Here is a 56332-nt window from a genome sequence, read left to right on the forward strand (position 1 = left end):
CCATCTGCGCCGATACGGACCTCGGGCAGGCGGACATCAGGCTCGCCGCTATCTACGAAAATGTAAGGAGGACCATGGCGGGCGAGCCGGACAGGAAGCTTCTGGTCGAAAGCCAGCGTCGATGGCTCGCCTTCGTGCAGGGAACCTGTCCGCTCGGCGCGGTCGGCGGCATTCCGCCGGTACTGGGGCGCGCTTGCGTGCGTTCCGCTTTCGAACTGCGCGGGAAGCAGCTCACGGCTTGTCTGTCGAAGCCGGACATCGAGCGCAAAGCCTGCCTCGATGATTTCAGGATCCTCGAAGACAAGAAGTAGATTTCATGCCAACGGCCGCGTTGATTCCAGGCCGGGGACTTCAGCCGCGTGCGAGATCGCGGCGGTCGAGCAGCGCCTCGATCCGGCCGCCCGCCATGCGCGCTGCCCTGTCGCACATATGGCCGATCACGTCGGGGTCGTGGCTCACCAGCACCAGTGTCATGCCATGGCGACGCTTGAGGTCGTTGAGCAGATTGAGGATGCCGGCCTGCACCGAAATGTCGAGTGCCGAAGTGGGCTCGTCGAGCAGCAGCAGGCGAGGCTCGAGCAGCAGGGCCCGGGCGATCGCCACGCGCTGGCGCTGGCCGCCGGACAGCTGGTGCGGGTAGCGCCCGGCGATCTCGGCGGCGAGGCCGACATCGGCGAGGCTGGCCCTGACACGGCCGGCAATATCGGTCTCTCCTCGTATCTCCAGCGGTTCGCCGAGCACGCGCGCAATGGCGTGACGCGGATGCAGCGAGGCATAGGGATCCTGGAACACCATCTGGATGTCGCGCCTCAGGGCGCCCTCGATGGCGCGTCCCGGCTGCAGGGAATGCCCGAATACCGCAATCGCGCCCTGCCAGTTCAGGTTCAGGCCGGCAAGGACGCGCAGCACCGTGCTCTTGCCGCAGCCCGACGGGCCGACCAGCCCGAAGGTCTCGCCGGGCTCCACGGCAAAGCTCACGCCGCGCACGGCGGCAAAGCTGCGGCCGCGACGCTGGAAGCTGACCTCCAGATTGTCGATCGACAACGCCGTCATGGCCGTGCATCCCCCGGGTAAGGCGCTTGCGGCGTGTCGGGAGTCGGCAGGCGGGTACCGTAGGTCGCTGCCGAGGGCCGCGCCTGCCACAGGCCGCGCGTATAGGGGTGGCTTGCCTGGGCGAGTTCACTGGCCGGGAGGGCGTCGACGATCGAGCCCTGGCGCATCACCAGGACGCGGTCGGCGAAGCGGGAAACCTGCTGCAGATCATGGCTGATCAGCAGCAGGCCCATGCCGCGTTTGCGCGCCAGGCGTTCCAGCAATCCGAGGATCTGATCGCGCACGACATGGTCGAGCGCGGAAGTCGGTTCGTCGGCGATCAGCAAGTCCGGTTCACCGATCAGCATGGCGGCGATCATCACGCGCTGGCCCATGCCGCCGGAGAGTTCGGCCGGCAGGCTGGCATAGACCCGCTCGGGATCGTCGAGCCCGACCTGGGCGAGCATGGCGAGAGCCTTTCGCCGCCGCTCGGCCTTGGGCAGGCGATGATGCAGCAGAAGGGCCTCTTCCACCTGGCGACCGACACGGTGTGCCGGATTGAGCGAGAATTTCGGATCCTGCAGCACCAGGCCGATGCGCCGGCCACGCAGGCGCTGCCAGCCTCGCGCATCGAGGCCGGCGAGGTCGGTCTCGCCCAGCCGCAACCCGGCTGTCCGCGCCGCGAGGCTCGTCGGCAGCAGGCCCATGATCGCCCGGGCGGTCAGCGACTTGCCCGAACCGGATTCGCCGACGATCGCCACTTTCTCGCGCCCGACCGTAAAGGAAATGCCATGCACGAGCCGGCGGGGTATCGCTTCGCCGCTTTCCACGTTTCCAGCGGTCTTGTCCTTGGTCTCGACCACCAGATCCTCGACCTGCAGCAGGGTATCAGTCATGGCGCGGATCCAAGATGTCGCGCAGCCCATCCCCCAGCAGGTTCAAAGCGAGGCTGGTGGCGAAGATGGCAAGGCCCGGCGCGGCGGCGATCCACCACTGGTCGAAGATCACCTTGGTGCCGTCGGCCACCATCGAGCCCCATTCGGCCATGGGCGGACGCACGCCGAGGCCGAGGAAACCCAGGCCTGCCGCGGCCAGGATGATGCCGGCGAGGTCGAGCGCCAGTCGGATGATGGCCGAGGGCAGCACGAGCGGCAGCACATGGCCGAGAAGCAGGCGCGGCCCCCTAATGCCGACCATGGACGCGGCGGCGAGATAGTCGCTGCTGGCGAGCGCCGATGTTTCCACCCTGGCGAGCCGGGCATAGGCCGGCCAGCTCGTCAGGGCCAGAGCGAGGGCACCATTGACCAGGCCTGGACCGAGAATGGCGACGAAGGCGAAGGCCAGCACCAGGCGCGGGAAGGACATCACGATATCGGTCAGGCGCATCAGCACCCGCTCGGTAAAGCCGCCGAAGAAGCCGGCGAGCAGCCCGACCGCCACGCCGAGCGGGGCCATCAGCACAGTGACCAGGACGATCAGCAGCAGGGTCGGCTGCGCACCGTAGATCAGGCGCGAAAGCAGGTCGCGCCCGAAGCCGTCCGTGCCGAGCCAGTGCTGCCAGGACGGGGCGGCGAGACGGATGGCGCTGTCCTGCAGGTTGGGATCGTAGGGGGCGATCAGCGGTGCCGCCAGCGCCATGAAGATGAGCAGGACGAGCACACTCGCCCCGATCAGGGCGGATGGCGAACGGCGCAATGCCGAGAAAGAGATTGCAGGGGATGCCATCAGCCGCGCTCCGCCAGGGCAGTCGGATCGACGCGGGTGACGATCAGGTCGGTGAGGCTATTGAGCAGCACGAAGGCCATGCCGATCGCCAGGGTCGAGCCGAGGATGGCGGCGGTGTCGCCGGCGAACATGGCGACGGTGAGGTAGCGTCCGATGCCGGGCCAGGCGAATACCGTCTCGGTGAGCACCGCGCCCTCGAGCAGGCTGGCATAGGCGAGGGCGATCACGGTGATCAGCGTGCCGGCCACATTAGGCAGGATATGGACCAGCACCACCCGCAGGGGGCTGGCTCCCTTGGCGCGGGCGGTGAGCACATATTCCCTGGAAAGCTGTTCGAGAATGGCGGCGCGCGTCAGCCTCGAAATGCCGGCCATGGCATAGAGGGCCAGCACCGCCGTCGGCAGGACGAGATGGGCGAGGGCGCTGCGCAAAGCGCCAGGTGTTCCCGAGAGCCAGGCGTCGATCAGCGCGAAGCCGGTGATGGGTTTCATGGTGTATTGGAACACGATGTCGAGGCGCCCCGGTCCCGGCGCCCAGTGCAGCCGGGCGTAGAACAGCAGCAGAAAGATCAGTCCGAGCCAGAAGATCGGGGTCGAATAGCCGATCAGCGATAACAATCGAGCGAGGTTGTCGACCAGGCCGCGCGGCCGCAGCGCCGCCAGGATGCCGAGCGCCAGGCCGAGTACGGCACCGATCAGCGCCGCGGCGGTGGCCAGTTCGAGCGTCGCGGTGAAGGTACGCAGGATGTCGGAGCGGACCGGCTGGCCCGTCGACGTGGCCATGCCGAGATCGCCTTGGACGACATGGCCGAGATAGCGCAGGAATTGCATCACCAGCGGCTGGTCGAGCCCGAGTTCGCGGCGCGCGGCCTCGTAGCTCGACTGGCTGGCGTGATCGCCGACCTGCTGCAGGGCGGGATCGATGCTGGAGAGCCTGGTCAGGATGAAGGTGACGACGATCAGGCCGAACAGCGTCAGAACGACGGACAGCAGCCAGCGCAGCACCCTGAGCACCGGGCGGAGGAAGGGCCTGGCGCCCGGCGTTTCATCAGCTTGCATCGTCAGTCCCGGAAGTGGCGCGAATGCGAAGTCCCGGCGCCACGAGGAAGAAGGCCGTCTCGTCCCAATCTCGACGATTGGAACGAGACATCAAGTCACTTCTCGACCTGGTCGTAATAAACCTGGTCAGCGTTGAGGCCCTGGGCATAGCCCTTGACGGCCTTGCCGAGCACCACCTGGTCGCTGCCCTGGAACATCAGCACATAGGGAGCGCTCTTCTGGATCTTGCGCTGCAGGTCCTCATAGAGGGCGGCGCGCTTGGCCGGATCCTGCTCCTTCACCGCGGCAGCCGTCTCGTTGCTGAGTTCCGGGATCACCCAGCCCGCCTGCTTGGCGATGGTGTTGTACTTGTTGTCGCGGTTGACGGCGAAGGCGCTGGCATTGGAGTGCGGGTCGAAATAATCCGGAATCCAGTAGCGCAGCGTGAATTCATACTGTCCCGAGCGGCCTTTGGCATAGATGTCGCTGGCGACGCCCGGCTGGATGTCGAGCGTGAGGCCGGCTTGGCCAAAAGTCTGCTGCAGGGACTGCGCGATCTGCAGATAGGGCTCTTCGTTGAAGACGGGGAAGGCGATCTTGGTCGGGCCGATGCCGGCATCGGCCAGGATCTTCTTGGCCTTCTCGACATCGAGCTTGTAGGGATTGTCGTTCAGCGCGCCGGGGAAGCCGGTGGGCAGGAAGGCCTGGTGCACCTGCGACTGGCCACGCAGCAGGTTCTTGGCGATGCCCTCATAGTCGACGAGATAGCGGGCTGCCTCCCAGAAGGCGGGATTGCCGAGGGCGGCATTGGCCTTGCTGTTTATCAGGAGATAGTCCGAGCGGGCCGAGGGGATGGCGAGCACGTTGAGCTTGCCCTCCTTCTTGAGCGCATCGATCTGGTCGGCGCCCAGGCCACGGGCGATGTCGATGTCGCCCTGCTCGATCAGCAGACGGCGGGCGGCCGCATCAGGCACGTTACGCAGGATCACGCCCTGCAGCTTGGGGGCGCCGCCCGGCGAGGTCGGGTTGGCATCCAGTACCAGCGCTTCATGAGCGGTATAGGTGTTGATCTTGAAGGCGCCGCTGCCGGCCGAGTGCGACTTCAGCCAGCCATTGCCGAAATCGCCATTGGCGGCCTGGGGAGAGACCGTGGCTTCGTCGACGATGGAGGCGATCGGCGCGGTCAGGATGGCGAGCACGAAGGCCGGGCCGACATCGGCCTGCCAGCTCAGCTTGACCTTGCCGTCATCGATCTTGGTGATGGACTTGTCGACATTCTCCACGGTCCAGCCGAGCTCGTTGAGGATGAAGGCGGGCGACTTGTTGAGCTTCACGGCCCGCGAGAAGGAGAAGATCACGTCTTCCGGGCGCACGGGATTGCCGGAGGTGAATTTGGCATCCTTGGCCAGGGTGAAAGTCAGGCTCTTGCCGTCGCTGCCGGCTTCCCAGGCGCTGGCAAGAGCCGGCTCGATGCGGGTGCCGTCCTGGCGGTTCGACTGCACCAGGCGCTGGTAAAGGGCGTTGAAGGCCTGCACCGTCGTCAACTCGAAACCCTCTGCCGGGTCGAAGCTGACGGCATCGTCGATCGACTGGCCGACCACCAGCAGGCCGGGCGGCGTTTCGGCCTGCGCCGTGGCCACCAGCATGGTCGACAGGCCAGCCAGCACGGCGATACCGGCCCTGTTCCAGAACTTACCCATTTCACACCTCATGACAGCCGAAACCTTCGGTGAATGCCCGGTTCCCGGCCTTTCAGCCGCGACGATTAGGCAAGCCGATTGCTATGGTCAACATATTTCTATCAATCTTGTAGACTATTGGTTGCAAGCTTGAGCCAGCCTGAACCGTGATCACGAAATTTCGGTTCCTATACACGAAAACGTGTGCGGGCGGAGGCTCGTTGTGCCGGATGAGAAACAATGCGTTCACATACTCGCTGCAATTTGTACGCATTGATACATCGCAACACCCGTTTCCGGATATGATCGGCAGCGGGGGGTATTGTCGTGAAAAAAGGGGGAGGCCTCGCCTGCCCGGACCTAATGAAGATCTGATGGCGGCTCGATGAAGCGTCTTCTCAATTTCGTGCTTGTTTTCGTCCTGGTCGTCGGCCTGGCTTGGTGGCAGCGTGCCACACTGGTGCCGTGGCTGGTGCAGACGGTGCCTTCCTCCAAGACTCTCATTGCCGCTCTTCCCGGCTTCTCCGATGCGCTGCATGCTCCCGAAGCGCCGCAGGCGGCCGGGGCAGGCAAGTCTTCGCAGCGCAACGTCGCGCCGGTGCCCGTGGTGCTCGTCCAGGCGGTCGCCAAGCAGATGCCGATGGTGATCGATGCCGTCGGCACCGCCACGCCCTATGCCTCCATCCAGATCCGCACCCGGATCGACAACACCGCGGTCACCAGCGTCCGTGTCGCCGAGGGGGCCGAGGTCAAGCAGGACGATATTCTCTTCACCCTGGATGATCGCGCCATCAAGGCGCAGATCGCCCAGATCCAGGCGCAGATCGCGCGCGACCAGGCCCAGATCGCCCAGGCCCAGATCGACCTGTCCCGCGCCAATGACCTGCTCGCCCGCAATGCCGGTGCGGCGACCACGCGTGATACGGCCGCGACCGCCCTCAAGGTCGGGCAGGCGCAGCTCCAGGCAGACCAGGCCTCGCTGGAAGCGGCCGAGGTGACGCTCGATTATACCGTGATCCGCGCACCCGTGCCCGGGCGCATCGGTTCGATCCCGGTCAAGCCCGGCTCGACGGTGCGCACCTCCGACACCGCGCCGCTCGCCACCGTGAACCAGCTCGACCCGGCCGTGGTGGCCTTCTCGATCCCGCAGTCGCGCCTGGCCGAACTGCGCGAGGCGATGGCGAAGGGACCGGTACGCGTCGACGCCATTACCGGCGGCAATACGCTCACCGGCCAGGTGTCCTTCGTCGAGAACGCCATCGATGCCGCCACGGGCACCATCATGGTCAAGGCCGACATCCCCAATCCGCACGAAATCCTGTGGGGCGGCGCCTTCGTCAACGTGCAGGTCGTCCTGCCCAATGCCAGCCCGCAAGTGGTGGTTCCCGATGCCGCCGTCCAGCTTGGCCAAAAGGGAAGCTACGTCTTCGTGGTGAAAGATGGTAAAACGGCTGAGCTTCGGTCCGTGACCGTTGCGCGCGTCGCCGGCGCCGATGCCGTGATCACCAAGGGCGTCGAGAGCGGCGAACAGGTGGTGGTCGACGGGGGTTTGCGCCTGGTCGACGGTGCGCCGGTCGCCATCAATGCGGGGGCCAAGGAGAGCACCGCCGCCAATACCAGTGCCAAAAGCTGAAGCCGGGAGACAAGCCGTTGTTTTCGGAATTGTGCATCCGCCGCCCGGTCATGACCATCCTGTTGATGGTCTCCTTCATTGCGGCCGGCTGGTTCGGCTACCGGCAATTGCCGGTGGCGGCCGTGCCGCGCGTCGACTATCCGACGATTTCGGTGACCGCCACTCTGCCGGGCGCGAGCCCGGAAACCATGGCTTCCTCGGTGGCCGCCATTCTCGAGAAGCAGTTCTCGGCGATTTCCGGCATCTCCACGATGTCATCGACCTCCTATCTGGGCTCGACGCAGATCGTCCTGCAGTTCGATCTCAATCGCAATGTCGACGGTGCGGCGCTGGACGTGCAGGCCGCCATCGCCACGGCGCAGCGCCAGCTGCCCACCGAGATGACCACGCCGCCGAGCTTCAGGAAGGTCAATCCGGCCGACCAGCCGGTGATCTTCATGGCGCTGACCTCGGACCAGGCGCGCACATCCGACATCGACCGCTTCGCGCAGTCCAACATCCAGCCGTTGCTGGCGACGCTGCCGGGCGTCGCCCAGGTCAATATCTGGGGATCGCAGCAATATGCCGTGCGGGTGGAGGCCGATCTCGACCAGCTCACCGCGCGTGGCCTCACCCTCGACGACCTGCAGAAGGCCGTCGCCGCCGCCAATTCCAATACGCCCGTCGGTTCGACCAGCAATAACGGCCGCAACCTCATCCTCGATGCCACTGGTCCGATCCGCTATGCCAAGGGCTACATGCCGATCGTGGTGTCTTCCAAGAACGGCGCCCCGGTGCTGCTGCAGGATGTTGCCCGCGCCATCGACAGCGTCGAGAACGACAAGACCGCGGCTTGGCGCAACGACACCCGCGGCATCATCATTGCCATCCAGCGCCAGCCCGACGCCAATACCGTCGCCGTGGTCGACGCGGTCAAGAACACGCTGCCCAAGATCCGGGAAAGCCTGCCGGTCGGCGTCAGCCTCGACACGCTGATGGACCGTTCCGTGCCGATCCGCGCGGCAGTGGAGGATGTCGAGTTCACGCTGGGCCTGTCGATCCTGCTGGTCGTGATCGTGATCTACTTCTTCCTGCGCAGCGCGCGGGCAACGCTGATCCCGGCCATCGCCCTGCCGATCTCGCTGATCGGCACCTTCGCGGGCATGTATGTGCTCGGTTTTTCGATCGACAACATCTCGCTGCTCGCCTTGACGCTGTGCGTCGGCTTCGTGGTCGACGATGCCATCGTCATGCTGGAGAACATCGTCCGCCATGTCGAACTGGGGCAGAAACCCTTTGCGGCGGCCCTGATCGGCTCGCGCGAGGTCGGCTTCACCATTCTGTCGATGACGCTGTCGCTGATCGCCGTATTCATCCCGGTGATCTTCATGGGCGGCATCATCGGGCGGATGTTCTCCGAGTTCGGCTATGTGATGGCTATCGCCATCCTGATCTCCGGCGTGGTTTCGCTGACGCTGACGCCGATGCTGTGCTCGCGCTTGATCAAGGAGCATTCCGAGGAAAAGCGCCCGGGGCTGCTGCTGCGGCTGTTCGAAGCCGGTTTCAACTGGCTGACCAGGGGCTATGCCCTCACGGTGCGCTGGGCCGTCAATTCGCCCGGCTTCATGCTCACCGTCACGGCGGCGACCTTCGTCGTGACCGCGATCCTCTTCGTCAATATCCCCAAGGGCTTCTTCCCGCAGGAGGATATGGGCTTCGTTTCCGTCTCGACCGTGGGACCCGACGACGTCTCCTTCGAGGCGATGATGGCGCGCCAGCAGGCCGTCGTCACCGAATTGCGCAAGGATCCCGATGTCGTCGCCATCCTGTCGAGCATCGGCGGCGGGGCGACCAGCCAGATCAGCTCCGGCAGCATGAACATCCAGCTGCGCGACAAGCCGGCCCGCACGGATCCGATCGACGTGGTGATCAAGCGCCTCGCCCAGGAAGCGGCGAAGGTGCCTGGCATCAACACCTATTTCCAGGCGGTGCAGTCGATCAATATCGGCGCCACCCGTTCGCGCAGCCAGTATCAATACGCCCTGATGTCGCCCGACGTCGACGAACTGCGCGCCAATGCCCAGAAGCTGCAAGCCCGCATGGCCCAGATTCCGGGTATCACCGGCGTCAACTCCGACCTGCAGATCAAGGCGCGCGATGCCGTCGTCTCGATCGATCGCGACAATGCCGCCAAGCTCGGCGTTACCGTCGACCAGATCCGCTCTGCGCTCTACTCGGCCTATGGCACCAGCCAAGTCTCGACCATTTATGCGCCGGAAAATACCTATGAAGTGATCCTGGAGGCGAGCCAGGCCTATAGCTCGCCCCAGGACCTGATGCGCAAGCTCAATGTCCGCTCGAGCTCGGGGGTGCTGATCCCGCTCGACAGCGTGGCGCGCATCGAGCAGAAGCCGTCGGCGGTGTCGCTCTCCCATATCGGCCAGCTGCCCTCGGTGACGATCTCCTTCAACCTCCAGCCCGGCGTCGCGCTCAGCCAGGCGGTGGACGCCATCCAGCAGGCGACGGCCGAGCTCGACATTCCCAAGACGATCGCCACCCAGTTCCAGGGTACCGCCCAGCAGTTCCAGGATTCGCTCGCCAGCATGCCGTTGCTGCTCTTCGCCGCGGTGCTGGTGGTCTATATCCTGCTCGGCATCCTCTATGAGAGCTTCATCCATCCGATCACCATCCTGTCGGGCCTGCCGACGGCCGGTATCGGCGCCCTGCTGACGCTGCAGCTGTTCTCGATGGACCTCTCCATCATCGCCATGATCGGCCTGATCATGCTGATCGGCATCGTCAAGAAGAACGCCATCATGATGGTGGATTTCGCCGTGCAGCGCCGGGCCGCCGGCCTGCCGGCCAAGGAGGCCATCGTCGAGGCGGCGGTGCTGCGTTTCCGCCCGATCATGATGACCTCGCTCGCCGCCATTCTCGGCGCGCTGCCGATCGCCCTCGGCCATGGCGCCGGCGCCGAGCTGCGCCGGCCGCTCGGCGTCACCGTGGTGGGCGGCCTGATCGTCTCGCAGCTGCTCACCCTCTACATCACGCCGGTGGTCTATCTCTCCCTCGACCGCGTCGCCAGCTGGTTCGCACGCAAGCCGGAGGACCTGCCGGCGCGCACCGACGACGTCCTGCCCGAGCCCGAGCAGCACGACGTCAGGCCGCCCGCGCCGGGCGAGCCCGCCATCGCTGCCGAGAAGAAGCCCGGCCTGATGACCGCGGCGGAGTAGGGGGACTCTTCTGGGATCGCCGGCATCTCTGCCGGCTCTTCCTCTTCCCCACGCGGGATGCTTCCAAGAGCAGGCAAGGATGCCTGCGATCCCAGAGGCCTCATTTGCCCTCTGCCCCCGCTTTCGCCTATGAAGGCCCCGATTTCCCCGGATGTCTTCCCATGCGCCTCAAGGCGATCTGCCGTATTGCTGCCGTCGCCCTGCTGGCCATGCCCCTGATCCCGCTGCAATGGCTGGCGGTGAGGCGCGACTGGGCGCTGGCTCGCCGCCTGCCGGTGTTCTTCCATCGCAGCGTGCTCGCCATCATCGGCGTCCGGGTTGCCGTCAACGGCACCCAGGCCCGGCAACGGCCGCTGCTGATCGTCGCCAACCATGTCTCCTGGCTCGACATCGTGGTGCTGGGCGCCCTGGCGCCCTTGTCCTTCATCGCCAAGAGCGAGGTGCGCGGCTGGCCGGTGATCGGCCTGTTCGCCCGGCTGCAGCGCTCGGTCTTCATCGAGCGCGAACGCCGCCACAAGACAGGCCATGCCACTGCCGCCATCGGTGCCAGGCTGAAGGCCGGGGATGCCATGGTGCTGTTCGGCGAAGGCACCACTGGAGACGGCGTCCACGTCCTGCCCTTCCGTTCCGCCTTGGTGGGGGCCGCGCGCGAAGCGCTCGATGGCGGCGAGGCGGCGGCCTATGTCCAGCCGCTCGCCCTGCGCTATGCCAAGCGCGGCGGGCTGCCGATCGGCCGCGGCGCCATGAAGGAAGTCGCCTGGATCGGCGACATGGATCTGGCACCGCATCTCGTCGGCATTCTCTCCGGCCCGCCGATCGATGCCGTGGTGACCTGGGGTGAGGCCCTGGCCTGCGATGCCGCCACCGATCGCAAGACCCTGACCCGTCAGCTCGAAGCGGATGTCCGCAGGCTGGTGCGGGCGAGTTAAAGCGTTTTCCAGAAAAGTCGATAGACTTTTCGATTAAGAAAATGCGTCAAAACAAAGGGTTGGATTGAAATGGCGATCCGAGGAAAAGCCATTTTGCTCTAGCCCGAGCCTCCCGGCTCTGCCTGTGCGAAGGTCTCGATGGCCCGCGCGAAGGCCGCCAGTGCCGCGGTGACCGAAGCGGCAATTTCGACATTTCCGGCCATGCCGGCGGCATCCAGCCGCGTCGCCAGCAAGGGCAGGGTGATCGAGGCCTCCTCGACGATGCGCGCCGACATCGTGGTCAGCACCAGGCGCAGGGCCGCCTGCGCGTCACTGGCGCGCGGCGAAGCATTGAAAAGGGCGATGGGCTTGCCCGGGAATTCGAAGCTGCCGACCAGCCAGTCGAGTGCGTTCTTGAAGGAGCCCGGAATGCCGCGGGCATATTCGGGGCAGGAAATGATCAGCCCGTCGGTGGCGCCGACCAGATGGCGCAGCGCCATGACGCTTCGAGGCGGATTGTCGCCATCGAGATCCGGATTGAAATGCGGCAGCGAACCGATGCCGTCATAGGCCGCAATGCGCATGCCGGCCGGCGCCAGCAAGGCGGCGGCTTCGAGCAGCACCGTATTCGAAGAGCCGAGGCGGAGGCTGCCGGATAGCGCGAGAAGTGTGATCATTGGCGAATCCGCAGCGCTCCCAAAAGAACACTCTTGCCGATGGCCGGACGGGCGGCAAGCACACGCGCAAGTGACTGGATCGAGACGAGATAGACGGCTGACATCCGCGCGCATGAGGCGTATTGTCGCGGATCTACAGGTCGCGCTCGTCGTGGCTGTTTCGGCGTCGGCACCCCGCCGGCGTTCCACTTCGGTCGCGGCCTTCATTCCTTTCGGGAGTAGGACCATGACGATCAGAAATCCCGTCGAATGGGGTATCGATGCCGTCCGCGGTGCCGCCAATGGCGTGGGCGCCCTTGGCACCACCCTGCATCGCCCCGCTGCCCAGTTCGAAACCTCGACGCCCATCGTCCGCCAGATCGGTTTTGCCGATCTGCGCGAGGTCCTGGCCAAGGGCTTCCAGGATTTCGGCGCCTATCGCACCGACGTCATCTTCATCGGCTTGATCTATCCGCTTGCCGGCCTGGTCCTAGCCCAATTCGCCTTCGGCAACGGCATGCTGCCGATGCTCTTCCCGCTGGTATCGGGCTTCGCGCTCGTCGGCCCGGTTGCCGCGATCGGCCTCTATGAAATGAGCCGCCGCCGCGAGCAGGGCCTCGAGGCCACCTGGGCCCATACGCTCGACGTGGCGCGCTCGCCCAATTTCGGTGCCATTCTCGGGCTCAGCCTGATCCTGGCGGTGATCTTCGCGCTCTGGCTCGGCGTCGCCGCGCTGATCTATCGCTATACGCTCGGCCCGGCCCTGCCGGTCTCGGTCTCCGCCTTCGTCTCGGATGTCTTCACCACGCCTGCCGGCTGGGCGATGATCGTGCTCGGCGTCGGAGCCGGCTTCCTGTTCGCCCTGGTGGTGCTGGCGATCAGCGTGGTGTCGTTCCCGATGCTGCTCGACCGCAAGGTGAGGATCGGCACCGCCGTCAGGACTTCGGTGGATGTGGTGCGCGCCAATCCCGGCCCGATGCTGGCCTGGGGCTTCATCGTCGCTTGCGCCCTGGTGCTCGGTTCGCTCCCCGCATTGCTCGGCTTGATCGTGGCCATGCCGGTGCTCGGCCACGCGACCTGGCACCTCTACCGCCGGGCGGTGGGGTAGTGGTGACTTGTTCTCGGCATGCCCGGGCTTGAGCCGGGCATGCCGGCATTTTCGCGGTCCCGAAGCATTGGCCGCATTGCCGGGACGTGCCCGGCAATGCGAGGTGTGAGGCAATTGGCTTCGATGGGCCGAAATACCGGCGTCATTTCGGTGTCGCTTCGGCGAAATCCTGCTGGAATTGCTTCAGTTCCGGCTCGTTCAAATCTGAGACAGCCCAGAAATTCAGCCCTGCCTGGGTCCAGTTCAGGAGCGTATAGCCATCGCGCTCCCCGACTGGGGCAGAGGCGCCCGCGGCAGGCCAGATGAAGAGATTGATGACATGGCCGCTGCGCCGATAGATCAGCGTGGCGACGACGCGTCCCTTGAGATAGTCCACACGCCCGCCGACCAGCGGAAAGCCGCGCGCCTTGAGGTCCACCACCGGCGGCGAGAAGTCGATCTTGCCGTTGAACCAGGGCTTGACGGTGTGCTGGTCGGAGGTAGCGACGTCGGTCAGGTGATTGGCGAGCAGGGAGTGGACATGGCTGGAAATCAGCTCGTCCTCCAGCGAGGGACCTGGTTCGGGGCGCATCGTCACGAACAGCACGCAGGCCGCCAGGACGGCCAGCGAAGGCAGCAGGCTCCAGCGCGTGAAACGGTCGACGAGCAGGCGCCAGTCGAGGCCAGCGCGGGTGGAAGCCCGGGAAGCGCCGGCTTCGCGGCGCAGGGCCGCCGCCACCCGGCCATGCAAGGCTGCTGAGGCCGGCCAGCGCACGCCGTCCTGGGTGATGATCGCACGGATCGCCTCGATTTCGGCCAGCCGCGCCGTGCAATCGGGGCAACCGGCGAGATGGTCCTCCACCCGCAGGGCATTGGCAGCGTCGAGTTCGCCATCGGCATAGAGCTGCAGCAGCCGGTCCCAGTCCTGGTGCGGTGTCTCGGCCATGCTCATGCCTCTCCTCCCGGCGTTGCCTGCCGGTTCTTCCAGGCAGCAGCGAACAGGGTGCGTGCGCGGGCGAGCCGCGACATCACCGTGCCCATGGGGGCCGCAATCGTTTCGGCGATCTCCCGATAGGAAAGCTCCTCCATTTCCCTGAGGACCAGGACTTCGCGGAAGGCTTCGGGCAGGCGGTCGAGAACCGCGCGGATCTCGCTTGCTTCGGCCTGCTGCAGCAAGGCGGTTTCGGGACTCGCCTCCTCATGCGGCAGGTCGGTCCTCTCCTCCTCGCCTTCACCGGCTTCGAGCGACACTGTGCGGACGCTGCGCTGGCGTGCCTGCCACCAGGAGCGATGGCAATTGCGCACGATGGTCAGGAGCCAGGCGCGCGAGCTGCCGCCCCGATAGTCTGCAAAGCCGCGAAAGGCGCGCAGGAAAGCCTCCTGCACGATGTCCTCTGCCGTGTCGGCATCGCGGCAGAGATAACGCGCCAGATTATGCGCCGCGTCGAGATGCGGCAGCATCACGGCCTGGAACCGGGCGAGCGCGTCGGCGTTCCCTGCCGTCCTGGCGGAAGGCTGCCCGTTTGCGGCCATGGTCCAGACGCCATGGCACCATGCGGCCAGGCGTCGGATTGCCGGCAGCAGCCATGGGGTGTCGGGATTCGTGCCGGCATGCGCCGTCATGGCCGCTCGTCCTTCCCGCCCCAATCCCAGTTCGATCAATGCGTAGCCCACCGCATCGCAACCTTGCCGGTCATCGGCATGGACTGAGAAGGCATGGGCCGAGAACAGGAATAGCTGAAATCCCGGGGCTGCGCGAAGGCGAAGTTGTCGGCGATGACTTCAAACGGGCACCGAGCCCCGATCAGGGCGGGCAGGGACAGCAGGGCCAATTGCAGGACGAGCCGCGCGAGGGCAGGGCGATAGTAACGGGGGACCGCGGGCATCTCCACAAGACTCTTACGCCAGCGACGGCCGGCACCGTTCTCATCCGGTGAAGGAGGTTCGTCGGAATGGGTCATCTCGCGCTCCGGATACGGAAGGGGCTGCCGGCAGCCCATGCCGATCCAGATCGCGGCAATCGGCGTTTTATTCCCGAAGACAAAGATTTTTTTGAAGAAGAGCTTTGCGTGCTGCCGGCTTGGGCCGGCTACAACGCCAGATATTCCGTCTGCACGGCACTGTCGGCTTCCAGCGCCGCCATCGTACCGGAATAGCGGATCATGCCGCTCTCGATGACGTAGGCGCGGTCGGCGATCAGACGGGCAAAATGCAGGTTCTGCTCGGAGAGCAGGATCGACAGCCCTTCCTGCTTGAGGCGCAGGATGGCGCGGGCCATGTCCTCGACGATCTTGGGTGCGAGGCCCTCGGAAGGCTCGTCCAGCAGCACGATGGCGGGATTGCCCATCAAGGTGCGGGCGATGGTGAGCATCTGCTGCTCGCCGCCGCTCATCCGCCCGCCGAGCCGGCCCGGCATGGCGGCGAGATTGGGGAAGAGCTCGTAGAGCCGTTCCGGCGTCCAGGGCTTCAGGTTCTGGCGTGGGGGGCGGCGGCCGACTTCCAGGTTCTCCCTGACCGTCAGGTCGGTGAAGACGCGGCGATCTTCCGGTACATAGCCGATGCCGCGGCGGGCGATCTCATAGACGGGCAGGCGGATGATGTCGGCACCGTCGAGGCGGATGGCACCTCGCCGGTCGGCGACCAGCCCGATGATCGAGCGGAAGGTGGTGGATTTGCCGGCGCCGTTGCGGCCGAGCAGGGCGACGACCTCGCCCGGCCCGATCTCGAGCGAGACCTGGTGCAGGATGTGGGCTGGGCCGTAGAAACTGTCGAGGTCGGCGATTTCCAGCTTCATCGGGCAGGCTCCTGCGCGTGGATTGCGGCGGACGCGAAGACCGTGCCGTCGCCGAGATAGACGGCGCGCACCTGCGGGTCGTTGCGCACGGTGTCGGCATCGCCGGCGGCGATCAGGCGGCCGCGATCGAGCACGAGGAGCCTGTCGGCATGCTCGAACACCACGTCCATGTCATGCTCGGTGAACAGGATGCCGATGCCGCGCTGGCGAGCGATGCCGGCCGCCAGGGCCATCATGGCGATGCGCGCGCCCGGCGCCATGCCGGCTGTCGGCTCGTCCATCAAGAGGAGGCGTGGCTCATTGGAGAGCGCCACTGCCAGTTCCAGCCGCTTGAGATCGCCATAGGCGAGCTCGCCGCAGGGATGATCGGCCAGGGCGCCGATGCCGACGAGGTCGAGCAGGGCCTGGGCTTCCTTCCGCTTGTAGCGGTCGAGGCGGGCAAAGCGGCGCCAGATGATGCCGTCATGGCTTGCCAGGGCGACCTGGAGGTTCTCGATCACCCGCATCGAGGCGAAGGTGGCGGTGATCTGGAAGGTGCGCCCGACGCCGAGGCGGCAGATCGCGGCGGGCCGCATGCCGGCCGTCTCGCGGCCGAACAGGCGGATGGAGCCGCGATCGGGCTTGATCTGGCCGTGGATCATGTTGAAGCAGGTGCTCTTGCCGGCGCCGTTGGGGCCGATCAGCGCCACCATCTCGCCGGCTGCGACGGTGAGCGAAACGTCCTTCACCGCCTCGACGCCGCCATAGGTCTTGGCGAGCCCCTGGACCTCCAGCAGCACCGTCATGGCCGGTTCTCCTTGGTCCGTGAGAGATTTCGAGACGGCAGGAGATCGCGCAGGCCCGCCAGTCCGCGCGGCAGCACCACCACGACTGCGATGATGAACAGGCCGATGGCAAGCTTGGAATAATCGGTCGCGCTCATCAGCCAGATCGACAGGGTCTTGAACACGCCGGCGCCGAGCACGGCGCCGGAGACACGGCCCATGCCGCCGAGCAGCACCATCACCAGCCCGTCCACCGAGGTCGTGACGCCGAAGGCATCGGGAAACACGCTACCCTTGAGGAAGGCGAACAGAGCGCCGGAAACGCCGGCCAGCAGGCCCGCCAGCACGAAAGCGGCCCATTGCACCGGCGCCTTGGCGATGCCGACCGCCTCGGCACGCAGGTCGGAATCGCGCACGGCCCGCAGCATGAAGCCGAAGGGGGCGAAGGTGGCGAGCCTGAGCAGGCCGACCCCCAGCATGGCCAGAACCAAGGTCAACTCGTAGAAGGCCCAGGGCTTGGCAGCCCATTTCGCCGGCCATACGCTCAAGATGCCATTGTCGCCGCCGGTGAAGTCGACCCATTGCGAGGCGATCGACCAGCAGATCTGCGCGAAGGCGAGGCTGAGCATGGCGAGATACACGCCCGAAAGCCGAACGGCGAAGCCGGCGAACAGCACGGCTCCTGCCAGCGCGAGCAGGGGCGCGGCCAGCAGCACGGCTTCCATTGGCCAGCCCAGCATCGTCGTCAGCAGAGCGGCGCCATAGCTGCCCAGGCCGAAAAAGGCGGCATGGCCGAAGGAGACGAGGCCGCCGACCGAAACCAGGAACTGCAGACTGGCCGCAAAGAGCACGAAGATCAGGATCTCGCTGCCCACCGACAGCACATAGGGGCTGGCGCCGAGCGGAAGCAATGCGGCAAGGGCGATGGCTGCGGCTATGAGCAGCCGTCCGGACGTTCGCATGGGCTGCCAGGGCTGTGTCGTGAGGCCCAAGGCCGAGCGCTGCGGGCTCGTCGGCTTGCCGAACAGGCCCCAGGGCCTGACCACCAGCACCACCGCCATCACCAGGAAGATTAGCACGATGGAAATCTTGGGAAAGGCGAGGATGCCGAAGGCGTTGAGCTCGGAGATCAGGATGGCGGCGACGAGCGCGCCCACGATGGAGCCGAGCCCGCCGGTGACCACGATGATGAAGGCCTCGACGATGATGGCGAGGTCCATCTGGTGGGTGACGGCGTCGCGCGGGATCTGCAGGGCCCCGCCGAGCGCGGCGAGGCCGACGCCCAGCATGAACACGCCGGTGAACAGCCATTTCTGGTTGACGCCGAGGGCGGCGACCATGTCGCGGTCCTGCGTGGCGGCCCGCACCAGGATGCCCCAGCGGGTGCGGTTGAGCAGCAGCCAGATCAGGCCGAGCACCAAAGGTGACATGGCGATGAGGAAGAGGTCATAGGCGGGGATCGCCTTGCCGGCGATCTCGACCGCGCCCTTCAAGCCCGGCGCGCGTGGCCCCAGCAGGTCGTCGGCGCCGAAGACGATCACCACGAGGTCCTGTACCACCAGGGTGACGCCGAAGGTGGCGAGCAGTTGGAACAGTTCCGGCGCCCGATAGATCCGTCGAAGCAGCGTCATCTCCAGCAGGCCGCCCATGACCGCCACGATCGCTACGGCGGCCGGCAGAGCCAGCCAGAAGCCGAGCGGACCGGACCAGGCATTGGCAAGCGTGCAGGCGACATAGGCGCCCAGCATGTAGAAGGCGCCATGGGCGAAATTGACGATGCGGGTCACGCCGAAGATCAGCGACAGGCCCGATGCGACCAGGAACAGGGAGGCAGCCCCGGCAAGGCCGCTCAGGAATTGGGCGATGATGGTTCCCACGAAGACCTCAAATTGGGGAGCGTCGGAGATCAGGTGGCTTGTCTGATCGGTGGTGCAGCCCCTCACCCATACCCTCTCCCCGTAAGGACTGGGCGAGGGGGGCGCAGGCGTTGCGATTGATCCTTTGATCGCTCCTCGCGCCCGATGGTCGGGCGAGATTGGATGCTTTCAGTTCGAGACGCCGGTCGGAGTCCCCCTCGCCCCGCCACTTGCGGGGAGAGGGTAGGGGGAGGGGCCCCGCGGCGTTTTGGGCTTCTTGGGCGCTTGTTCCGCCCTTCCCGGCCTGGCCTGCCCTTCACGGCGCCGGCCGCATGCCCTTTACCGCGGCGTCATCCGGCAGATAGTCCTTGCCGTCGCGATAGACGAAATCGGTCATCACGCCATTGCCGTCCGCGACCCCCGTCTTGCCGACGAAGGCGCCCATGGTGGATTGATGGTCGATGGCGCGGAAGCTGATCGGCCCGAAAGGGGTGTCCAGCGGCAGGCCCTCGGCCGCCTTGATCAGCGCGGCGGTATCCGTCGAACCGGCCTTGGCGAGGATCGCGGCGGCAGCCTTCATGGTGACGTAGCCGACGATCGAACCAAGACGCGGATAATCGTTGTACTTGGCCTGGTAGGCCTTGAGAAAGGCCTCGTGCGCCGGGGTTTTCACCGCATTCCAGGGATAGCCGGTGACGATCCAGCCCGTCGGCGCCTCGTCCTTGAGGGGGGCGAGATATTCGGGCTCGCCGGTGAGGAAGCTCACCACGGCCCGATCCTTGAACAGGCCCCGGGTCGAGCCCTCGCGCACGAACTTCACCAGATCGCCGCCGAAGGTGACGTTGAGGATGGCGTCAGGCTTGGTGGCGATGAGGGCCTCCACCACCGGGCCGGCATCGATCTTGCCCTGGGTCGGCCATTGCTCGCCCACCCATTTCACGTCGGGGCGCTTGGCGCTGAGGATCTGCTTGAACACGGCGACGGCTGACTGGCCATATTCGTAGTTGGGTGCCACCGTGGCCCAGTTCTTGGCCGGCAGCTTGGCGGCTTCCTCCGCCAGCATCGCCGCTTGCATGTAGTTGGAGGGGCGCAGGCGGAAGGTCTGGGCATTGCCTTTCGACCAGGTGATGGCGTCCGTCAGCGGCTCGGCTGCCAGGAACATCACGTCCTTCTGCTTGGCGAAGTCGGAGACGGCCAGACCGACATTGGAGAAGAAGGTGCCCATCAGCATGACGGCGCCGTCGCTCGAGGTGAGCTCGTTGGCGGCGGTGATGGCGCTGGCGGGCTTGCCGCCATCATCCTTGGAGATCACTTCGAGCGGCTTGCCGTTGACGCCGCCGGCGGCGTTGATCTCCTCCAGCGCGAGCTGCCAGCCCTTGCGGTAGGGCTCGGTGAAGGCGGGAAGGCCGGAATAGGAATTGATCTCGCCGATCTTGATGCTGTCGGCCGCAAGGGAAGGAAGGGCCGTGAACAAGGTTACGGCGACGGTGCCCGCGAGGGCCAGTCGAGACAAGATCCGCATTCAGGGTCTCCGCTCTGGATGTTGGAGGCTTTATGATTCTTGGACTGTGTCGGCTCGCGTCCTCCCGGTCCAGCCTCATGGCTGCTGGGAGAGGGCGCAAACCGCCGCAGGCAGGCTGAAACGGCGGAAAATCGTTCGTATGCAAACGAGTTTCCGCCGAGGACAGCGGCGCTGTCAAGCGTCCTTCTCATGGGAGTTGAGCTCGACGGGAAAAAGGGCAAGGCTGATCCCAGCTATTACAGGGAGAACCTGAATGGATCGGCGGCGATTGGCACCTCAAATGTCCGGGAGTTCAATAGCGACATTCGCCGTGGTCTTCTTGGTCTACGCTCTGGGACCCTGGATCCCTTTGCCAGGTCTCGATGCTGAAAAACTGGCCTCCATGACGTCATTTTCACTCGACCCCTCAATGGCCAGATTCTCCATTTTTTCTCTCGGCCTTATGCCGCTGTTCACGGTTTTGGCTCACGCCGAAATCGCCAAGCTGTTATTTCCACGGCTGGCGCGATGGCAGGAGGCCTCCTGCCGCAATGCAAGTCGATGGAACGATGTACTGCGTATTTCAACGCTCGTTCTGACCGCGATGCAGGGATACGGCATTATGGTTGGCCTGCGGGCCGTGGGAGTGGTCGACGATACCGACGCAATCGCGGTTCCGGTGGGCCTTGCAACCTTCGTCGGCAGCACGGCCTTGCTGATGTGGTTGGTCGATCGTCTCCGATTGCCGGGGCTGGGCAACGGCTTCTGGTTCCTTTGGTTGACGCCCCTTGTTGGGGCACTTCCGGCAACGTTTCTTCAGCAGGTCGACCTTATCCGAACCGGAGGAATGGCACCCTCCATGATGCTGTTCGGTCTGGTCTATGCCTTGGTGGCAGCCCTGTTGGCCGTTACAGCAACGTTGATCGTGATCCAAGCGCCCAAGACGGATGAAGCGTCCCAAGCCAGGCAAAAGAATCGAGCGGAAACGCAAAGGATACTGGCAGCGGTGATCTGGCCGCCGTTTCTCGCCAGCATAGCCGCCGGATATTTGATCCTCCTCTACCCGCTGGTCTGGCCGGCGCAGGGAGGAGATTTGTCAGGAGCGATCGCCGTCAGTCATATCGTCGCGACGGCTCTGCTCCTTCCTTTGTTCAGCTACCTCTATGGGCGCCAGCGCACGGACATCCATGGTGCTGTCTCCGATGCGCGTGATGATGAAAGCACAAGGCTGCTCTTTCGTTACGGCCTGGCGGGGCTTCTCCAATCCGCACTTTGCGCCGGCATCGGGCTCCTTGTCTGGATATATCCTGTTTTCGGCTCTTGGAGTGGCGCACAATTGATCGCAGTCGTGGCCGTGACGATGTCGCTTGCGTCCTGTTGGAGATCCGGATTGGGATCGCCGCCACCGGGGGCTGTCGTGCCGGTCGCACTGCGCACCACTGGCTCGGCGCCCAGCGCCGGTTAGACCTCATCCTTCGCATAGGAGATGATCGACAGGAAGCGGATCGGCAATTGGCGCATCTCGTCCGGGCCGTGCGGGGCATCGGCGTCGAAGAACAGGCTGTCGCCGGGCGTGAGGTGGTAGAGCTTGTCGGCGTGGCGGTAGACCACCTCGCCCTCCAGCATGTAGATGAATTCGAGGCCCGAATGCTGGAACAGCGGGAAGACGTCCGATTCTTCCGTCAGCGTGATGACATAGGGTTCGACCACCACGCGGCCGGTATTGCCGGCATTGTGGCCGAGCAGGCGATATTGATGGCCGGCGCGCGTGCCGCGCCGCTCGATCAGGAGGCCTTCGCCGGCCTTGACGAACACCGCCTCGCGCCGTTCCTCGAAGCGCCGGAAGAAGGCGGTCACCGGCACGCCGAGGGCGCGCGACAGGGTCTGCAGCGTGGTGAGCGAGGGCGAGGTCACGCCATTCTCGATCTTGGAGAGCATGCCGAGCGACAGGCCCGTCGCGGCGGCCAGGTCGGCGACGGTGATGCCGAGCTTGTTGCGGAAGGAGCGAACCTCGCGTCCGATCGCCACTTCCAGAATATTGTCGCGGGCGCCGCCGAGCGCATGCGGGTCCTGGCCCGGAAAGGCGGAGGCGGGCGGCAGTTCGCGGGTGGGAAAGGCATCCGAGAACAGGCCTTCGCCATCGTCCGGATCGATTGGATCGGCATAACGGGGGCCCAATGTCGGGGCAATGACCGTCTGGCCTCCACGCCCGGCGGTGGGCGTCGGCACTGTCCTGACAGCCGGTGTAACCACCCGCTTCGTCATGCTCGTTCCTTTCACGTCCCTGCAGAGAGCATGGCGCGTTCGGCGCTTCCTCCCCGCTCATTCCCATTTGCCTCGCAGCCGGACGTTCTGAATTCCAAGACCGCGGCCGGCTTCAGAAAAAACACGCTCTCTCGTAACGAGAGGAGAGTCGTTCCCGCTCGTATGAAGGCAACCCTGTTGCGGCTGCCCAGCTGTGCGACAGCCAACTCCTCGGCTGCATTGGGCTGACGCTTGAAAAAATATCGTGCGACCCACCGAGCGACAAGCTGGATGCCGCTCGTTATCCCGCCAATATGGCGACCACAGGCCGGGATTCCAGACAAGAAGCTGCGATTTTTGAAGGGAGAGGCGATCGAAGGGCATTTTTCGCCCGGCAGCGCCGCGTCCCCGGCCAGCCGCGCAGGATCGATGGGCGAATCGCCGCCCGCCTTCCGGCATCGTCTGCGCACGCGCAAACTGCAGTGGACCCTCATGCCCGCCTCCTGCTCCCGGTGATCTTGCTGCGGGTCTTCCTGAAGTGCAAGAAATTTTCCGAGCATTAAACGTTCAGAAAAATGGCGTGAATCTGCCAAAGAATGTCGCGAATGCGAAGTTTCTTGTCAGACAAGCGCTTGACAGGGGCCGCGCAACGGGCGCAGACTTTCCTGGCATAAAAACAAATTGCCTCTCAGTAACAAAAGCGAACCCGCCAGAGGCGATATTCGGGGAGGAAATATCAATGACACCGGGATCGGAAGATCCGCGGATCGAGGTGATGTATCGCCGCGACCGCGCCTGGGCTTTCGGCGCCATCGGCGCCCTCTGGCTCATCCTGCTTTTCGTCTTCTTCAAGATAGCGCCCGACAGCGGCTCGACGGGCATCACCATTGCCCTGCTCATCGCCGGGGGCCTGGTGCTGCTGTTCAATACGGCCGCGATCATCGCGCTGCTGCGCCACTATCACGAGGACAAGCTGCATCTCTACGGGCTCGACCTCCACTACATCGATGAAATGAAGAAGAGCAAGCGGTGAGGAGCTGACATGGCCAAGACACCTTCAGGCAAGACACCCTATCAGCCGCCCGAACAATCGGCGCTCGGCCAGGTCATCGATTCCATCGTGCTACTCGCCCTAGTGATCGCCAGCCTGTTCGCGCCCATTGCCCTTGGGCTTGCCGGGGGGGGCAAGGTGGATCTGACCTTTTCGGACAAGAGCTGGACCGGCATGGGACAATCGTCGTTTGCCCAGTCGCTGTGGGAAAAGCTCGGCTATACCGCCGAAACGGCAGCGCCGATCATCGCCTCGCGCTTCGATTATTCCTTCTCGCTGCTGGCCTTCCTGCTCACTGCGGCGATCATCGTGATCTATTTCGGCTTCCTGATCTACTTCTCGGAAAAGGAATACCGGGATGTGATCGCCGAGCGCTTCGGCGACAAGTGAGGGCGATGCCGTGAATACATTTCATCTTCTCGAATATGCGGCCTGGGCGATCTCGATCCTGATCGGCGCCTGGATGCTCTACGACCTCATCAAGACCAACGCCACCTATTCGGAGGACATGCTGATGTCTTCCCGTGAGGGTGAAATCGAAGATGAGCTGATCATCGACCCAACGCATAGAGGTGCAAAATGAGCGAGATCACCTCCAATGCGGGGGCTCCGGCGCATGTCCAGCAGACCGTTATCCATGGCGAGAAGATCTCGCTGCTGCGCGTGCTCGGCCCCGCCCATGTCTGGGCGCTCGGGGTCGGCATCGTGCTGGTCGGCGAGTTCATGGGCTGGAACTTCGCCGTCGGCAAGGGCGGGGCGCTCGCGGCCCTGATCGCGTGCTGGACGGCGGGCCTGCTCTATACCTGCGTGGCCATGATCGATTCCGAGGTGACCTCGACCGTCGCCGCGGCCGGTGGCCAATATGCCCAGGCCAAGCACATCGTCGGCCCGTTGATGGCCTTCAATGTCGGCCTCTATCTGGTGATGGCCTACACCATGCTCGAAGCGGCCAATGCGATCACTGCTGGCTATCTGATCCAGACGGTGGGCGGCATGGCCGGTTTCGATGCGGTGCATGACAAGCCCTTCATCGTGCTCACCATCATGGGCCTGGCCCTGCTGAACTATCGCGGCGTCTATGCCACGCTCACCTTCAACCTGGTGATCACCGCCATCGCCTTCCTCGCCATCGTCTTCCTGTTCGTCGGCGCCAAGCCCTGGTCGGAGGACCTGCTCAAGCCTGCCGAATTGCTGACGGGCCTGCCTTATGGCTGGCTCGGCGTGGTTGCTTCGCTGCATTTCGGCCTGTGGTTCTATCTCGGCATCGAGGGCACCTGCCAGGCGGCCGAGGAGGTGCGTTCGCCCGCGCGCTCGCTGCCGTTCGGCACCATGCTCGGCATGATCACCCTACTGATCGCCGCCGCCATGACCTGGTATGTCTGCGTCAGCCTGATGCCCTGGGAATATCTCGGCCAGGCCACCACGCCCTTGTTCGACGCGGCCCGCATGACCGGCTCGACCGGGCTGATGGTCCTGTTGTTCGTGGGCACCATCTTCGCCACGCTGGCTTCGGCCAATGGCTGCATCAACGATGCCTCGCGTGCCTGGTTCTCGATGGGGCGTGATCGCTACATGCCGGCCTGGTTCGGCGCCGTGCATCCGAAATACCGCACGCCCTTCCGGTCGATCTTCTTCCTGGTGCCGATCGCCCTGATCTTCGCCCTGGGAGCGCCGCTCGACCAGGTGGTGACCTTCTCGATCCTGTCGGGCCTGCTCGGCTACTCCTACATGACGTTCAACGTGATGATGTTCCGCTGGAAATGGCCGGTGGGCAGCATCAAGCGCGGCTATGTGCATCCCCTGCATCCGCTGCCGGCGATCGTGCTGTTCCTGCTGTGCTCGACCGCCTATTTCGCGGTGTTCCTGGGCTATGGCACCCAGCTCATCGCCATGATGGTGTTCTATATCGTGGTCTCGATGTGGTTTGCCTTCCACCGCTACAAATATGTGCGGCGCGGCGACCAGTTCACCATGCCCTGGCCTCGGCCCAGGGGATATTGAGGCGATGAGGAGGCGGCCAGCATGACCTTGTTCGCATTTCTCGCAGTCCTGGCGGCGGGCTTTGCCGGCCTGGGCTGGCTGTTGAATCGCGAGAGGTCGGCGCTTTGGCGCCGGCGGAGGGCCCTGCTGGCCGATTGCCACCCGCTGTTCGAGCGGGTGGAGCAGGCGGATGGCGTCGGGGGATTTCCCCGGTTGTCCGGTGAGATCGCCGGCCGTCGCGTCATCGTCGAATTGATGCCCGATACGATGACGCTGCGGCGCTTGCCGCAGCTTTGGCTTTCACTGACGGTCATGACGCCGCTGCCGGGGGGAGCTGCCTTCGGCGTGTTGGCGCGCCCTTCCGGCAGCGAGTTCTACGCCCGCACGCCCGATTTGCCGGCGCGTCTCGAGCCGCCCGCCAGCCTGCCCGAGGACGTGATGGTACGAGGCCGGCGGCGCGGTGCAGCCTTCCTGGCCCAGGCGGAGCGGGCGATCGCAGACCTGATGGCCGACCCCAGGGTCAAGGAAGTGCTGGTGATGCCGGCCGGCCTGAGGGTGATCTTTCAGGCCGCCGAAGGGCAACGAGGCCAGCATCTGCTGCTGCGCCAATGCGATTTCGGCGACGCAGGTTTCGATCCCGCTTTGTTCATGCGGCTTTATGACGGCCTGGAGGAGATCGCCCGCAGGCTGTCGCCCGCACCGATGCCAGCGCAGTTGGCGCAGACGCGCGGCCAGCGGGCCTAGAGGCTGTTATGAATGGACGTCTGGATTGCTTCGCCGCTCCCGCAATGGCGATTGAACCAGAATCGCAACGCATGAATCACCGTCAGGAGGGCGCCATGGCCGCAGCCATGCTCGCGAAACCCTTTCATCCATATCTCATTCTCGCCCTCGCCGTTGCGCTTCCAGGGGTCGGCCATGTCGCTCTCGGCCGCCAGATGCGCGGGTTGGGATTTGCGTTCTTCACGCTCCTATTCGCCTTTCTGAGTTGGCATTTGTCGACACCGGAGACGTCTCCGATCGGCCGCATGGCGGGAGGCCTGTTCGTCTGGGCGCTTTCGATCCCGGATGCCTACCGGGTGGCGCGCCTGCGCTGGGAACGCTGGCGCCAGCAGGCCTGAGAGCTTCAGTTTTTGGCTGTTTCCTGTGAGGAAAATCCGTTTCCAAAAAAATATTCCTCACAGGAAAAAAATGTTCAGGTGGATATTGCTGGCGCCTCAGGAAATTGCTAGCCTCCCTGAAATCAATCGCATGAGGGACCCGTGCTATGTGTGGCATTGTCGGCCTGTTTCTAAAGGATAAGAGCCTGGAGCCCCAATTGGGTACGCTCCTGTCGGGTATGCTCGCCACCATGTGCGACCGCGGCCCGGACTCGGCCGGGTTCGCGATCTATGGCGCGCCGCAAGCCGGCAAGGCCAAGATCACCGTCCAGTCGGCCGATCCAGCCAAGGATTTCGAGGGCCTCGCTGCCCTGGTCGAAAAGGCCGTGGGTGCCAAGGTCTCCATCTCGCCGAAGGACACCCACGCCGTTCTCGTCCTCGATGCCGACAAGGCCGAGGCGGCTCGCCAGGCCATCAAGGCGGAGCGCCCTTCCATCCGCATCATGGGCGCGGGTGAAGCGATCGAGATCTACAAGGAAGTGGGCTACCCCACCGAGGTCGCCAAGCGCTTCGGTCTCGCCGAGATGACGGGCAGCCATGGCATTGGCCATACCCGCATGGCGACGGAATCGGCGGTAACCACGCTCGGCGCCCATCCCTTCTCGACCGGCGCCGACGAGTGCCTCGTACACAATGGCTCGCTGTCGAACCACAACAATCTGCGCCGCGAGCTCAAGCATGACGGCATGAGCTTCGAGACCGAGAACGACTCCGAGGTCGCGGCCGCCTATTTGACCTGGCGCATGAATCAGGGCCTCAATCTCGGCGAGGCCATGGAGAAGGGTCTCGACGATCTCGACGGCTTCTTCACCTTCGTGGTCGGCACCAAGGACGGCTTCGGGGTCGTGCGCGATCCTGTCGCGTGCAAGCCGGCCGTGCTCGCCGAGACCGATCAATATGTCGCCTTCGGGTCCGAATATCGCGCTCTGGTCAACCTGCCCGGCATCGAGGATGCCAAGGTGTGGGAGCCCGAGCCCGCCACCGTCTATTTCTGGGAGCGCTGAGGCATGGATCAACTTGCGAAGAAAGTCGCGAGCGTGAGCACGGACGTTGAAAAAATCGATCTGGCCAAGACGCCGCTGCGCGAGCTCAACCAGGCCCTGCACGCCCTCAAGGCCGGCACCAACGCCACGTCCTGGGAGGTGAGCAATCCCAAGGGCTCGCATGCCCTGGCCGTGGGTGTCGACGCGCCCGTGCGCATCGATGTCAAGGGCAGTGTCGGCTATTACTGTGCCGGCATGAACAAGGAAGCCACTGTCGTCGTGCACGGCTCCGCCGGTCCGGGCGTGGCCGAGAACATGATGTCGGGCGAAGTTCGCATCAAGGGCGATGCCAGCCAATATGCCGGCGCCACCGGCAAGGGCGGTATCCTGGTGATCGAAGGCAACGCCTCTTCGCGCTGCGGCATCTCGATGAAGGGCATCGACATCGTGGTGAAGGGCAATATCGGCCACATGTCCGCCTTCATGGCGCAGTCGGGCAATCTGGTGGTCTGCGGCGATGCCGGCGATGCCCTGGGCGACTCGATCTACGAAGCCCGTTTGTTCGTGCGCGGCAAGGTGAAGAGCCTGGGGGCCGACTGCATCGAGAAGGAGATGCGTCCCGAGCATCTGGAAATCCTCGGTGGGCTGCTGGCCAAGGCCGGCTTCACCGACGTCAAGCCCGAGGAGTTCAAGCGCTACGGCTCGGCCCGTACGCTCTACAACTTCAACATCGACAATGCGGATGCCTATTGACCTGGGATCGCGGGCTTTCGGCCTGCTCTTCCCGCTGCATCGACTGTTTCAAGAGCAGGCTGTAGGCCTGCGATCCCAGGATTGACCTCATGAGCTATCACAATCCGCCGACCGTTCCGCGCAAGTCCGCGACCTTCGACGATTACACCCTGTCCGAGATCCGCCGCGCCGCCACCACCGGCATCTATGACATCCGCGGCGGCGGCGCCAAGCGCAAGGTCCCGCATTTCGACGACCTGCTCTTCCTCGGCGCCTCGATCTCGCGCTATCCGCTGGAAGGCTATCGCGAGCGCTGCGCCACCAATGTCGTGCTCGGTTCGCGCTTCGCCAAGAAGCCGATCGAACTGAAGATCCCGATCACTGTCGCCGGCATGAGCTTCGGCTCGCTGTCGGGCCGGGCCAAGGAAGCCCTCGGGCGCGGTGCCTCGCTGGCAGGCACCTCGACCACCACCGGCGACGGCGGCATGACGCCGGAAGAGCGCGGCCAGTCCAAGACCCTGGTCTACCAATATCTGCCTTCGCGCTACGGCATGAATCCGGATGATCTGCGCAAGGCCGACGCCATCGAGGTCGTGGTCGGCCAGGGCGCCAAGCCCGGCGGCGGCGGCATGCTGCTCGGCCAGAAGATCTCCGACCGCGTCGCCCAGATGCGCACGCTGCCCAAGGGCATCGACCAGCGCTCCGCCTGCCGCCATCCCGACTGGACCGGGCCGGACGATCTCGAGATCAAGATCCTGGAGCTGCGCGAAATCACCGATTGGGAAAAGCCGATCTATGTGAAGGTCGGCGGCGCCAGGCCCTATTACGACGTGGCGCTGGCGGTGAAGGCCGGTGCCGACGTGGTGGTGCTCGACGGCATGCAGGGCGGCACGGCCGCCACCCAGGAAGTCTTCATCGAGAATGTCGGTCAGCCCACCCTTGCCTGTATCCGTCCCGCCGTGCAGGCGCTGCAGGATCTCAACATGCATCGCAAGGTGCAGTTGATCGTCTCCGGCGGTATCCGCAACGGGGCCGATGTCGCCAAGGCCCTGGCGCTCGGCGCGGATGCGGTTTCCGTTGGTTCGGCCGCCCTGATCGCCCTCGGCGACAATGATCCCGCGCTTGAGGACGAATACCGCAAGCTCGGCACCACTGCCGGCGCCTATGACGATTGGCACGAGGGCAAGGACCCTGCCGGCATCACCACCCAGGATCCCGAGCTGATGGAAAGGCTCGATCCGGTCAAGGCTGGCCGTCGCCTGGCCAACTATCTCAAGGTGATGACGCTGGAGGCCCAGACCATCGCCCGTGCCTGCGGCAAGAACCACGTGCATAATCTCGAGCCGGAAGATCTGTGCGCCCTCACCATCGAGGCTGCGGCCATGGCCCGCGTACCGCTGGCCGGTACGAGCTGGATTCCCGGGCAGGGTTTCTGACATCATGAAAGGGCGCTCGCCAGCAGGCGGGCGCCCTTTGCGTACTGCCATCCCCAGGTGAAATTCGGTTCTCCGGACGTCGGATTTCGCAGTGGGCTTCAAAGAGCCGAGTAGGCCTTCCGATCCCCCGGGATAGGAAGGTATCAGGGCCGAAGCCAGCGGGAATGACAGAATACCTTATAAATCAAAACGATAGACATCCCGAACCAGGAACTTTGACCATGACCCAGGATCTGGCGACGCTCGCTAGGGAAAAAGGCATTCGCTATTTTATGATTTCCTATACGGACCTGTTCGGTGCCCAGCGTGCCAAGCTGGTTCCGGCAGCAGCGATCGCCGACATGCAGAAGGACGGTGCCGGTTTCGCCGGCTTTGCCACCTTTCTGGACCTGACACCGGCCCATCCCGATCTTTTCGGCCTGCCCGATCCCAGCGCGGTGATCCAGCTGCCCTGGAAGAAGGAGGTTGCCTGGGTCCCCGCCGATTGCGTCATGGAAGACAAGCATGTCGGCCAAGCGCCGCGCGTGGTGCTCAAGAACGTCATGGCCAATGCGGCCAAGGAAGGGCTCTATGTGAAGACCGGCGTCGAGGCCGAGTTCTTCCTGATCGATGCCGACGGCACCGCCATCTCCGATGCCATGGATTGCGCCGCCAAGCCCTGCTACGACCAGCAGGCCCTGATGCGCCGCTATGATGTCATCGCCGAGATCTGCGACTACATGCTGGAACTGGGCTGGGGCCCCTACCAGAACGACCACGAGGACGCCAACGGCCAGTTCGAGATGAACTGGAACTTCGACGACTGCCTCATCACGGCCGATCGGCACTCCTTCTTCAAGTTCATGGTGCGCTCAGTCGCCGAGAAGCACGGCCTGCGCGCCACCTTCATGCCCAAGCCCTTCATGGGGCTGACCGGCTCGGGCTGCCATGCCCATATCTCGGTGTGGGACGAGACCGGCAAGGTCAACATGTTCTACGACAACAAGGACGAGATGGGCCTGTCGCGGCAGGGCTATCACTTCCTCGGCGGCATCATGAAGCATGCCGAAAGCCTGTCGGCGATCACCAATCCCACGGTGAACTCCTACAAGCGCATCAACGCCCCCCGCACCATCTCGGGCGCGACCTGGGCCCCGAATTCGGTGACCTGGACCGGCAACAACCGCACCCACATGGTGCGCGTGCCCGGCAAGGGCCGCTTCGAGCTGCGCCTGCCCGACGGCGCCGCCAACCCCTATCTGATGCAGGCCGTGATCGTCGCCGCCGGCCTCGACGGCATCCATTCCAAGGCCGATCCCGGCAAGCGCTACGACATCGACATGTATCAGATGGGCCATACTGTGACGGACGCGCCCAAGCTGCCGCTGAACCTGCTCGATGCCCTGCGCAACTTCGACGCGGACGAGTCACTGAAGGCCGCTTTGGGCAATGACTTTTCGGCTGCCTATCTCAAGCTCAAGCGTCAGGAATGGAACAGCTACGCCAGCCATCTGACCCAGTGGGAACGTGACCACACGCTCGACATCTGATCGATGCGGACAGGCCAGAAAGATCAAGGGGCGCCGGAGCCATCCGGCGCCTTTCTTTTTGGAATCGCCCACAGAGGCTTGTGCTGCCCCTCACCCTTACCCTCGCCCCGCTCCTTGCGGGGAGAGGGTAAGGGTGAGGGGCGGTGCCACCGCATAAGCCCATGGCGGTGCCACCACCGCCCTCTTCCGAACGGTGTTCTCACCCCTGCAGAAACGCGGCCTGTTCCGTGGCTTCGCGCGCGATTTCCTGCAGCAGCACCCCGGCCCGATACAGCTCGCGCGAGGTGTGGTTGTCCGCCCGCCGGGCCTGCCGAAGCAAACGCGCTGCTGCCTGCCGGGCAGCCCGGGCCAGGGCCTGTGGATCGGCTGAAGCCAGACGGCGCAGTACGGCGCGAATTGGTCGCATGGCGGCCTTCTGGGTCTTAGCCAGACTGTCGAGGTCCATGGCGGCCGCGCCGATGGTCAGCGCCGCCAGCATGCCGGCCATGTCCCGATCCATCACGGCGGCGGGCAGGGCTTTTTCAGCGGCAAGCTGCCGGCCGAAGCGGTCCGCGGTCCGGCTGAACCATTCCACCGAGGTCCAGATCCCCGGGGTGCTGCCGATCAAGGCGAGATCGCGCCGTATGGCCCGGTGCAGGCGGCGTCGCGTCGCCTGGACATTCGGTGGGAACAGCAAGGCGAAGGCGAGCGTGCCGCAGGCGATGCCGGCCAGCAGCGTCAGGCTGCCATTGAAGAAGCCGGCAGCCTCGGTGCGCACGTCGTTGCTCGGCCCCACTAGGTCCCAGAAGAAGATGGCAAAGCTCGCGGCGGGGGCCGCGGTGCGTGGATGGCGCATGGCGATCCCGGCAGGAAGCATGAACAGGCTGATCACGACGGCGAGCAGAGGGAAGCCGGAGATCATCGGGATCAGCGCGAAATTGCAGATGGCGCTCGCGGCAAAGGCCCAGCCGGTGCCTTTCAGGAAACCGAGGCCGGCGGCGACGGGATTGTCCCGCGTGGCGAACAGGGCGCAGACCACGCTGACGATGGTGACGAAGCCCGAGCCCGTCGGCGCTGCCGTCAGGATCCAGGCGGCGGAGGCCAGCAGGACGGCAGCGACGGCGCGGATGCCGTTATGCAGCGCGGCCGTTAAGTCGATGTGGAAGGCGAAGTCTAGGCGCGAGGGCGGTGGCGCTGGCCGCGCCAGGAGAGCCTGGCGCATCAAGGCCGTCTGCAGGGAAGAGAGCAGCGCGTCGAGCCGGTCATGCAGGAACGACCGCTGGTTCCCGTGTTCGCCATGGTCACCAGGGCAGGCCGCATCCAGGCGCTCACGCAAGGCGACGATTGTCGCCTGCTCGTTGGTGTTGCCATTGGCGACAGCTTGCAGCACTCCCGCGCTCTCGGCCAGCAACGCATCTTCCCCGCTGTCCCGTCGGGCCAGATAGTCGCGCAGGCTGTGCGCGGCGGCGAGTTGGGCCAGGGTTGCGCTCGCGGCGGCGCGGACATGTCCGAGGGCGCCGCGCGCGACGGTGGAGGCGGACGCGGCATATTCGGCCGTGGTGTCCAGGGCGAGGGCCTTGGCGAACAGGCGCTGCAGCGCCGGGGTCGCTGCCGCCTCTCCGCCGAGGGCACGGGCGCAGATGCCGGCGGCTTGCCGGATATAGGCGCCCAGGCCAGCGCGGACGTCGTCCAGGGGGCGGGAGGGGGCAAGGATGGCGCTCAGCGTTGCCTCCACCCCGATACCGAGCAGGATATAGATGAGACGCGCCTCGGCGACGTCGAAGATCTGCGAGGGATTGGCCGCCGCATCCAGGGTGATGATCGCCGCGGTATAGCCGGCGAGCACGGCGCCATAGGCCCGGAAATTCCGCAGCGCCGTGGCGACGCCGGTGCACAGCCCGATCCAGATAGCGAGGGCGCACAGAAGCAATTCCGGCGCCTGGGCGAACAAGGCCGTGAGGGTGACGGCGATACCCGTTCCCGCGAAGGTGCCGAGAACGCGATAGCGCGCCTTCGACAGCGTCATGCCACGGCTGCCCTGGGCGACGATCCAAACCGTCATCGCCGCCCATTTCGGGCTGTCCAGATTGATCAGGAAGGCGATGTAGAGCGCGATCAGCGAGGCAGCCGTCGTCCGCAGCGCAAAAGCGATGCCGCTCCAGCCGGTACCGGGCGGTGCCTGGGTCAGCCGGGTCCAGAAGGGCATCGGCCCATGTGCGGACGTGGACAGGGCGGTCATGCAGGCGCTTATAGCGTGGCAACAGGAATGGAATAACTATGGCTATTTGGCAAAAACTATTGCTAAATATGGAATAGTTTTCACGGAGCGTGCGATTGCACAATCTCCAGAGCCTTTGGATCTTCCTGCGCGTGGTCGAAAGGGGTGGTTTCACCGCCGCGGCGAGCCAGCTCGGCCTGCCGCTGAGCACGGTGAGCCGGCGTGTCACGGCGCTCGAGGAGGATCTCGGCGTGCGCCTGCTCAACCGGACGACGAGGCGCGTGTCGCTCACCGAAGCCGGGCGCGATTTTTACGAACGCTGCAGCCTCGCCGAGGAGATCCTGGAGGAAGCCGATCTGTCGGTCCGCGCCTTGAGGACAGAGCCGGAGGGCACGCTGCGCCTCCTGGTTCCCTATGCCCTCGGCCTGATCGCGCTGGAACCGGCTCTGGAGGAGTTCCGCCGCCGCTATCCCAGGATCAGGCTGGCGCTGACCTTCGACAACCATCCGCTCGATCTGGTGGAGCATGGCTTCGACGTGGCGTTGCGGACGGGCGTGCTGCCCGATTCCAGCTATGTGGCCCGGCGCCTGGGGCGATCGCGGGCGCGCCTGCTTGCGAGCCCCTCTTATCTCGAGCGCGCCGGGCGCCCCGCCTCGCCGCAGGAGCTTTCCAATCATGCCGTGCTGGCGCATGGGCCGGGAGAGTTCCTGACCACCTGGCGGCTGAGAAGCAAGGCCGGGGCCGAAATCGAGGTCGCCGTCCGCCCGATCCTGATGTCGAACGAATCCGACACCATCATCCGCCAGATGCTCAAGGGAGCCGGCATTGCCCTGGTGTCCACCCGGCTGATGGCCAACCGGGCCGGAGACCAGCCCTTCGAGATCGTCCTGCCGGACTGGCACCGGGCCGAGGATGCCGAGGTCTGGGCGCTCTACTCCAAGCGCGCCACGCGTGATCGCAAGATCCAGGCCTTCGTGGAATTCGCGGCCGAGATCTTCGCGCCCTGGACGCGGGATCCGGACGAAGAGGCGGTCTGAAGGACACCCCTCAGCCCAGCAGCATGGTGGCGATCTCGAGCCAGAAAGCGGTCGTCACCACGGAAAAGGCGGTGGCGATGGTGATCTGGTTGGAAGCCAGGGATTGCTCCGTCTTGAGCTGGATCGCGATCAGATAGGAGTTCACGCCCGACGGCAGGCTCGCTGCGGCCACGGCCACCTTGGCCGGGAAAGGCGGCAGGCCGAACAGCCAGGCGGCGGCGAGGGCGACGGCCGGCATCAGCAGCAGTTTCAGGCCGGACAGGAGCAGAGCCGGCTTGAGATTGCCTGTCAGCCCGAACTTCTTCAGGCCGAGGCCCATGGCGAACAGGGCGATCGGCCCGGCCACGTCGGCGAGGGCGTCGACGAAGCGATTGGCGATAGCAGGCAGGGCAATGCCGCTTGCCCGCCAGGCGAGGCCGGCAAAGATGCCGATGATCAGGGGATTGGTGAGCAGCCTGCGCAGGAAGTCGTGAATGACAGCCAGGGGATGCAGCGGCTCCTGGCGCCGTGGCCCGAACCAGTGGAACAGCAGGATCGAGGCCATCAGCATGGTGGGCAGATGCACCGAGATGATCAGCGACAGGATTTCGAAGCCTTCATTGCCGAAGACGCCGAGCATGAAGGGAATGCCGAGCAGCACCAGATTGGAGAAGGCGGAAGAGACCCCGCCGATCACACCGGCCTGGCCGTCACGCTGGAACAGGCGGGTGATCGCCAGGTGGCCGGCGATCCAGGCCACGATGACGGCGGTGAAATAGGTGGCCCATAACTGCCAGGGCGCCGAGCCGTGGAAACTGGAGGTGACCATGGTGCGGAACAGCAGCAGCGGCAGGGCCACGCGGACGGCGAAATCTGAAAGGGCGTCGCCGGTCGCTGCCTTGAGATAGCCGCTTGCCCCCGCGCTATAGCCGAGCGCGACCAGGCCGAAGACGAACAGCACGGTTTCGACCAGAGGTGACATCGGCTCCTTGGGGCATTCGGGCGGCGGCACGGTACCGCTTCTTCTTGCTCCAAGATCTCGCAATGACAGGTGATTCCGTCAAATGGCGGGCGGAGAGGGTTGGCGTCTCGATTGATCGAGTAAAGCGAAGAAATCCTTCCCCGAAACCGGGGAAGGATGTCTGCGCTCTTTCCAGAGGGCTCAAGCAATGTGTCTATGCCGGCCCTGGTGAGTAAAGTGAGGTGGCACCTGTTTGGGGTATCTTCGCCCCTTCACACCTGCCCGATGCGCCATTGATAGGGCGGCGGCGTGCCGTTGACGGCGAAGTCCCCGATGATGCGATCCTTGTAGATGCGGGGATTGTGCGAGGAGAGGGTACGCGCATTGCGCCAGTGGCGGTCGAGGGCGGCGGAGCGCTGCGTGGCGGAGGCGCCGAGGGCGTCGAACACGATGGTGGAAGCTTCGAGGATCAGGGTGGTGACCACGGTCTGGGCCTGCGCCACCTCGAGCTCGGCGACGGCATTGGCCGCTTCCTCCGCCGCGGCGTCGCCGGCAAAGCGGGTGTCGAAGGCGTGCTGTACGGCTTCGGCGGCCTTGAGGACGATGGCACTGGCGCAATAGGCTGCGCCGCGGATCCGGCCGACCACCTGCAGGACCTGGGCATCCTCGCTGGGGCGCGGGGAGGGGGCGTTGGAATAGCTGCGGCGGCGGGCCTTCACCGCCTTGGCGACGTCGTCGCTGGCGGCGCGCCCGATGCCGGCGAGCGTTGCCAGATGCACCAGCTGGTAGAAGGCGGCCGAATATTTGAAGCGGTCGTCATCGATGACGACATCGGCGGGGTCGACAGGCGTATCGGTAAAGGTGGTGGTGCCGCTGGCGGTGAGGATCTGGCCGAAGCCGTCCCAGTCGTCGATCACGTCGACGCCCGGTGCATGGCGGGCGACCGTCGCCGAAAGCGACTGGCCCTCCTCGCCGCTGGCGCCGATGTCGATCCAGTCGGCGAAGAGGGAACCGGTCGTGTAATATTTGGCGCCCGTGACGGAGGCGGCCTTGCCGTCCCCAAGCTTCACGATGGTGGAGAAGGCGGCCTGCCTTGCTTCACCGATCTCCGTCCAGGCGCTGCCGGTGATCTCGCCCCGGGAGAGGCGCGGCAGCCAACGGTCGCGGCGATCCTGCGCGCGGGCATTGACGATGTCCTCGGCGAAACCGAAATGGGCGCGCAGGGCCTGCGTGACGTTGGAATCGGCGTGGGACAATTCGATCAGGAGGGCGAAGAGCTGCGGCAGGCTGGCACCGAAGCCGCCGTCCTTTTCCGGCACGCGCAAGGCGCCGAAGCGGGCATCCTTGAGCCAGCCGATCGGCTCATGCGGCAAGGTGCGATTGAGCTCCCGTTCGACGGCACCCGCGCGGATGCGATCGAAGACGGGGCGGAAGGTGGCGGCGAGGTCGTTGTAATTATGTCCCGGCCCGCTGCCCCAGCCTGCCGCCACTGTCGATGCCTTCTGTGTCATCTATCTGATTCTCTTGGGTTTTATCGAGTGACTCGACGCCTGGACGACGGCCTTTCCGGCCCGCAGCGGCGTCGATTCCATTCATTTTGTATATATTCTCTATAAAAATACTAGACATTTAGTTTGCGGAACGTTTTCATAGGAACAGTCCGACGCGGTAGCCGGGTGCGGCCTCGCCGCTGTTTCAGAGCCGCGGTACCGACGCTGTTTCAGATGTGGAGATTGGAATGCCCCGCCAAATACGCTTCAACGCCTTCGATATGAATTGCGTGGGCCATCAATCGCCGGGCCTGTGGGCGCATCCACGCGACAAATCGTGGAAATACAAGGATCTCGACTACTGGCAGGATTTGGCGCGGACGCTAGAGAAGGGCATCTTCGACGGCATCTTCATCGCCGATGTCATCGGCTATTACGACGTCTACAAGGGCTCCAACTACCACGCCATCCAGCAGGCCGCGCAGATCCCGGTCAACGATCCGCTGCAGCTGGCGGCGCCGATCGCGCTGGCCACGGAGCATCTGGGTATCGGCATCACCGCATCGACCTCCTTCGAGCATCCCTATACCTTCGCCCGGCGCCTCGCCACGGCGGATCATCACTCCAAGGGCCGCGTTGGCTGGAACATCGTCACCTCCTATCTGGAGAGCGGCGCCAAGAACATCAGCCAGGGCGGCCTGCGCCAGCACAACAACCGCTACGAAGTCGCCAGCGAATATGTCGAGGTGCTCTACAAGCTCCTGGAAGGTTCCTGGGAGGAAGGGGCGGTGCGTCGCGACCGCGAGAACCGCATCTTCACCGATCCCGACAAGGTCCATGAGATCGGCCACAAGGGCAAATATTTCGAGGTGCCCGGCTACCAGCTCACCGAGCCCTCGCCGCAGCGCACGCCGGTGCTCTACCAGGCCGGTGCCTCCGGGCCGGGCAAGGCCTTTGCCGCCGGTCACGCCGAATGTGTCTTCGTAGCGGCGCCGACCAAGTCGCTGCTGAAGGCCTATGTCGCCGATATCCGCCGCCAGGCCGCCGCTGCCGGCCGCGATCCGCGCAAGATCCTGATCTACAACCTCACCACGGTGATCGTCGACGAGACCGAAGCCAAGGCGCAGGCCAAGTTCAAGGACTATCAGTCCTATACCTCCTATGACGGCTCGCTGGTCTTCCTCTCCGGCTGGAGCGGCATCGATTTCGGCCAGTATGCGCCCAGCGATCCGATCAAGAAGGTCGAGACCAATGCCATCATCTCGGTGGTCGAGCATTTCGCCGGCGAGGACAAGACCTGGACCATGGAAGAACTGGCACGCTGGGGCGGCATTGGCGGCCTCGGCCCGGTTTTCGTCGGTTCGGCCTCTCATATCGCCGACACACTGCAGGAATGGGTCGAGGAGACCGATGTCGACGGCTTCAACCTGGCTTATGCGGTAACGCCCGAGAGCTTCGAGGACGCCGTCGGCTATCTCGTGCCGGAATTGCAGAAGCGCGGGGCCTATCCCACCGCCTACAAGCCGGGAACGCTGCGCGAAAAACTGTTCGGCGAAGGCCCGTATCTGCCGGCGAGCCATCCCGCCCACGCCTATCGCGACATCGAGGCGGTGAAGCGCCGCGAGGCTGACGAGCGCGAGGCCGGTGTCTCGCGCCTCGCCGCCGGACGGTGATGCCGATGCCGGCGCCTCTCCTGCAGCTTCACGACGTCTCCTTGTCCTTCAAGGGCGTCAGCGCCTTGAGCCGGCTGAGCTTTTCGGTCGAGCAGGGGGAGATTTGCGCGCTGATCGGACCCAACGGCGCCGGCAAGAGCTCCCTTCTCAATGTGATCAATGGCGTCTACCGGGCCGACGACGGTGATGTCGTCTTCGACGGCGCCAGGTTCGAGGCGATCCATCCCTACAAGGCAGCCCATCTCGGCATCGGCAGGACCTTCCAGCACAACGCCCTCTTCGACAGGTTGAGCGTCGTCGAGAACGTCAAGGCGGGGTTGGCGCGCTGGGGCCGCGCCACCTTCCTGGAGAACATCTTCCGGGTGGGGCGGGATGCCGCGGAACGCTGGCGCTTCGAAGCACGCACGCATGAGATCCTCGGCTTTCTCGGCCTGGAGCGCCATGCCGACACGATCGTGTCCACGCTGCCCTATGGCCTGCAGAAACGCGTCGACCTCGCTCGTGCATTGGCGGCCTGGCCGAAACTGCTGCTCCTGGACGAGCCCATGGCCGGCATGAACCAGGAGGAAAAGCAGGCGATGAGCCGCCTCATCGCCGATGTGAACGGCAAGCTGGGCACCACCATCGTGCTGATCGAACACGATATCGGCATCGTGATGGGGCTCGCCCACCACGTCGTCGTGCTCGATTACGGCCGCAAGGTCGGCGACGGCACGCCCGATGCAGTGCGCGAGAATCCCGATGTCATCGCCGCCTATCTCGGCACGGTTCACTGAGGGATCGTCATGGCCTTTTTCCTCGAAACCCTGATCGGTGGCCTCCTCGCCGGTGTGATGTACGGCTTGGTCGCCATCGGCTTCGTGCTGATCTACAAGGCTTCCGGCGTCTTCAATTTCGCGCAAGGCGCCATGTTGCTGTTCGCCACGCTCACTTTCGTGACGCTGGTCGAGCGCGAGGTGCCGTTCTGGGCCGCGATCCTGCTGACCGTCGCGGTGATGGTCTTCGGTGCGGTGCTGATCGAGCGCCTCGTCCTGCGCCCCCTGGTCAATCGCGATGCGCTGACCCTGTTCATGGCGACCCTCGGCCTTACCTTCGTGATCGAAGGACTGGCGCAATTGCTGATGGGCTCGGACGTGCACATGCTCGATCTCGGCATCGACGATGTGCCGATCTCGGTCGCGGGCCTCTCGATCAGCCAGTTCGATCTCTTCGTCTCCGGCGGCGCCCTCGTCCTGGTGGTGGTGCTCTCCATCCTGTTCGACCGCACCCGCATGGGCATTTCGCTCCGGGCCGTCGCCGACGACACGTTCGCCGCCCAGTCGATCGGCATCCGCCTGCCGACGATCTGGCGCATCGTCTGGAGCGTGGCCGGCATCGTCGCTCTGGTTGCCGGCCTGGTCTGGGGTGCCCGCCAGGGTGTGCAATATTCGCTGTCGCTGGTGACGTTGAAGGCCCTGCCGGTGCTGATCATCGGTGGTTTCTCCTCCGTGCCGGGCGCCATCGTCGGCGGCCTCCTGGTCGGCGCCGCAGAAGCCCTGGCGGACATCTATCTGGGGCCGCTGCTGCAAGGCAGCGTGTCGACCTGGTTCGCCTATATCCTCGCCGTGGCCTTCCTGCTGGTGCGTCCGGCCGGGCTGTTCGGCGACCGCGCCATCGAAAGGGTCTAGCGATGTCCCTCCTATCGCAATCCGGCGAAGGCCTCGTCCTGTCGCAGGGCCGCAGCCTCAATCCCCGCCTCTTCGTCGTCGCCGCCTCGCTGGCGGTAAGTTTGGTGGTCGTGCCCCTCGTCGCCAGCGACTACTGGCTTTCCTCCATCATCATCCCCACCCTGGTGATGGGCGTGGCCGGCCTCGGCCTCAACCTCCTGATGGGCTATACCGGCCTGGTGTCGCTCGGCTCGGCCGCCTTCATGTCGGTCGGCGCCTTTGCGAGCTACAATCTCCTGCTGCGCGCCCCGTTCCTGCCGCTGCCCGTGGTGCTGGTGCTGGCAGGCCTGATCGCGGCGGCGGCGGGCATCGTCTTCGGCCTGCCGAGCCTGCGCATCAAGGGCTTCTATCTCGGCGCCTCGACGCTGGGCGCCCAGTTCTTCTTCGAATGGCTGTTCACCAATTACAATTGGTTTTCGAACGGCAGCCAGTCCCTCACCATCTCGGCGCCGCGGCTGCAATTCCTCGGCCATGACCTCTCCTCGGCGACGGGACGCTATCTCCTGGTGGCGGTGACGGCGACTGCGCTGATCGCCTTTGCCTACGCAGTGGTGAAGAGCCGCGTCGGGCGCGAATGGATGGCGATCCGCGACATGGACACGGCCGCCTCGGTGATCGGCATCCATGTCGCCAGCCGCAAGCTCCTGTCCTTTGCCATCAGTTCTTTCGTCTGCGGCATTGCCGGTGCGCTCTGGGCTTTCGGCTATCTCGGCACCGCGGATGCCCATGCCTTCAACCTGGACAAGTCTTTCCAGGTGCTGTTCATCGTGCTGATCGGCGGCACCGCTACCCTTGCCGGCAATTTCCTCGGCGCAGCCTTCATCGTGCTGATGCCGATCCTGCTCGACCGCCTCGCCCCGCTCACCGGCCTGCAGTTTCTGGCCGACCAGGGGTCGCTCGCCAATATCCAGCACATCATCTTCGGCGTGATCATCATCGCGCTGCTGATCAAGGAACCGGAAGGACTCGCCCGCCTGGTGAGGCGGATCCGCCTGCCGCGGCGGCGGCCGGCAACCGCCGCTACCGGGGACTGAACAAACCTCCCCCCCTCTGCATCCCGAAAAAGCGGACGTCATTTCCGCCGACGGGAGAGCTGCGCCCTCGAACATCCCAACCGAATGGAGACGAACCGGATGTCACCCTCCCTCATCAAGGCCCTCGCACTGGCGACCGGGCTAGGCTTTGCAGGCGTTGGCCTGGCCGCTCTTGCGGCCGCCGGCCCGGCCATGGCCCAGGACCACAAGAACGAGCAGCTCTATCCGCTCTTCACCTATCGTACCGGTCCCTATGCGCCCTCCTTCATCCCCTTCGGCGCCGGCAACCGGGACTATCTGACCTATATCAACGAGGTCGAAGGCGGGGTCGACGGCGTCAAGATCCTGATCCAGGAATGCGAGACCGCCTATACGATCGAGCGGGGCATCGAATGCTACGAGCGCTACAAGAACGGCTATGACGGCGCGCCGACGGCGGCGATCTATCCCCATTCCAGCGGCCTCGACGTGGCGCTCACCGACAAGGCGCGCATCGACAAGGTGCCGATCGTCTCGCCGGGCGGCGGCCAGAACATCGCCACCGACGGACGGGTCTTTCCCTATCAATATCCGCTGATCTTCGACTATTGGAGCGAAGCCCAGATCATCGTCGACTACATCGCCCAAAAATCCGGCGGCTACGACAAGCTCAAGGCCGTCAAGATCGCCACGCTCTATCATGACTCCGGCTATGGCCGTGACACGATCGAGCCGCTCGGCATTCTCGCCAAGAAATACGGTTTCACCGACATCCAGATCCCGGTGCCCCATCCCGGCGAGCAGCAGCAGGCGCAATGGCAGCAGATCCGCAGCGCCGGTGCCGACTGGGTGTTCCTGCGCGGCTGGGGCGTGATGACGCCGGTGGGCATCAAGACGGCGGCGCGCGTGGGCTTTCCGGCCGATCGCATCATCGGCGACATCTGGAGCGGCTCGGAGGACGATGCCCGCCCGGCCGGCAGCGCCGCCAAGGGCTATCTCGCCGTCTCGGTGTTTCCGCCCGGAACCGACTACGGCATCATCAAGACGCTGAAGGAGAAGATCGTCGACGCCGGCAAGAGCGATCTCAAGGACAAGAGCAAGTTCGGCACGGTCTACTACAATTACGGGGTGATCGAGGCGATCACCTTCGTGGAAGCCCTGCGCGTCGGCCACAAGAAGTTCGGCAACCGTCCCCTCACCGCCGAGGAAGGCCGCTGGGCCCTGGAAAACCTCAACATCGATGACAAGCGCATCGCCGAACTGGGCGCCCAGGGCCTGATCTCGCCGTTGAAGACCTCGCCGGCGAACCACAAGGGCGAGACCGTCGCGGCCAAGATCATCCAGTGGGACGGCAAGTCCTGGACCGCGCTGACCGACTGGATCAAGGCCGACGCCTCGCTCTTTGCCGAGACCATCCGCGCCAAGGCGGCCGCCTATGCCCAGGAGAAGGGCATCACGCCGGTGGCCCAGACCAACTGAGCGGGGCCGGAGCAGCTAGCTGAAGCGCAATGAGGAGGGATGTGCGAGATGGTGAGGTTGACGAAGGAGCGCGACGCCCGCGCCCCCTCGCCCCGCTTGCGGGGAGAGGATAGAGGTGAGGGGCAGCGTGCTTCTCAATTTTGTACCCGGCGTGCTGCCCCTCATCCTTACCTTCTCCCCGTGAGAACGGGGCGAAGGGGCGGTCGGCGTTGCGCTCTTCGCCACTGGGCCGTGCTTCCTGGCGAACTCCGGCTAGAGAGCACATTCTCCGGCAAAACGCTCTTGGAGGTGGTCCGATGAGCGAACCATCGGCCGTGCCGCGCACGAACGCCTTCCTCGATGTCGCCGGCATCGAGGTGCATTACCAGGCAATCCTGGCTGTCAGGGACGTGTCCCTCTCCGTCGATGATGGCGCTGTAGTCGCGCTGCTCGGTGCCAATGGCGCGGGCAAATCGACCACGCTGAAGGCGATCTCCAACCTGCTCGGCCCGGAGCGGGGTACCGTCACGCGCGGCAGTATCTCCTGGCGGGGCGAGCCGATCAGCCGCCTGACCCCCGCCGTCCTGGTAGCCCGCGGCGTGGTGCAGGTGCTGGAGGGGCGCCATTGCTTTGCCCAGCTCACCATCGAGGAGAATCTTCTCTCCGGCGCCTTCCTGCGGCGCCCGGGCCGGCGGCAGATCGCGCAGGATCTGGAGCAGATCTATGCCTGGTTCCCCCGCCTGAAGCACAAACGCCGCACCAAGGCGGGCCTGACCTCGGGCGGCGAGCAGCAGATGGCCGCCATCGGGCGGGCCTTGATGACCAAGCCCAGGCTGGTACTGCTCGACGAGCCTTCGATGGGCCTCGCACCGATCGTGGTGCAGGAGATCTTCGAGATCATCCGCACCCTCAATCGCGAACAGGGCGTGAGCTTCCTGGTGGCCGAACAGAATGCCGCACTGGCGCTGCGCCATGCCGATTACGGCTATATTCTCGAGAACGGCCGTGTCGCCGCTGCGGGGCCGGCCGCCGACCTCGCGGCACGCGAGGATGTGAAGGCCTTCTATCTCGGCGGGGCCCGGTAAAACCTTGAATATTCCTGGGACCGCCAGCATCCTGCTGGCTCTTTCTACCTTCAGGCGCGATGGTTCCAAGAGCCGGCAGGATGCTGGCGGTCCCAGGCTCACCTCGCCGTCCTCCCACTCGTCAGACCATTACTCATCTACCGCTTGACACCCCGCCGAAAACTTGGCCTAACTGGTCTGCTGGCTGGTCCAGTAGATCAGATGCCGAGCGTCGTTTCCAAGCGCCACTCCGATGAACCTGCCCACTGCCCTTTCGGTGTTCGAACGCGTGCCCGAGCTGCGCCACGGCGTTGTCAGGCGCAATGTGCGTGAACTCGTCGCCGACAAGCTCGCCTCCCTGATCGCGGCGGGCATGCTGCAGGTCGGCGAGGCCTTGCCGAGCGAGCGCGATCTTGCCGTGGCCCTGCAGGTCAGCCGCGAGACGGTGCGTGGGGCCCTGCAGATTCTGGCCGCGCGCGATATCATTGCCATTTCGCAAGGGGCCCGCACCCGCGTGCTCAGCGCCGAGGTCGGTTCGCTGGCGATCGGCGCGCGCGAGCCGAAACTGATCAACAGCTACGATATCGAAGCCATCCATGCCGCCCGCCTGCTGGTCGAGCGCCCCGTGGTCGAGGAGGCGGCGCGGCGCATCGATGACGAGACGCTCGCCATGCTCGACGCCTCGCTGCAAACGCAGCGCGAGGCCCTCGACGATCCCGTCCGCTTCCTGATCTGCGATCGCGAGTTCCATGCCGCGATCTACCGGTCCTGCGGCAACGACCTCCTCGCCGATTTTGTCGTCGATCTCTATTTCTATGCCATGGCGCATCGACGCAAGGCCGTGTCGCGGCCGGGTGCGATCGCCCAGAGCTGCCAGGACCATGCCGCCATCCTGGCAGGGTTGCATGCCCGGGATCCCCGGGCCGTCGTCGAGGCCTTCGGCATTCATCTCGACAGGATCTATGCCAGCACGCGCTCCATCCTCGAGGAGGAGGCTGTGTTGCCGCATACGTGAAACGGGCCTGAGAAAGAAGGCCCGCTTTCCAAGACAAAGAGCCTGTAATGGCCGGAAAAGAACCGTTGGAGCCGCCCGAGGGCGGGAGGGAGGATACTATGAAGAGAAGAACGTTCCTGCAGCTTGCGGCCGGCGCCGCCTTGGCCGGTACCGGCAGCCTCGGCTTCCAACCGGCAAGGGCCGCCGGCAAGGATATCGTCTATCTGACGCCGGGCCTCGACCTGCCGTTCTGGCGCTATCTCGCCAAGGGCGTCGAATCCGCCGCCAAAGCCAAGGGCTACGGTTTCCAGGCGCTCGATTCCCACAACAGCCCGCAGACGCAGTTGCAGAACGCCCAGGATTCGATCGCCAAGGGCGTGGCGGGCATCGTGATCTCGCCGACCGATTCCTCCACCGCGCCGAGCGTGCTGGCGCTGGCCGCCAAGGCGGGGATCCCGGTGGTGATCGGCGATATCGGCACCAATAGCGGCGACTACGCCTCCTTTATCATCTCCGACAATTATGACGGCGCCAAGGGCGTGGGCGAGGCGCTGGCTGCCGCGCTCAAGGCCAAGGGTTGGGAGGGAGGCTCGGTCGGCCTCATCACCATCTCGCAGGCCCGCAAGAACGGCCAGGCCCGCACCAAGGGTTTCCGGGACGGCCTTGCAGCCGGCGGCTGGACCGGCAAGGAGGCGGGGCTGCAGCAGATGCAATCCTATACGACGGACGAGACCTTCAAGTTCACCCAGGACATGCTCACCGCCAATCCGGACATGCGCGGCCTGTTCATCCAGACCGACCAGCCGGCCCTGGGCGCCCTGCGTGCCATCAAGGCGGCACGTCGCGGTTCGGACCTGCTGGTCGCGGCCTTCGACGGCATCCCGGAATTCGTCGATCTCCTCAAGTCCAAGCAGATCGTCGCCTCCGGCATGCAGCAGCCCTATCTGATGGGCCAGAAGTCGGGCGAGGCCCTGCTGGCCAAGCTCGCCGGCGGCACGGTGGAGAAGGAAGTCTCGGTGCCGATCCTGGTGGTGACCAGCGAGAACATCGACAAGGAGCTGCCCATTGTGAAGGAGACGGTGTTCGCCAACGAGATGAAGTGAGCATGCTGGGACCGCCGGCTTCCAGCCGGCACTTCCTCACCGTTAAATGCGGTGTTTCCAAGAGCCGGCTTGGAAGCCAGCGGTCCCAGGAACCAACGCCATCCAGGAGCCTTTCTTGCCTGCCATCGAACCCCTGCTGGTCGCCACCGGCGTCGCCAAGACCTTCGACCGTACCCGCGCTCTGGCGGGGGCCGGCTTCGAGCTGCTCGCCGGCGAAGTCCATGGCCTGCTTGGTGCCAATGGCGCCGGCAAGTCGACCCTGTCCAAGGTGATTTCAGGCCATGTCAGGCCGGACGAGGGAGATCTCGTCTATCGCGGCCGCTCCGTGCGGCTGCGTTCCACCCGTGACGCGCTTGATATCGGCATCGCCATCGTGATGCAGGAGACGAGCTTGGTGCCGGACCTCAGCGTCGCCGAGAACATCTTCCTGCCCGAACTCGGCCGGCCGGGGCGCTTGTCCTATTCGGCGCTGCATCGACGCGGGGCCGAATTGCTCTCGGTGCTCGGCCAGGGCGATGCCCTGCCCCTCGACGTCGAGGTGCGCCGCCTGTCGGCGGCCCAGCGCCAGCTCGTCGAGATCGCCAAGGCACTCGGCGTCAACGCCAAGCTGATCATTTTCGACGAACCCACCTCGTCACTGAGCCCGAGCGAGGTCGAGCGCCTGTTCGACATCATGGCGCGGCTCAGGGCGGATGGGCGCGGGCTCGTCTTCGTCTCTCATCGGCTCGAGGAAGTCTTCGCCATCACAGACCGGGTCACCATCATGCGCGAGGGGCGCACGGTGGCGGCCTCGCTTGCGACCGCCAGCCTGAGCCAGGCCGAACTCATCCGCCACATGGTTGGCCAGGATGTCGGCGCCATCTATGCGCGGGATGCGGACGGGGCGGCCAAGGACGCGCCGATTGCCCTGGAGGTCAAGGGATTGGCGACGCCGCCCCTGGTCCGCAACGTTTCTTTCCAGGTCCGCCGCGGCGAGATCCTGGGATTGGGGGGCCTGGTCGGCGCAGGGCGCTCGGAAACCGTTGAGGCCATTTTCGGCCTGAGGCCGCGCATTTCAGGCACCATTCTCGTCGACGGCAAGCCGATCGATCCGCGCAAGCCGGCGCAGGCGGTGAGGGCCGGCATCGGCTTCGTGGCCGAGGACCGGCGCTCGCAGAACATCGTGCCCGACCTGTCGGTGAAGGAGAATCTGCTGCTCGCCCATCTCGGCGCACATCGGGGCTTCGGGGTCGGCTATCGCAGGCGCGAAAAGGCGGTCGATGCGCTGCTCAAGAGCCTTGGCCTGCCGCCCGACCGGCTGCTCGACGCCAACATGCTCAACTTCTCGGGCGGCATGCAGCAGAAGATCATCATCGCGCGCTGGCTGCTGCTGGAGCCGCGCGTGCTGATTCTCGACGAACCCACCAAGGGCGTCGATATCGGCACGCGCGCCTCGATCTATGCGATCCTGCGCGACATTGCCGCCAAGGGTGTCGCCGTCGTGGTGGTGTCGTCCGATTTCGAGGAATTGCTGGGGCTCTCGCACCGCATCGTCGTCATCAGCGACGGCACCAGCGTGGCCGACCTGCCTGCCGACCTGCTCGATGAAGAGAAGCTCACCTTGCTGGCGGCGCCGCGCACCTCGATGGCCCGCAATACCGAAGTCCTGCGCGGCCTGACGGGCGAATGCGGCGGCGCCGGCTTCTGGGCCCTGATCGACCAGGACCGCCTGATCTGCCTCAACCTCGTCACCGCCGACAAGGCGGCCGAGCCGGGCTTTGCGGCCGGCGAGGTGAAGCCGCTCTCCGCGACCCGCATCGCCGCGGCGCTGGCCGGGCGCGAACCCGTCTTCATGCCGGAGCCGGATGGCTCGCGCTCGACTTTGCTCCTGCCAATCGTCAGCCCCCGCGGGCACGATCTCGGCTGGGTCGGCCTCACGCTGCCGCAGGGCGCCACCCTGCCAACGCCCGAAATCGTCCGCAGCCGTGTCGCCGAACTCGCTGCAACGCTCTGATCTCCCGTTTGCCAAGGACTGCCGCATGTCGACCACCACCTCTCCCGATCCCACGCGACGGCGCCTCGGCTGGCTGACGGGGCGGCTCGAAGTGCGCATGCTCGGCCTCGCCATCGTGCTGGCGGTCTGCCTGTCGCTGCTCTCGCCCTATTTCCTGACACGGTCGAACATCTTCAACATCCTCGACCAGTCGGTGGTGATCGGCATCGTCGCCGTCGGCATGACCTTCGTCATCCTCACCGGCGGCATCGACCTCTCGGTCGGATCGGTCGCCGGCCTGACCGGCATTGTCCTGGGCCTGGCCGTGCAGCATTATCCGCCGGCTCTAGCCGTGGCGCTCGCCATCCTCAGTGGGGCCGGCATCGGCCTGATCTCGGGCATTCTGATCGCCTATTTCGGGCTCGCGGCCTTCGTGGTGACGCTGGGCGTGATGGCGATCGGCCGAAGCCTCGCCTATATCCTCTCGGGCCAGACGGCCATCGCCTCGATCCCCGATTCCATGCAGGCCATCGTCTATACCGATGTCCTGGGTATTCCCTCCAACGTGCTGTTCCTGGCGCTGCTCTATCTCGTCGCCTGGGCCTATCTGACCTATACCAAGGGCGGGCGCACCATCTATGCCGTCGGCTCCAACAAGGAGGCGGCGCGGGCGGCGGGCCTCAGCGTGATGTTCTATTCCATCCTGCCCTATGTGATTTCGGGGGCGCTTTCGGCCGTGGCGATCACCTTCTCGATCGGCCAGATCCTCTCGGCCGATCCGCTGATGGGCAATGCCTGGGAGCTCGACGCCATTGCCGCCGTGGTGATCGGCGGTGCCAGCCTGTTCGGCGGGCGGGGCTCGATCATCGGCACGCTGATCGGCGTCCTGATCATGGTGATGATCCGCAACGGCCTCAATCTGATGGGCGTCTCGCCCTTCTGGCAGGGCTCGGCCATCGGCACCATCATCATCGTGGCGCTGCTGTTCGAGCGCCTGATCGGGCAACGGGCGGGACGGTGAGGGGGCTTGAGAGCCTGGCTTGAGAATCGAGAGAACCTCGACCTTTGTCATCACCGGGCTTCGGCCCGGTGATCCAGCGGCCACAAGCTTGATACGTTGGGTATCTGGGTGCCCGGGACGAAGCCCGGGCATGACAAAATTGAGCATTCCTCGGCTTGCTGGGACTCTTCCATCAACCTCCTCAGAGGCGCCTCAAAGCGCCGTGCTTAAACGAGAGAGGCGGGTCCGAAGACCCGCCCCCCAAACTTACCCGAGGCTCTTGGCCAGCACCTGCGACAGGCGCTCGGCAAAGCCGGCCGGATCGGTGGGCACCGTGCCGTCGAGGATACGGGCCTCGTCGAGCAGCAGCCGCGTGGCGCTCTCGATGAAGGCGGTATCGCCGCCGGCCTCGCGCGCGGTGGCGAGGCGCGTCACCAGGGCGTGGCGCGGATTGATCTCCAGGATCGGCTTCTGCAGGGCGCCGTCGAGCTTGCCGGCGCTGGCCAGGATCTGCTCCATGCGCTTGTCCATGCCGTTATCGGGCGCCACCAGGCAGACTGCGCTGGAGGTCAGGCGCTCGGAGGCGCGCACGTCGGAAATGTCATCGCCCAGCGTGGTCTTGAGATAGGCGATGTAGGAGGCGATCGCCGCGCTCACTTCCGGGGTCTGCTCCTCCGGCTTTTCGGCGAGCGGGATCAGGTCGAGGTCGGCGGCGCCCTGCGTCACCGACTTGAAGGGCTTGCCTTCGAAGCCGAGTGCCGAGGTCACCCAGAAGCTGTCGACCGGATCGGAGAGCAGCAGTACCTCGATGCCACGAGCGCGGAAGCCCTCGATGTGGGGCGAGTTCTCCAGGCGCTTGGCATCGTCGCCGGCGAGATAATAGATCGCCGTCTGGTTGTCCTTGAGGCTGGCGATGTAGTCCTTGAGCGAACGCCATTCGCCGCCCGAAACCGTGCTCTTGAAGCGGGCGAGGCCGAGCAGGGCGTCGCGGCGCTCGAAGTCCTCGTAAAGGCCTTCCTTCAGGACAGAGCCGAAATTCTCCCAGACCTTCGCATAGGCTGCGGCGTCCGAGGTGGCCAGCTTCTCGAGGTCTCCCAGCACGCGGCCGGTTGCCGCCTTGCGGATCGCCGTCAGCAGCGGGCTTTCCTGGATCATTTCGCGTGAGACGTTGAGCGGCAGGTCGGCGGAATCGATCAGGCCGCGCACGAAGCGCAGATAGCCGGGAAGCAGGTCGGCCTCGTCGGTGATCAGCACACGCCGCACATAGAGCTTCATGCGGCCCTTGCGCTGGGGGTCGAACAGGTCGAAGGGACGCGAGCCCGGCACGAAGGCCAGCATCGTGTATTCCTGCCGGCCTTCGGCGCGGAAGTGGATGGTAAGCGCTGGATCGTCGAACTGGCCGGCGACGCTGCGGTAGAAATCGGTGTAATCGGCCTCGGAAATATCCGACTTCGGGCGAGTCCACAGGGCTGCCCCATCAGCGATCTGCTGCGGCTCGGCATCCGGCTTGTCGGCGAGCAGGATCGGCACCGGCACATGGCCGGAATGGGTCTTGATCAAACGCTCGATGGTGTAGGTCTCGGCATAGGACTTGGCGTCCTCCATCAGATGCAGCACCACCTTGGTGCCACGCGCGGGGGCCTCGTCGAGACCGACAGGCGCCACCGAATAGGAACCCTTGCCGTCCGAACTCCAGAGATTGGCGACATCACTGCCGGCTCTGCGGGAGAAGACTTCCACCTTGTCGGCCACCATGAAGGTCGAGTAGAAGCCGACGCCGAACTGGCCGATCAACTGGCTGCCTTCGGCCTGCTGGGCCGTTTCCAGCCGCTCGACGAAGGCCTTGGTGCCGGAGCGCGCGATGGTGCCGAGAGCCTCGATCATCTCCTCCGCGCTCATGCCGATGCCGTTGTCGGCGACCGTGATGCGCCTGGCCTCGGCATCGAGGGTGATGCGGATCACCCCCTTCTGGTCTTCTCCGAGCAAAGCGGGATCGGACAGGGACTCATAGCGCAGCTTCTCGCAGGCATCGGCCGCGTTGGAGATCAATTCGCGCAGGAAGACATCCTTGTCGGAATAGACCGAGTGCACCATCAGATGCAGCAGCTTGGCGACGTCGGCCTCGAAGGTATGGCTCTGCGGCGCGGCACTATCCGGGCCGGCGCTTGCGGCTTCAGCGCTCATGAAAACTCACTCTTGCTTGATGATCGTCTTGGGACTGGGTGGCGGGAACGCCGCTGCACAGATGGACAATCTCGGCGAGGGATTCAAGAGCAGGCTTGCATCTGCGGGGGGCGCGGACGTCTCGTCCGCTCCCGGAAACGCGGCGCTCACGGGAGAGGAAGAACCGCCGTCGCGACGATCGGCAAAGCCGATTGCGCGGCCACGTCCGCGCACCCGGAGATCGGCGCAAAAAGAAAGGCCGGTTCCAGAGGAGCCGGCCTGCACTTCTTGGGTCATCTAACGCCACCTCGGCGGACCCGGTCCGACAAAGTCGGGGGGCTGGGGGGCTGAGGTTTCCGGCTTACGCCGGACCGGGTGCCGAGGTAACGAGAAGAAAAGTCGCGCTGGGCTGGGGCGGCCCCTTGGCTGGATTGCGGCAAAGTCGTGACTTTTGGTGAAGTTATATTTCCGGTGTGCGCTGCAGCAAACAACCTGCCGGGGGGGCCTGCAATCCACGCACGAAAATGCTGCCGCTGCAGGGCCAGCGGGGCCTGACGAAATGGGGATTGGGGAAGGGGGGCGGATGTCGCCTGTTATCGCCGCTGCTGCTTCGACGCCGCAGGCTGGGCGTCGTTTGCCTTCAGGCTTCCTCGCCGAACTTGTCGGCCAACAGGGCTTCCAGGGCGTCCATGCAAGCCTGAGCATCATGGCCGGCAGTCTCGACCACGATGGTGGTGCCACGGGCTGCGGCCAGCATCATCAGACCCATGATCGACTGGCCACCGACCGTTTCGCCGCACCGCGTCACCTTGACGGTGGCATCGAAGCCTTCGGCCGTCTGCACGAATTTCGCCGAGGCGCGGGCGTGCAGGCCCTTGAGATTGATGATGGGGAGGATGCGTACGATACCGCCGTCCATGGTGGGGGTGGGAGCCGCTTCCGGTTCTTCGCAGGCTTGCTCGTCGGTGCTGCCGGTTTGCATCTGCTGCTTGTGCATCGAGGAGGTCTCCGCCTGCATCTGCACCGGGGTGCACCCGCTTGGGGCACTGCTGCCCCAACATTTGGCCCAAGGATTGCTGAATGCGAGCGGTACCGCAAGAGCCGCCTCGGCAAGTTTCTGGCCGTGACCAGCATAGTTGAATGAACGTCGAATCATTGGCCTGACAACACACGACTGGCAATATTGATATATTTCCTGCCAGCCTCTTGGGCGCGCGTGACTGCCTCGGCGAGGGGAACCTCGCTGCGCAGCCGCGCCAGTTTGACAAGCATGGGAAGGTTGATGCCGGCCACGACCTCGATGGAGGGGCCGCTCATCACGGAAATCGCCAGATTTGAAGGTGTTCCTCCGAACATATCCGTGAGAACCGCCACGCCGGAGCCGTCTTCGACCCGGCCGATGGCATCGATGATGTCGCGGCGGCGCTGCTCGACATCGTCTTCGGGGCCGATATCGATGGCCTCGACATTACGTTGCGGCCCTACGACGTGCTCGAGAGCCGACAGGAACTCGGTCGCCAGATGACCATGCGTGACAAGCACCATGCCGATCATAGGATGATCCGCATTGAATCTTTCCGGTCGCCGTCGCGATCGCGACAACAATCCAGGTCCGTTTCGCTTTCGCGCCACCCGGTGTTGAGCAAAATGAGACGACGCCTCCGCAACGCACGGCCAGGATGCCCTTCGGACAACCTGCAACCCGTAGCTCCGAGGCCTGATATTATTCCCGCGCTGCACAAAAACAAGCCTCTCTCCGGCTCACATTGTCGCAGTCTCGTCACATGAAGGCCATAGGCATCAACGTTTCGTTAACGCAGACTGGCGCGGATCGGGCCTGGAATCCGGTCAAACCGGCGGCAATTGCGGCAAGATGGCCTCAATCAGGGCGACAGCTGCCTGAAAATCGCGAGGAACCGGCAAATAGGGCAGGTCCACGCCTTCCAGCCTGATGTGCCGAATATTTTTGCTGGGGATGACGATCTCTGCGTCATCGTCGAGAATATCCACAACCAGGCCGACAGGTGCCGAGGGCTGCCAGTCGATCCGTTCAATGCCGGCATCCCGCAGGCCGCTGCTGCGTCGCTCGATCAGGCCGGCGATGGTTGATGGCACGGAGGCGATCAGCCTGCCCTCGACGGCTTCGAGATAGACGCGGTCATCTCCTACCAGGCGGGCCAGGCGGCCCTGGGCCGGCGCGGTCTCGATGAAATGCAGGGCCAGCCGGCTCTTGCCGGCGCCAGAGGCGCCGCGCAGCAGAATGCCCCGCCCGTCGATGACGATGCAGGTGGCATGTACGGTGGGCGAGGTTGGCATGGCTTAGGCCTGCGCGGCCGGCAGGCGGGCGACGAAACGGGCGCCGAGCACCTTGTCGCCATCCTTGCGGTTCTCGACCCAGAGCTTGCCGCCATGGGCCTCGATGATCTGCTTGGAGATGGACAGGCCGAGGCCCGAATTCTGGCCAAAACCCTGTTCCTCGGGACGGTCGGTGTAGAAGCGCTCGAAGATCCGCTCGATGGCATGGTCTGGCACGCCCGGACCATCATCCTCCACCGCGATCTCGACGTCGTTCTTGTTCCGCCGCAATTCGACCCGCACCTCGCCGTCCCGGGGCGAGAAGGAGCGGGCATTGTCGACGAGATTGTTAATGACCTGGCCGAGCCTGGAATCATGGCCATTGATGAAAAGGGCTTGCGGCGGCAGGCCCGTGGGCATGGACAGGCGCACCTTGACCCCGTCCTCGCGCTCGACCGAGTTGAACACGCCGGTAAGGGCGGTGAGCAGCCTGGCGAGATCGACGGGCTCGGCGCCGGACCGCAACAGTTCGGCATCCAGGCGCGAGGCATCGGAAATGTCCGAGATCAGCCGGTCGAGCCGGCGGACATCGTGCTGGATCACTTCGAGCAGCCGGTTGCGCGAGGTGTCGTTGCGGGCGAGCGGCAGGGTCTCGACGGCCGAGCGCAGCGATGTCAGCGGGTTCTTGAGCTCATGGGCGACATCGGCCGCGAAGCTCTCGATCGCCTCGATCCGCTTGAACAATGCATTGGTCATGTCGCGCAGGGCGCCGGAAAGATGGCCGATCTCGTCGGAGCGCTCGGTGAAATCGGGGATTTCCTGGCGCGATTTCACGCCGTAGCGCACCCGCTCTGCCGCTCGCGCCAGCTGGCGGATCGGGCCGGCGATGGTGCTTGCCAACAGGATCGACAGGATCACCATCACCACCGCGGCAACGGCGAAGACCCTGAGGATGGCGAGGCGCTCGGCCGTGACGATCTCGTCGATCTCGCCGGGGCGCGTCGAGAGCAGCAGCACGCCCAGCACCGACTTGAAGCGCTGGATCGGTACGGCAACCGAAACGATGGATTCGTTCTGCTCGTTGATGCTCACCTGGGTGGAGGGAGCGCCGCTGAGCGCCGTTATCACTTCCGGATAGCCCTTGCCGTTCTGGTTGCCGAGTTCCTTGTAAAGCGGCGCATCGGAACGGAAGAGGTAGCGCTTGACCGTGTTCCAGACCCGCTCCGCCAGGTTCTGCTCCTGCTTGGGCTGCGGCAGGTCGGTGCGGACGATGTCGGAATAGATGAACAGGGCCCTGGAATCGATCACCAGATTACCGTCGCGGTCATAGACCCGGGCGCGCAATTTCGTCGGCGAGATCAGGCGCCGCATCAGTGGCGCGACCTTCTCCGGATTGATCGGAAAGTCGAGCGAACTTGCGTCGTCGCTCTCATCCTCGCCCGCCGCCTGCTGTTCCAGGAGTTTTTCCGGATCGATGCGGATCGAGCCGGTCTCGACGGAAGCCGAAGCGGCCACGGCGCTCGCCATGATTTCGCCCTGGGTGAGCAGGGCCTGCACACGCGCGTCGATCAGGCCTTCGCGGAACTGGTTGAGGTAGAAGATACCGACGACCAGGGCGACCAGGCCGGCCAGGTTCAGCACGACGATGCGCCGTGTCAGGCTGGAGAAGGTCTGCACGGTGATCGCGCGCAGGGCCAGCCGCAGGCGCCGCCGGATGATCGATCTCGACCTTGGGTGCTCGGATGGGGTCGCGCGCTCGGGGCTCATCGGGTCTGGTACGAAATTCTATCGAGAGGAGCGCGAGAGCCTGCTTCAGGGCATGAAGAAGGCGTCATTCCAGGGGATGGCCTTCCCCACTGCGCGGAGAAGGTCTCCAGGTTGAGCCGGGAGGAAACCCTCACGCTTCCTTGAAGCGATAGCCGACACCATAGAGCGTTTCGATCATCTCGAAATCGTCATCGGCCTGCTTGAACTTCTTGCGCAGGCGCTTGATGTGGCTGTCGATGGTGCGATCGTCGACATAGACCTGGTCGTCATAGGCCGCATCCATTAGGGCATTGCGGCTCTTGACCACGCCCGGGCGCTGGGCGAGGGCGTGCAGGATGAGGAACTCGGTGACGGTGAGCACCACCGCCTCGCCCTTCCAGGTGCAGGTGTGGCGTTCGGGATCCATGCGCAACAGGCCGCGTTCCAGGATCTTGGCGTCCGAAGCCTTGGCTGCGGCGGCATCCTTGGGCTGGAAACGGCGCAGCACCGCCTTCACGCGCTCCACCAGCAGGCGCTGCGAGAAGGGTTTGCGGATGAAATCGTCGGCGCCCATCTTCAGGCCGAACAATTCGTCGATCTCCTCGTCCTTGGAGGTGAGGAAGATCACCGGCAGCTCGGATTTCTGGCGCAGGCGGCGCAGCAGCTCCATGCCGTCCATGCGGGGCATCTTGATGTCGAAGATGGCGAGATCCGGCGGATTGGCCTTCAGACCGTCCAGGGCCGACATGCCATCATTGTAGGTCTGGATGCGATAGCCTTCCGCCTCCAGCGCGATGGAAACCGAGGTCAGAATGTTGCGGTCGTCATCGACCAGCGCAATCGTCGGCATTGCAATCCTTTCATGACGCGGTGTAACCGCCAAAGGCTATTATGATGGTTTGCGCGGCAAATCACCATACTTGCCTTCGCATTCTACGCCTAAACCGGCGGAAGTGTGACAATTATCGGTTCAAAACGGTACTTCTTGTTGCCAATCGCCGGCAAAACGGCATTTTCAAACTGTTTCCATCCAAACGAGTCTTCCAGAGCGATGTCTTCGAGCGATACCACGCGTCTGCCCGGCCAGCCGGTTCCGGCGAACCAGCCTGCCGATTTCGAGCCCGTAGCGGAGGGCAAGGCCCTGCTCAGGCGCATCCGCGCCGGCGCGCTGGCGACACTTGATTCGAGCGATGGCTCCCCCTTTGCCAGCCTCGTCAATACAGCCACCGATTTCGATGGTGCGCCGCTGCTTCTACTCTCCCGGCTGGCAGCCCATCGCAGCAATATCGAGAAGGATGCGCGCATTTCCCTGCTGCTAAGCGAGGGCGGCAAGGGCGATCCGCTGGCCCATGCCCGCCTGACCGTGAAGGGCCTGGCTGAGATCGTCGAGGATGAAGATGCCAGGGCTCTCTGCAAGGCGCGCTTTCTGGCCCGGCATCCTAAATCGGCGCTTTACGCCGATTTCCCGGATTTCAGCTTTTT

At 64.8% G+C, this 56332-nt stretch carries 53 protein-coding genes (2 of these 53 running past the window's edge); 28 read left to right on the forward strand and 25 right to left on the reverse strand.

Annotation, left to right across the window (positions count from 1 at the left end; all coding sequences use genetic code 11):
• Positions 1-311: the final stretch of a lysozyme inhibitor LprI family protein gene (locus ACTJKX_RS27910; RefSeq protein ID WP_440727235.1), read on the forward strand. 838 nt of this gene lie to the left of the window's left edge; the window shows 311 of its 1149 coding nt (coding positions 839-1149); the start codon falls outside the window, past its left edge; its stop codon occupies positions 309-311.
• Positions 312-351: 40 nt separating this feature from the next.
• Here ACTJKX_RS27910 and ACTJKX_RS27915 read toward each other — a convergent pair whose 3' ends face one another.
• The 5 genes from ACTJKX_RS27915 to ACTJKX_RS27935 all read right to left on the reverse strand — a co-directional run bounded on the left by ACTJKX_RS27915 (position 352) and on the right by ACTJKX_RS27935 (position 5494).
• Positions 352-1053, reverse strand: coding sequence for an ABC transporter ATP-binding protein (locus ACTJKX_RS27915; protein WP_394312584.1), 702 nt, complete (start codon positions 1051-1053; stop codon positions 352-354).
• Complete coding sequence (locus tag ACTJKX_RS27920) at positions 1050-1928, reverse strand: ATP-binding cassette domain-containing protein (protein ID WP_440727236.1); 879 nt, start codon at positions 1926-1928, stop codon at positions 1050-1052. The genes ACTJKX_RS27915 and ACTJKX_RS27920 overlap by 4 nt, the downstream gene beginning before the upstream one ends.
• On the reverse strand, positions 1921-2757 hold the full coding sequence (locus ACTJKX_RS27925) for an ABC transporter permease (RefSeq protein ID WP_440727237.1): 837 nt from the start codon (positions 2755-2757) through the stop codon (positions 1921-1923). The genes ACTJKX_RS27920 and ACTJKX_RS27925 overlap by 8 nt, the downstream gene beginning before the upstream one ends.
• Positions 2757-3815: an ABC transporter permease gene (locus ACTJKX_RS27930; protein WP_440727238.1), complete on the reverse strand. Its 1059-nt coding sequence runs from the start codon at positions 3813-3815 to the stop codon at positions 2757-2759. The genes ACTJKX_RS27925 and ACTJKX_RS27930 overlap by 1 nt, the downstream gene beginning before the upstream one ends.
• A gap of 95 nt (positions 3816-3910) precedes the next feature.
• Positions 3911-5494, reverse strand: a complete 1584-nt coding sequence (locus tag ACTJKX_RS27935) for an ABC transporter substrate-binding protein (RefSeq protein ID WP_440727239.1) — start codon at positions 5492-5494, stop codon at positions 3911-3913.
• Between the two features lie 364 nt (positions 5495-5858).
• Between ACTJKX_RS27935 and ACTJKX_RS27940 the strand changes: the two genes are divergently transcribed.
• The 3 genes from ACTJKX_RS27940 (at position 5859) to ACTJKX_RS27950 (ending at position 11247) form a co-directional block, all read left to right on the forward strand.
• A complete protein-coding gene (locus ACTJKX_RS27940) occupies positions 5859-7106 on the forward strand; it encodes an efflux RND transporter periplasmic adaptor subunit (RefSeq protein WP_440727240.1) in 1248 nt (415 codons plus the stop codon).
• A 17-nt stretch (positions 7107-7123) separates the two neighbouring features.
• Positions 7124-10318, forward strand: a complete 3195-nt coding sequence (locus tag ACTJKX_RS27945) for an efflux RND transporter permease subunit (protein WP_440727241.1) — start codon at positions 7124-7126, stop codon at positions 10316-10318.
• 161 nt (positions 10319-10479) lie between these two features.
• Positions 10480-11247, forward strand: coding sequence for a lysophospholipid acyltransferase family protein (locus tag ACTJKX_RS27950; RefSeq protein ID WP_440727242.1), 768 nt, complete (start codon positions 10480-10482; stop codon positions 11245-11247).
• A 98-nt stretch (positions 11248-11345) separates the two neighbouring features.
• Here ACTJKX_RS27950 and ACTJKX_RS27955 read toward each other — a convergent pair whose 3' ends face one another.
• The gene (locus ACTJKX_RS27955; RefSeq protein WP_440727243.1) at positions 11346-11903 is read right to left on the reverse strand and encodes an NADPH-dependent FMN reductase; all 558 of its coding nucleotides are present in this window, start codon (positions 11901-11903) and stop codon (positions 11346-11348) included.
• A 226-nt stretch (positions 11904-12129) separates the two neighbouring features.
• Between ACTJKX_RS27955 and ACTJKX_RS27960 the strand changes: the two genes are divergently transcribed.
• The gene (locus ACTJKX_RS27960) at positions 12130-12990 is read left to right on the forward strand and encodes a DUF2189 domain-containing protein (protein ID WP_367623848.1); all 861 of its coding nucleotides are present in this window, start codon (positions 12130-12132) and stop codon (positions 12988-12990) included.
• Between the two features lie 142 nt (positions 12991-13132).
• On the opposite strand, the gene ACTJKX_RS27965 is transcribed toward ACTJKX_RS27960, so the two are convergent.
• The 7 genes from ACTJKX_RS27965 to ACTJKX_RS27995 all read right to left on the reverse strand — a co-directional run bounded on the left by ACTJKX_RS27965 (position 13133) and on the right by ACTJKX_RS27995 (position 19905).
• Complete coding sequence (locus ACTJKX_RS27965) at positions 13133-13921, reverse strand: anti-sigma factor family protein (RefSeq protein WP_440727244.1); 789 nt, start codon at positions 13919-13921, stop codon at positions 13133-13135.
• Positions 13918-14592 (reverse strand): sigma-70 family RNA polymerase sigma factor, encoded by a 675-nt coding sequence (locus tag ACTJKX_RS27970; protein WP_440727245.1) that lies wholly within the window; start codon positions 14590-14592, stop codon positions 13918-13920. Before ACTJKX_RS27970 ends, ACTJKX_RS27965 begins: the two co-directional genes overlap by 4 nt.
• A gap of 35 nt (positions 14593-14627) precedes the next feature.
• Positions 14628-14930 (reverse strand): hypothetical protein, encoded by a 303-nt coding sequence (locus ACTJKX_RS27975; protein ID WP_394312570.1) that lies wholly within the window; start codon positions 14928-14930, stop codon positions 14628-14630.
• Positions 14931-15058: 128 nt separating this feature from the next.
• Positions 15059-15763 (reverse strand): ABC transporter ATP-binding protein, encoded by a 705-nt coding sequence (locus tag ACTJKX_RS27980; RefSeq protein ID WP_440727246.1) that lies wholly within the window; start codon positions 15761-15763, stop codon positions 15059-15061.
• Positions 15760-16548, reverse strand: a complete 789-nt coding sequence (locus ACTJKX_RS27985) for an ABC transporter ATP-binding protein (protein ID WP_440727247.1) — start codon at positions 16546-16548, stop codon at positions 15760-15762. Before ACTJKX_RS27985 ends, ACTJKX_RS27980 begins: the two co-directional genes overlap by 4 nt.
• A complete protein-coding gene (locus ACTJKX_RS27990) occupies positions 16545-18404 on the reverse strand; it encodes an ABC transporter permease (protein ID WP_440727248.1) in 1860 nt (619 codons plus the stop codon). Before ACTJKX_RS27990 ends, ACTJKX_RS27985 begins: the two co-directional genes overlap by 4 nt.
• A 295-nt stretch (positions 18405-18699) precedes the next feature.
• Positions 18700-19905 carry an ABC transporter substrate-binding protein gene (locus ACTJKX_RS27995; RefSeq protein ID WP_440727249.1) on the reverse strand — a complete coding sequence of 402 codons (1206 nt, stop codon included), beginning with the start codon at positions 19903-19905 and terminating at the stop codon, positions 18700-18702.
• 253 nt (positions 19906-20158) lie between these two features.
• On the opposite strand from ACTJKX_RS27995, the gene ACTJKX_RS28000 reads away from it, so the two are divergent.
• Positions 20159-21349: a hypothetical protein gene (locus ACTJKX_RS28000; RefSeq protein WP_440727250.1), complete on the forward strand. Its 1191-nt coding sequence runs from the start codon at positions 20159-20161 to the stop codon at positions 21347-21349.
• Here ACTJKX_RS28000 and ACTJKX_RS28005 read toward each other — a convergent pair.
• Both ACTJKX_RS28005 and ACTJKX_RS28010 read right to left on the reverse strand, forming a co-directional pair.
• Positions 21346-22149, reverse strand: coding sequence for a helix-turn-helix domain-containing protein (locus ACTJKX_RS28005; RefSeq protein ID WP_245314995.1), 804 nt, complete (start codon positions 22147-22149; stop codon positions 21346-21348). The two genes, ACTJKX_RS28000 and ACTJKX_RS28005, sit on opposite strands and share 4 nt — an antisense overlap.
• 11 nt (positions 22150-22160) lie before the next feature.
• On the reverse strand, positions 22161-22688 hold the full coding sequence (locus ACTJKX_RS28010) for a hypothetical protein (protein ID WP_394312562.1): 528 nt from the start codon (positions 22686-22688) through the stop codon (positions 22161-22163).
• Positions 22689-22867: 179 nt separating this feature from the next.
• Here ACTJKX_RS28010 and ACTJKX_RS28015 point away from each other — a divergent pair, with 179 nt between their 5' ends.
• The 10 genes from ACTJKX_RS28015 (at position 22868) to glnT (ending at position 30999) form a co-directional block, all read left to right on the forward strand.
• Positions 22868-23161, forward strand: coding sequence for a hypothetical protein (locus ACTJKX_RS28015; protein ID WP_068296585.1), 294 nt, complete (start codon positions 22868-22870; stop codon positions 23159-23161).
• 9 nt (positions 23162-23170) lie between these two features.
• Positions 23171-23569, forward strand: coding sequence for a hypothetical protein (locus ACTJKX_RS28020; protein ID WP_394312560.1), 399 nt, complete (start codon positions 23171-23173; stop codon positions 23567-23569).
• 10 nt (positions 23570-23579) lie between these two features.
• A complete protein-coding gene (locus tag ACTJKX_RS28025) occupies positions 23580-23762 on the forward strand; it encodes a hypothetical protein (protein WP_068296597.1) in 183 nt (60 codons plus the stop codon).
• Positions 23759-25180, forward strand: a complete 1422-nt coding sequence (locus ACTJKX_RS28030) for an APC family permease (protein WP_394312558.1) — start codon at positions 23759-23761, stop codon at positions 25178-25180. Before ACTJKX_RS28025 ends, ACTJKX_RS28030 begins: the two co-directional genes overlap by 4 nt.
• Positions 25181-25201: 21 nt before the next feature.
• Complete coding sequence (locus tag ACTJKX_RS28035; protein WP_394312556.1) at positions 25202-25903, forward strand: hypothetical protein; 702 nt, start codon at positions 25202-25204, stop codon at positions 25901-25903.
• Between the two features lie 95 nt (positions 25904-25998).
• Complete coding sequence (locus tag ACTJKX_RS28040; RefSeq protein ID WP_156771760.1) at positions 25999-26280, forward strand: hypothetical protein; 282 nt, start codon at positions 25999-26001, stop codon at positions 26278-26280.
• A 146-nt stretch (positions 26281-26426) separates the two neighbouring features.
• Positions 26427-27323 carry a class II glutamine amidotransferase gene (locus ACTJKX_RS28045; protein ID WP_311937872.1) on the forward strand — a complete coding sequence of 299 codons (897 nt, stop codon included), beginning with the start codon at positions 26427-26429 and terminating at the stop codon, positions 27321-27323.
• A gap of 3 nt (positions 27324-27326) precedes the next feature.
• Positions 27327-28055, forward strand: a complete 729-nt coding sequence (locus tag ACTJKX_RS28050) for a protein GlxC (RefSeq protein ID WP_440727251.1) — start codon at positions 27327-27329, stop codon at positions 28053-28055.
• 89 nt (positions 28056-28144) lie between these two features.
• Complete coding sequence (locus tag ACTJKX_RS28055; protein ID WP_068296611.1) at positions 28145-29470, forward strand: FMN-binding glutamate synthase family protein; 1326 nt, start codon at positions 28145-28147, stop codon at positions 29468-29470.
• 221 nt (positions 29471-29691) lie between these two features.
• Positions 29692-30999, forward strand: a complete 1308-nt coding sequence (gene glnT / locus ACTJKX_RS28060) for a type III glutamate--ammonia ligase (RefSeq protein WP_068296614.1) — start codon at positions 29692-29694, stop codon at positions 30997-30999.
• A gap of 199 nt (positions 31000-31198) precedes the next feature.
• On the opposite strand, the gene ACTJKX_RS28065 is transcribed toward glnT, so the two are convergent.
• Entirely contained in the window at positions 31199-33217 is a 2019-nt protein-coding gene (locus ACTJKX_RS28065; protein WP_440727252.1) for an FUSC family protein, read from the reverse strand.
• 95 nt (positions 33218-33312) lie between these two features.
• Here ACTJKX_RS28065 and ACTJKX_RS28070 point away from each other — a divergent pair, with 95 nt between their 5' ends.
• Positions 33313-34233: a LysR family transcriptional regulator gene (locus tag ACTJKX_RS28070; protein ID WP_440727253.1), complete on the forward strand. Its 921-nt coding sequence runs from the start codon at positions 33313-33315 to the stop codon at positions 34231-34233.
• A gap of 10 nt (positions 34234-34243) precedes the next feature.
• Here the strand turns inward: ACTJKX_RS28070 and ACTJKX_RS28075 are convergent, their stop codons facing one another.
• Both ACTJKX_RS28075 and ACTJKX_RS28080 read right to left on the reverse strand, forming a co-directional pair.
• Complete coding sequence (locus tag ACTJKX_RS28075) at positions 34244-35194, reverse strand: AEC family transporter (RefSeq protein WP_440727254.1); 951 nt, start codon at positions 35192-35194, stop codon at positions 34244-34246.
• Between the two features lie 251 nt (positions 35195-35445).
• Positions 35446-36684 (reverse strand): acyl-CoA dehydrogenase family protein, encoded by a 1239-nt coding sequence (locus ACTJKX_RS28080; protein ID WP_367623861.1) that lies wholly within the window; start codon positions 36682-36684, stop codon positions 35446-35448.
• 227 nt (positions 36685-36911) lie between these two features.
• Between ACTJKX_RS28080 and ACTJKX_RS28085 the strand changes: the two genes are divergently transcribed.
• The 10 genes from ACTJKX_RS28085 to ACTJKX_RS28130 all read left to right on the forward strand — a co-directional run bounded on the left by ACTJKX_RS28085 (position 36912) and on the right by ACTJKX_RS28130 (position 48667).
• Positions 36912-38336, forward strand: a complete 1425-nt coding sequence (locus ACTJKX_RS28085; protein ID WP_440727255.1) for an LLM class flavin-dependent oxidoreductase — start codon at positions 36912-36914, stop codon at positions 38334-38336.
• Between the two features lie 5 nt (positions 38337-38341).
• Positions 38342-39112: an ABC transporter ATP-binding protein gene (locus ACTJKX_RS28090; RefSeq protein WP_440727256.1), complete on the forward strand. Its 771-nt coding sequence runs from the start codon at positions 38342-38344 to the stop codon at positions 39110-39112.
• A gap of 9 nt (positions 39113-39121) precedes the next feature.
• Positions 39122-40003, forward strand: a complete 882-nt coding sequence (locus tag ACTJKX_RS28095; RefSeq protein ID WP_440727257.1) for a branched-chain amino acid ABC transporter permease — start codon at positions 39122-39124, stop codon at positions 40001-40003.
• Between the two features lie 2 nt (positions 40004-40005).
• Positions 40006-41076, forward strand: coding sequence for a branched-chain amino acid ABC transporter permease (locus ACTJKX_RS28100; protein ID WP_440727258.1), 1071 nt, complete (start codon positions 40006-40008; stop codon positions 41074-41076).
• Between the two features lie 99 nt (positions 41077-41175).
• Positions 41176-42534: an ABC transporter substrate-binding protein gene (locus ACTJKX_RS28105; RefSeq protein WP_440727259.1), complete on the forward strand. Its 1359-nt coding sequence runs from the start codon at positions 41176-41178 to the stop codon at positions 42532-42534.
• Positions 42535-42830: 296 nt separating this feature from the next.
• Positions 42831-43598: an ABC transporter ATP-binding protein gene (locus tag ACTJKX_RS28110; protein ID WP_367623867.1), complete on the forward strand. Its 768-nt coding sequence runs from the start codon at positions 42831-42833 to the stop codon at positions 43596-43598.
• Positions 43599-43830: 232 nt separating this feature from the next.
• Positions 43831-44592: a FadR/GntR family transcriptional regulator gene (locus ACTJKX_RS28115; protein ID WP_367623868.1), complete on the forward strand. Its 762-nt coding sequence runs from the start codon at positions 43831-43833 to the stop codon at positions 44590-44592.
• Positions 44593-44690: 98 nt separating this feature from the next.
• Positions 44691-45674, forward strand: a complete 984-nt coding sequence (locus tag ACTJKX_RS28120) for a substrate-binding domain-containing protein (protein WP_440727260.1) — start codon at positions 44691-44693, stop codon at positions 45672-45674.
• A 115-nt stretch (positions 45675-45789) separates the two neighbouring features.
• Entirely contained in the window at positions 45790-47667 is a 1878-nt protein-coding gene (locus ACTJKX_RS28125; RefSeq protein ID WP_440727261.1) for a sugar ABC transporter ATP-binding protein, read from the forward strand.
• Positions 47668-47692: 25 nt separating this feature from the next.
• Positions 47693-48667, forward strand: a complete 975-nt coding sequence (locus tag ACTJKX_RS28130; protein WP_440727262.1) for an ABC transporter permease — start codon at positions 47693-47695, stop codon at positions 48665-48667.
• A 246-nt stretch (positions 48668-48913) separates the two neighbouring features.
• Here ACTJKX_RS28130 and htpG read toward each other — a convergent pair whose 3' ends face one another.
• From htpG to ACTJKX_RS28165, 7 genes are all read right to left on the reverse strand, one after another.
• Complete coding sequence (gene htpG, locus ACTJKX_RS28135; protein WP_440727263.1) at positions 48914-50830, reverse strand: molecular chaperone HtpG; 1917 nt, start codon at positions 50828-50830, stop codon at positions 48914-48916.
• A 6-nt stretch (positions 50831-50836) separates the two neighbouring features.
• A complete protein-coding gene (locus ACTJKX_RS28140; RefSeq protein WP_440727264.1) occupies positions 50837-51106 on the reverse strand; it encodes a hypothetical protein in 270 nt (89 codons plus the stop codon).
• A 343-nt stretch (positions 51107-51449) separates the two neighbouring features.
• Positions 51450-51728, reverse strand: coding sequence for an HPr family phosphocarrier protein (locus ACTJKX_RS28145; protein ID WP_311938009.1), 279 nt, complete (start codon positions 51726-51728; stop codon positions 51450-51452).
• 233 nt (positions 51729-51961) lie between these two features.
• Positions 51962-52363: a PTS sugar transporter subunit IIA gene (locus ACTJKX_RS28150; RefSeq protein ID WP_068296680.1), complete on the reverse strand. Its 402-nt coding sequence runs from the start codon at positions 52361-52363 to the stop codon at positions 51962-51964.
• Positions 52364-52657: 294 nt separating this feature from the next.
• Positions 52658-53125: an HPr kinase/phosphorylase gene (locus ACTJKX_RS28155; RefSeq protein ID WP_367623872.1), complete on the reverse strand. Its 468-nt coding sequence runs from the start codon at positions 53123-53125 to the stop codon at positions 52658-52660.
• Positions 53126-53128: 3 nt separating this feature from the next.
• Positions 53129-54871 (reverse strand): sensor histidine kinase, encoded by a 1743-nt coding sequence (locus ACTJKX_RS28160; protein ID WP_311937911.1) that lies wholly within the window; start codon positions 54869-54871, stop codon positions 53129-53131.
• Between the two features lie 130 nt (positions 54872-55001).
• The gene (locus ACTJKX_RS28165; protein ID WP_149253366.1) at positions 55002-55700 is read right to left on the reverse strand and encodes a response regulator transcription factor; all 699 of its coding nucleotides are present in this window, start codon (positions 55698-55700) and stop codon (positions 55002-55004) included.
• Positions 55701-55901: 201 nt separating this feature from the next.
• On the opposite strand from ACTJKX_RS28165, the gene ACTJKX_RS28170 reads away from it, so the two are divergent.
• Positions 55902-56332 carry the 5' portion of a HugZ family pyridoxamine 5'-phosphate oxidase gene (locus ACTJKX_RS28170; protein WP_394312536.1) on the forward strand. 346 nt of this gene lie beyond the right edge of the window, so the window shows 431 of its 777 coding nt (coding positions 1-431); its start codon is at positions 55902-55904; its stop codon lies off the right edge, out of view.

Origin of the sequence: Labrys sp. 22185 (assembly GCF_052045555.1) — a bacterium.
Lineage (GTDB): Bacteria > Pseudomonadota > Alphaproteobacteria > Rhizobiales > Labraceae > Labrys > Labrys neptuniae.

Coding starts and splice junctions, on each gene's coding strand:
- ACTJKX_RS27980 (WP_440727246.1), bottom strand. CDS start 15,763: ATGAAGCTGGAAATCGCCGACCTCGACAGTTTCTACGGCCCAGCCCAC.
- ACTJKX_RS28100 (WP_440727258.1), top strand. CDS start 40,006: ATGTCCCTCCTATCGCAATCCGGCGAAGGCCTCGTCCTGTCGCAGGGC.
- ACTJKX_RS28130 (WP_440727262.1), top strand. CDS start 47,693: ATGTCGACCACCACCTCTCCCGATCCCACGCGACGGCGCCTCGGCTGG.
- ACTJKX_RS27950 (WP_440727242.1), top strand. CDS start 10,480: ATGCGCCTCAAGGCGATCTGCCGTATTGCTGCCGTCGCCCTGCTGGCC.
- ACTJKX_RS28055 (WP_068296611.1), top strand. CDS start 28,145: ATGAGCTATCACAATCCGCCGACCGTTCCGCGCAAGTCCGCGACCTTC.
- ACTJKX_RS28140 (WP_440727264.1), bottom strand. CDS start 51,106: ATGACCCAAGAAGTGCAGGCCGGCTCCTCTGGAACCGGCCTTTCTTTT.
- ACTJKX_RS28150 (WP_068296680.1), bottom strand. CDS start 52,363: ATGATCGGCATGGTGCTTGTCACGCATGGTCATCTGGCGACCGAGTTC.
- ACTJKX_RS28040 (WP_156771760.1), top strand. CDS start 25,999: ATGGCCGCAGCCATGCTCGCGAAACCCTTTCATCCATATCTCATTCTC.
- ACTJKX_RS28045 (WP_311937872.1), top strand. CDS start 26,427: ATGTGTGGCATTGTCGGCCTGTTTCTAAAGGATAAGAGCCTGGAGCCC.
- ACTJKX_RS27965 (WP_440727244.1), bottom strand. CDS start 13,921: ATGAGCATGGCCGAGACACCGCACCAGGACTGGGACCGGCTGCTGCAG.
- ACTJKX_RS28105 (WP_440727259.1), top strand. CDS start 41,176: ATGTCACCCTCCCTCATCAAGGCCCTCGCACTGGCGACCGGGCTAGGC.
- ACTJKX_RS28005 (WP_245314995.1), bottom strand. CDS start 22,149: ATGACGAAGCGGGTGGTTACACCGGCTGTCAGGACAGTGCCGACGCCC.
- ACTJKX_RS27930 (WP_440727238.1), bottom strand. CDS start 3,815: ATGCAAGCTGATGAAACGCCGGGCGCCAGGCCCTTCCTCCGCCCGGTG.
- ACTJKX_RS27920 (WP_440727236.1), bottom strand. CDS start 1,928: ATGACTGATACCCTGCTGCAGGTCGAGGATCTGGTGGTCGAGACCAAG.
- ACTJKX_RS28080 (WP_367623861.1), bottom strand. CDS start 36,684: ATGACACAGAAGGCATCGACAGTGGCGGCAGGCTGGGGCAGCGGGCCG.
- ACTJKX_RS28015 (WP_068296585.1), top strand. CDS start 22,868: ATGACACCGGGATCGGAAGATCCGCGGATCGAGGTGATGTATCGCCGC.
- ACTJKX_RS28090 (WP_440727256.1), top strand. CDS start 38,342: ATGCCGGCGCCTCTCCTGCAGCTTCACGACGTCTCCTTGTCCTTCAAG.
- ACTJKX_RS28010 (WP_394312562.1), bottom strand. CDS start 22,688: ATGCTCGGAAAATTTCTTGCACTTCAGGAAGACCCGCAGCAAGATCAC.
- ACTJKX_RS28120 (WP_440727260.1), top strand. CDS start 44,691: ATGAAGAGAAGAACGTTCCTGCAGCTTGCGGCCGGCGCCGCCTTGGCC.
- ACTJKX_RS28095 (WP_440727257.1), top strand. CDS start 39,122: ATGGCCTTTTTCCTCGAAACCCTGATCGGTGGCCTCCTCGCCGGTGTG.
- ACTJKX_RS28145 (WP_311938009.1), bottom strand. CDS start 51,728: ATGGACGGCGGTATCGTACGCATCCTCCCCATCATCAATCTCAAGGGC.
- ACTJKX_RS28085 (WP_440727255.1), top strand. CDS start 36,912: ATGCCCCGCCAAATACGCTTCAACGCCTTCGATATGAATTGCGTGGGC.
- ACTJKX_RS27915 (WP_394312584.1), bottom strand. CDS start 1,053: ATGACGGCGTTGTCGATCGACAATCTGGAGGTCAGCTTCCAGCGTCGC.
- ACTJKX_RS28035 (WP_394312556.1), top strand. CDS start 25,202: ATGACCTTGTTCGCATTTCTCGCAGTCCTGGCGGCGGGCTTTGCCGGC.
- ACTJKX_RS27975 (WP_394312570.1), bottom strand. CDS start 14,930: ATGACCCATTCCGACGAACCTCCTTCACCGGATGAGAACGGTGCCGGC.
- ACTJKX_RS27995 (WP_440727249.1), bottom strand. CDS start 19,905: ATGCGGATCTTGTCTCGACTGGCCCTCGCGGGCACCGTCGCCGTAACC.
- ACTJKX_RS28155 (WP_367623872.1), bottom strand. CDS start 53,125: ATGCCAACCTCGCCCACCGTACATGCCACCTGCATCGTCATCGACGGG.
- ACTJKX_RS28075 (WP_440727254.1), bottom strand. CDS start 35,194: ATGTCACCTCTGGTCGAAACCGTGCTGTTCGTCTTCGGCCTGGTCGCG.
- ACTJKX_RS28160 (WP_311937911.1), bottom strand. CDS start 54,871: ATGAGCCCCGAGCGCGCGACCCCATCCGAGCACCCAAGGTCGAGATCG.
- ACTJKX_RS27960 (WP_367623848.1), top strand. CDS start 12,130: ATGACGATCAGAAATCCCGTCGAATGGGGTATCGATGCCGTCCGCGGT.
- ACTJKX_RS27985 (WP_440727247.1), bottom strand. CDS start 16,548: ATGACGGTGCTGCTGGAGGTCCAGGGGCTCGCCAAGACCTATGGCGGC.
- ACTJKX_RS28000 (WP_440727250.1), top strand. CDS start 20,159: ATGGATCGGCGGCGATTGGCACCTCAAATGTCCGGGAGTTCAATAGCG.
- ACTJKX_RS27955 (WP_440727243.1), bottom strand. CDS start 11,903: ATGATCACACTTCTCGCGCTATCCGGCAGCCTCCGCCTCGGCTCTTCG.
- ACTJKX_RS27940 (WP_440727240.1), top strand. CDS start 5,859: ATGAAGCGTCTTCTCAATTTCGTGCTTGTTTTCGTCCTGGTCGTCGGC.
- ACTJKX_RS28115 (WP_367623868.1), top strand. CDS start 43,831: ATGAACCTGCCCACTGCCCTTTCGGTGTTCGAACGCGTGCCCGAGCTG.
- glnT (WP_068296614.1), top strand. CDS start 29,692: ATGACCCAGGATCTGGCGACGCTCGCTAGGGAAAAAGGCATTCGCTAT.
- ACTJKX_RS28020 (WP_394312560.1), top strand. CDS start 23,171: ATGGCCAAGACACCTTCAGGCAAGACACCCTATCAGCCGCCCGAACAA.
- htpG (WP_440727263.1), bottom strand. CDS start 50,830: ATGAGCGCTGAAGCCGCAAGCGCCGGCCCGGATAGTGCCGCGCCGCAG.
- ACTJKX_RS28030 (WP_394312558.1), top strand. CDS start 23,759: ATGAGCGAGATCACCTCCAATGCGGGGGCTCCGGCGCATGTCCAGCAG.
- ACTJKX_RS27970 (WP_440727245.1), bottom strand. CDS start 14,592: ATGACGGCGCATGCCGGCACGAATCCCGACACCCCATGGCTGCTGCCG.
- ACTJKX_RS27935 (WP_440727239.1), bottom strand. CDS start 5,494: ATGGGTAAGTTCTGGAACAGGGCCGGTATCGCCGTGCTGGCTGGCCTG.
- ACTJKX_RS27925 (WP_440727237.1), bottom strand. CDS start 2,757: ATGGCATCCCCTGCAATCTCTTTCTCGGCATTGCGCCGTTCGCCATCC.
- ACTJKX_RS28065 (WP_440727252.1), bottom strand. CDS start 33,217: ATGACCGCCCTGTCCACGTCCGCACATGGGCCGATGCCCTTCTGGACC.
- ACTJKX_RS28165 (WP_149253366.1), bottom strand. CDS start 55,700: ATGCCGACGATTGCGCTGGTCGATGACGACCGCAACATTCTGACCTCG.
- ACTJKX_RS28110 (WP_367623867.1), top strand. CDS start 42,831: ATGAGCGAACCATCGGCCGTGCCGCGCACGAACGCCTTCCTCGATGTC.
- ACTJKX_RS28050 (WP_440727251.1), top strand. CDS start 27,327: ATGGATCAACTTGCGAAGAAAGTCGCGAGCGTGAGCACGGACGTTGAA.